At 61.6% G+C, this 55,981-nt stretch carries 57 protein-coding genes, 1 tRNA gene and 1 riboswitch (2 of these 59 only partly in view); of the genes, 35 read left to right on the top strand and 23 right to left on the bottom strand.

Going from position 1 to position 55,981, the window contains the following annotated elements:
* From ACTNBZ_RS02415 to purE, 12 genes are all read right to left on the bottom strand, one after another.
* Positions 1–162: the 5' portion of an MFS transporter gene (locus ACTNBZ_RS02415; RefSeq protein ID WP_002584949.1), read on the bottom strand. Its footprint begins 1,059 nt before the window's first position; only the first 162 of its 1,221 coding nucleotides appear in the window; its start codon is at positions 160–162; the stop codon falls past the left edge of the window.
* Positions 163–1,231: 1,069 nt separating this feature from the next.
* Positions 1,232–1,357: a helix-turn-helix transcriptional regulator gene (locus tag ACTNBZ_RS02410; RefSeq protein WP_441208051.1), complete on the bottom strand. Its 126-nt coding sequence runs from the start codon at positions 1,355–1,357 to the stop codon at positions 1,232–1,234.
* Between the two features lie 182 nt (positions 1,358–1,539).
* Positions 1,540–1,806 (bottom strand): GNAT family N-acetyltransferase, encoded by a 267-nt coding sequence (locus tag ACTNBZ_RS02405; protein ID WP_441208050.1) that lies wholly within the window; start codon positions 1,804–1,806, stop codon positions 1,540–1,542.
* Positions 1,807–1,829: 23 nt separating this feature from the next.
* On the bottom strand, positions 1,830–3,089 hold the full coding sequence (gene purD / locus ACTNBZ_RS02400; protein WP_441208049.1) for a phosphoribosylamine--glycine ligase: 1,260 nt from the start codon (positions 3,087–3,089) through the stop codon (positions 1,830–1,832).
* Between the two features lie 26 nt (positions 3,090–3,115).
* Positions 3,116–3,937 (bottom strand): TraX family protein, encoded by an 822-nt coding sequence (locus tag ACTNBZ_RS02395; RefSeq protein WP_441208048.1) that lies wholly within the window; start codon positions 3,935–3,937, stop codon positions 3,116–3,118.
* A gap of 3 nt (positions 3,938–3,940) precedes the next feature.
* Positions 3,941–5,113, bottom strand: coding sequence for a phosphoribosylaminoimidazolecarboxamide formyltransferase (locus tag ACTNBZ_RS02390; protein ID WP_441208047.1), 1,173 nt, complete (start codon positions 5,111–5,113; stop codon positions 3,941–3,943).
* Positions 5,114–5,116: 3 nt separating this feature from the next.
* Positions 5,117–5,830 carry an IMP cyclohydrolase gene (locus ACTNBZ_RS02385; protein WP_441208046.1) on the bottom strand — a complete coding sequence of 238 codons (714 nt, stop codon included), beginning with the start codon at positions 5,828–5,830 and terminating at the stop codon, positions 5,117–5,119.
* 61 nt (positions 5,831–5,891) lie between these two features.
* A riboswitch (ZMP/ZTP riboswitch) is annotated at positions 5,892–5,970 on the bottom strand.
* 53 nt (positions 5,971–6,023) lie between these two features.
* A complete protein-coding gene (purN, locus tag ACTNBZ_RS02380; RefSeq protein ID WP_441208056.1) occupies positions 6,024–6,650 on the bottom strand; it encodes a phosphoribosylglycinamide formyltransferase in 627 nt (208 codons plus the stop codon).
* Between the two features lie 5 nt (positions 6,651–6,655).
* Positions 6,656–7,699: a phosphoribosylformylglycinamidine cyclo-ligase gene (gene purM / locus ACTNBZ_RS02375; RefSeq protein WP_441208045.1), complete on the bottom strand. Its 1,044-nt coding sequence runs from the start codon at positions 7,697–7,699 to the stop codon at positions 6,656–6,658.
* 50 nt (positions 7,700–7,749) lie between these two features.
* The gene (locus ACTNBZ_RS02370) at positions 7,750–9,177 is read right to left on the bottom strand and encodes an amidophosphoribosyltransferase (RefSeq protein ID WP_441208044.1); all 1,428 of its coding nucleotides are present in this window, start codon (positions 9,175–9,177) and stop codon (positions 7,750–7,752) included.
* 86 nt (positions 9,178–9,263) lie between these two features.
* On the bottom strand, positions 9,264–9,974 hold the full coding sequence (gene purC / locus ACTNBZ_RS02365; protein WP_441208043.1) for a phosphoribosylaminoimidazolesuccinocarboxamide synthase: 711 nt from the start codon (positions 9,972–9,974) through the stop codon (positions 9,264–9,266).
* A gap of 61 nt (positions 9,975–10,035) precedes the next feature.
* A complete protein-coding gene (gene purE / locus ACTNBZ_RS02360; RefSeq protein WP_441208042.1) occupies positions 10,036–10,527 on the bottom strand; it encodes a 5-(carboxyamino)imidazole ribonucleotide mutase in 492 nt (163 codons plus the stop codon).
* 498 nt (positions 10,528–11,025) lie between these two features.
* On the opposite strand from purE, the gene ACTNBZ_RS02355 reads away from it, so the two are divergent.
* Positions 11,026–11,445 (top strand): hypothetical protein, encoded by a 420-nt coding sequence (locus ACTNBZ_RS02355; protein ID WP_441208041.1) that lies wholly within the window; start codon positions 11,026–11,028, stop codon positions 11,443–11,445.
* Positions 11,446–11,513: 68 nt separating this feature from the next.
* Here the strand turns inward: ACTNBZ_RS02355 and ACTNBZ_RS02350 are convergent, their stop codons facing one another.
* Positions 11,514–12,089 (bottom strand): hypothetical protein, encoded by a 576-nt coding sequence (locus tag ACTNBZ_RS02350; protein WP_441208040.1) that lies wholly within the window; start codon positions 12,087–12,089, stop codon positions 11,514–11,516.
* Between the two features lie 62 nt (positions 12,090–12,151).
* Positions 12,152–13,714: an NAD(P)H-hydrate dehydratase gene (locus ACTNBZ_RS02345; protein ID WP_441208039.1), complete on the bottom strand. Its 1,563-nt coding sequence runs from the start codon at positions 13,712–13,714 to the stop codon at positions 12,152–12,154.
* A 219-nt stretch (positions 13,715–13,933) separates the two neighbouring features.
* Between ACTNBZ_RS02345 and alr the strand changes: the two genes are divergently transcribed.
* The 3 genes from alr to ACTNBZ_RS02330 all read left to right on the top strand — a co-directional run bounded on the left by alr (position 13,934) and on the right by ACTNBZ_RS02330 (position 16,309).
* A complete protein-coding gene (alr, locus tag ACTNBZ_RS02340) occupies positions 13,934–15,058 on the top strand; it encodes an alanine racemase (RefSeq protein WP_441208038.1) in 1,125 nt (374 codons plus the stop codon).
* 194 nt (positions 15,059–15,252) lie between these two features.
* Complete coding sequence (locus ACTNBZ_RS02335) at positions 15,253–15,618, top strand: type II toxin-antitoxin system PemK/MazF family toxin (RefSeq protein WP_441208037.1); 366 nt, start codon at positions 15,253–15,255, stop codon at positions 15,616–15,618.
* Between the two features lie 160 nt (positions 15,619–15,778).
* Positions 15,779–16,309, top strand: a complete 531-nt coding sequence (locus tag ACTNBZ_RS02330; RefSeq protein WP_441208036.1) for a hypothetical protein — start codon at positions 15,779–15,781, stop codon at positions 16,307–16,309.
* Between the two features lie 38 nt (positions 16,310–16,347).
* Here ACTNBZ_RS02330 and abc-f read toward each other — a convergent pair whose 3' ends face one another.
* The 4 genes from abc-f to ACTNBZ_RS02310 all read right to left on the bottom strand — a co-directional run bounded on the left by abc-f (position 16,348) and on the right by ACTNBZ_RS02310 (position 20,848).
* A complete protein-coding gene (gene abc-f, locus ACTNBZ_RS02325; RefSeq protein ID WP_441208035.1) occupies positions 16,348–17,829 on the bottom strand; it encodes a ribosomal protection-like ABC-F family protein in 1,482 nt (493 codons plus the stop codon).
* A gap of 264 nt (positions 17,830–18,093) precedes the next feature.
* Positions 18,094–18,654, bottom strand: coding sequence for a DUF5317 family protein (locus ACTNBZ_RS02320; RefSeq protein WP_441208034.1), 561 nt, complete (start codon positions 18,652–18,654; stop codon positions 18,094–18,096).
* The gene (locus ACTNBZ_RS02315; protein ID WP_441208033.1) at positions 18,648–19,964 is read right to left on the bottom strand and encodes an HD-GYP domain-containing protein; all 1,317 of its coding nucleotides are present in this window, start codon (positions 19,962–19,964) and stop codon (positions 18,648–18,650) included. Before ACTNBZ_RS02315 ends, ACTNBZ_RS02320 begins: the two co-directional genes overlap by 7 nt.
* A gap of 254 nt (positions 19,965–20,218) precedes the next feature.
* Entirely contained in the window at positions 20,219–20,848 is a 630-nt protein-coding gene (locus ACTNBZ_RS02310; protein WP_441208032.1) for a hypothetical protein, read from the bottom strand.
* Positions 20,849–21,020: 172 nt separating this feature from the next.
* Between ACTNBZ_RS02310 and ACTNBZ_RS02305 the strand changes: the two genes are divergently transcribed.
* The 3 genes from ACTNBZ_RS02305 to ACTNBZ_RS02295 are packed head-to-tail and all read left to right on the top strand — an operon-like array spanning position 21,021 to position 22,110.
* Positions 21,021–21,611, top strand: a complete 591-nt coding sequence (locus tag ACTNBZ_RS02305) for a hypothetical protein (RefSeq protein WP_441208031.1) — start codon at positions 21,021–21,023, stop codon at positions 21,609–21,611.
* A 45-nt stretch (positions 21,612–21,656) separates the two neighbouring features.
* Entirely contained in the window at positions 21,657–21,842 is a 186-nt protein-coding gene (locus ACTNBZ_RS02300) for a hypothetical protein (RefSeq protein WP_441208030.1), read from the top strand.
* Positions 21,843–21,855: 13 nt separating this feature from the next.
* Complete coding sequence (locus ACTNBZ_RS02295; RefSeq protein WP_441208029.1) at positions 21,856–22,110, top strand: spore coat protein; 255 nt, start codon at positions 21,856–21,858, stop codon at positions 22,108–22,110.
* Between the two features lie 58 nt (positions 22,111–22,168).
* On the opposite strand, the gene ACTNBZ_RS02290 is transcribed toward ACTNBZ_RS02295, so the two are convergent.
* On the bottom strand, positions 22,169–23,086 hold the full coding sequence (locus tag ACTNBZ_RS02290; RefSeq protein WP_441208028.1) for a hypothetical protein: 918 nt from the start codon (positions 23,084–23,086) through the stop codon (positions 22,169–22,171).
* 278 nt (positions 23,087–23,364) lie between these two features.
* Between ACTNBZ_RS02290 and rpsB the strand changes: the two genes are divergently transcribed.
* Positions 23,365–24,087, top strand: a complete 723-nt coding sequence (gene rpsB, locus ACTNBZ_RS02285; protein ID WP_441208027.1) for a 30S ribosomal protein S2 — start codon at positions 23,365–23,367, stop codon at positions 24,085–24,087.
* Positions 24,088–24,164: 77 nt separating this feature from the next.
* Positions 24,165–25,082, top strand: a complete 918-nt coding sequence (tsf, locus tag ACTNBZ_RS02280; RefSeq protein ID WP_441208026.1) for a translation elongation factor Ts — start codon at positions 24,165–24,167, stop codon at positions 25,080–25,082.
* A 133-nt stretch (positions 25,083–25,215) separates the two neighbouring features.
* Here tsf and ACTNBZ_RS02275 read toward each other — a convergent pair whose 3' ends face one another.
* Positions 25,216–26,553, bottom strand: coding sequence for a uracil-xanthine permease family protein (locus tag ACTNBZ_RS02275; protein WP_441208025.1), 1,338 nt, complete (start codon positions 26,551–26,553; stop codon positions 25,216–25,218).
* A 411-nt stretch (positions 26,554–26,964) separates the two neighbouring features.
* On the opposite strand from ACTNBZ_RS02275, the gene pyrH reads away from it, so the two are divergent.
* The 19 genes from pyrH to hisE all read left to right on the top strand — a co-directional run bounded on the left by pyrH (position 26,965) and on the right by hisE (position 45,479).
* A complete protein-coding gene (pyrH, locus tag ACTNBZ_RS02270; protein ID WP_441208024.1) occupies positions 26,965–27,687 on the top strand; it encodes a UMP kinase in 723 nt (240 codons plus the stop codon).
* 1 nt (position 27,688) lies between these two features.
* On the top strand, positions 27,689–28,243 hold the full coding sequence (frr, locus tag ACTNBZ_RS02265) for a ribosome recycling factor (RefSeq protein WP_441208023.1): 555 nt from the start codon (positions 27,689–27,691) through the stop codon (positions 28,241–28,243).
* Positions 28,244–28,319: 76 nt separating this feature from the next.
* Complete coding sequence (locus ACTNBZ_RS02260; RefSeq protein ID WP_441208022.1) at positions 28,320–29,066, top strand: isoprenyl transferase; 747 nt, start codon at positions 28,320–28,322, stop codon at positions 29,064–29,066.
* Positions 29,066–29,890 carry a phosphatidate cytidylyltransferase gene (locus ACTNBZ_RS02255; protein ID WP_441208021.1) on the top strand — a complete coding sequence of 275 codons (825 nt, stop codon included), beginning with the start codon at positions 29,066–29,068 and terminating at the stop codon, positions 29,888–29,890. The genes ACTNBZ_RS02260 and ACTNBZ_RS02255 overlap by 1 nt, the downstream gene beginning before the upstream one ends.
* Positions 29,891–29,914: 24 nt before the next feature.
* Positions 29,915–31,054: a 1-deoxy-D-xylulose-5-phosphate reductoisomerase gene (locus ACTNBZ_RS02250; RefSeq protein WP_441208020.1), complete on the top strand. Its 1,140-nt coding sequence runs from the start codon at positions 29,915–29,917 to the stop codon at positions 31,052–31,054.
* Positions 31,055–31,121: 67 nt separating this feature from the next.
* Positions 31,122–32,192 (top strand): M50 family metallopeptidase, encoded by a 1,071-nt coding sequence (locus tag ACTNBZ_RS02245; protein WP_441208019.1) that lies wholly within the window; start codon positions 31,122–31,124, stop codon positions 32,190–32,192.
* 12 nt (positions 32,193–32,204) lie between these two features.
* Complete coding sequence (gene ispG, locus ACTNBZ_RS02240) at positions 32,205–33,242, top strand: flavodoxin-dependent (E)-4-hydroxy-3-methylbut-2-enyl-diphosphate synthase (RefSeq protein WP_441208018.1); 1,038 nt, start codon at positions 32,205–32,207, stop codon at positions 33,240–33,242.
* Between the two features lie 106 nt (positions 33,243–33,348).
* On the top strand, positions 33,349–33,768 hold the full coding sequence (locus ACTNBZ_RS02235) for a hypothetical protein (RefSeq protein WP_441208017.1): 420 nt from the start codon (positions 33,349–33,351) through the stop codon (positions 33,766–33,768).
* Between the two features lie 11 nt (positions 33,769–33,779).
* Complete coding sequence (locus ACTNBZ_RS02230) at positions 33,780–37,967, top strand: PolC-type DNA polymerase III (protein ID WP_441208016.1); 4,188 nt, start codon at positions 33,780–33,782, stop codon at positions 37,965–37,967.
* A gap of 390 nt (positions 37,968–38,357) precedes the next feature.
* Positions 38,358–38,870 carry a ferritin gene (locus ACTNBZ_RS02225; protein WP_441208015.1) on the top strand — a complete coding sequence of 171 codons (513 nt, stop codon included), beginning with the start codon at positions 38,358–38,360 and terminating at the stop codon, positions 38,868–38,870.
* Positions 38,871–39,046: 176 nt separating this feature from the next.
* Positions 39,047–40,216 (top strand): ATP phosphoribosyltransferase regulatory subunit, encoded by a 1,170-nt coding sequence (hisZ, locus tag ACTNBZ_RS02220; RefSeq protein ID WP_441208014.1) that lies wholly within the window; start codon positions 39,047–39,049, stop codon positions 40,214–40,216.
* Positions 40,213–40,863 carry an ATP phosphoribosyltransferase gene (gene hisG / locus ACTNBZ_RS02215; protein WP_441208013.1) on the top strand — a complete coding sequence of 217 codons (651 nt, stop codon included), beginning with the start codon at positions 40,213–40,215 and terminating at the stop codon, positions 40,861–40,863. The genes hisZ and hisG overlap by 4 nt, the downstream gene beginning before the upstream one ends.
* A complete protein-coding gene (gene hisD / locus ACTNBZ_RS02210) occupies positions 40,860–42,134 on the top strand; it encodes a histidinol dehydrogenase (protein ID WP_441208012.1) in 1,275 nt (424 codons plus the stop codon). Before hisG ends, hisD begins: the two co-directional genes overlap by 4 nt.
* A 15-nt stretch (positions 42,135–42,149) precedes the next feature.
* Positions 42,150–42,731, top strand: a complete 582-nt coding sequence (gene hisB, locus ACTNBZ_RS02205) for an imidazoleglycerol-phosphate dehydratase HisB (RefSeq protein WP_441208011.1) — start codon at positions 42,150–42,152, stop codon at positions 42,729–42,731.
* Entirely contained in the window at positions 42,728–43,336 is a 609-nt protein-coding gene (gene hisH / locus ACTNBZ_RS02200; RefSeq protein ID WP_441208010.1) for an imidazole glycerol phosphate synthase subunit HisH, read from the top strand. Before hisB ends, hisH begins: the two co-directional genes overlap by 4 nt.
* Complete coding sequence (hisA, locus tag ACTNBZ_RS02195) at positions 43,333–44,055, top strand: 1-(5-phosphoribosyl)-5-[(5-phosphoribosylamino)methylideneamino]imidazole-4-carboxamide isomerase (RefSeq protein WP_441208009.1); 723 nt, start codon at positions 43,333–43,335, stop codon at positions 44,053–44,055. The genes hisH and hisA overlap by 4 nt, the downstream gene beginning before the upstream one ends.
* Complete coding sequence (gene hisF / locus ACTNBZ_RS02190; RefSeq protein WP_441208008.1) at positions 44,049–44,804, top strand: imidazole glycerol phosphate synthase subunit HisF; 756 nt, start codon at positions 44,049–44,051, stop codon at positions 44,802–44,804. Before hisA ends, hisF begins: the two co-directional genes overlap by 7 nt.
* Positions 44,805–44,808: 4 nt before the next feature.
* The gene (gene hisI / locus ACTNBZ_RS02185) at positions 44,809–45,147 is read left to right on the top strand and encodes a phosphoribosyl-AMP cyclohydrolase (protein WP_441208007.1); all 339 of its coding nucleotides are present in this window, start codon (positions 44,809–44,811) and stop codon (positions 45,145–45,147) included.
* Entirely contained in the window at positions 45,144–45,479 is a 336-nt protein-coding gene (gene hisE, locus ACTNBZ_RS02180) for a phosphoribosyl-ATP diphosphatase (protein WP_441208006.1), read from the top strand. The genes hisI and hisE overlap by 4 nt, the downstream gene beginning before the upstream one ends.
* A gap of 83 nt (positions 45,480–45,562) precedes the next feature.
* On the opposite strand, the gene ACTNBZ_RS02175 is transcribed toward hisE, so the two are convergent.
* The 3 genes from ACTNBZ_RS02175 to ACTNBZ_RS02165 are packed head-to-tail and all read right to left on the bottom strand — an operon-like array spanning position 45,563 to position 47,365.
* Positions 45,563–45,814 (bottom strand): hypothetical protein, encoded by a 252-nt coding sequence (locus ACTNBZ_RS02175; RefSeq protein ID WP_441208005.1) that lies wholly within the window; start codon positions 45,812–45,814, stop codon positions 45,563–45,565.
* Between the two features lie 17 nt (positions 45,815–45,831).
* On the bottom strand, positions 45,832–46,962 hold the full coding sequence (locus ACTNBZ_RS02170) for a peptidoglycan-binding protein (RefSeq protein WP_441208004.1): 1,131 nt from the start codon (positions 46,960–46,962) through the stop codon (positions 45,832–45,834).
* Positions 46,963–46,975: 13 nt separating this feature from the next.
* Complete coding sequence (locus ACTNBZ_RS02165; RefSeq protein WP_441208003.1) at positions 46,976–47,365, bottom strand: spore cortex-lytic protein; 390 nt, start codon at positions 47,363–47,365, stop codon at positions 46,976–46,978.
* Positions 47,366–47,508: 143 nt separating this feature from the next.
* Between ACTNBZ_RS02165 and ACTNBZ_RS02160 the strand changes: the two genes are divergently transcribed.
* The 7 genes from ACTNBZ_RS02160 to ACTNBZ_RS02130 form a co-directional block, all read left to right on the top strand.
* Positions 47,509–47,585, top strand: a tRNA-Pro gene (locus ACTNBZ_RS02160).
* Positions 47,586–47,818: 233 nt separating this feature from the next.
* Positions 47,819–48,391, top strand: a complete 573-nt coding sequence (locus ACTNBZ_RS02155) for a hypothetical protein (protein ID WP_441208002.1) — start codon at positions 47,819–47,821, stop codon at positions 48,389–48,391.
* Positions 48,392–48,583: 192 nt separating this feature from the next.
* Positions 48,584–49,018, top strand: a complete 435-nt coding sequence (locus ACTNBZ_RS02150) for a hypothetical protein (RefSeq protein ID WP_441208001.1) — start codon at positions 48,584–48,586, stop codon at positions 49,016–49,018.
* 218 nt (positions 49,019–49,236) lie between these two features.
* On the top strand, positions 49,237–49,824 hold the full coding sequence (locus ACTNBZ_RS02145; protein ID WP_441208000.1) for a hypothetical protein: 588 nt from the start codon (positions 49,237–49,239) through the stop codon (positions 49,822–49,824).
* 203 nt (positions 49,825–50,027) lie between these two features.
* A complete protein-coding gene (locus ACTNBZ_RS02140; RefSeq protein WP_441207999.1) occupies positions 50,028–50,741 on the top strand; it encodes a DUF421 domain-containing protein in 714 nt (237 codons plus the stop codon).
* 214 nt (positions 50,742–50,955) lie between these two features.
* On the top strand, positions 50,956–54,636 hold the full coding sequence (locus ACTNBZ_RS02135) for a multicopper oxidase domain-containing protein (RefSeq protein WP_441207998.1): 3,681 nt from the start codon (positions 50,956–50,958) through the stop codon (positions 54,634–54,636).
* A gap of 206 nt (positions 54,637–54,842) precedes the next feature.
* On the top strand, positions 54,843–55,981 hold the 5' portion of the coding sequence (locus tag ACTNBZ_RS02130) for an FAD-dependent oxidoreductase (RefSeq protein WP_441207997.1). Its footprint extends 166 nt past the window's final position; only the first 1,139 of its 1,305 coding nucleotides appear in the window; its start codon is at positions 54,843–54,845; its stop codon lies beyond the right edge, outside the window.

The following is a 55,981-nucleotide window of genomic DNA, read 5'->3' as shown; positions in this document are numbered from 1 at the left end:
TCCAATCAGTGTTGCCGCCGTCAATATGATTGCAGAATTAGTTTTCGCAACCAAATAAAAGATAATGGCCATTTGCAAAATACCGCTGCTAATAAAGGATATTGCTTGTCCGGCAAGAAGTGTAAAATAAGTTTTTCTCCATGAATTGTTGTTTTGGGTCATAATGCGAACCTCCTTTTTTATTGCATTGTTCCTTTGTTTCTGCAATAAAAAGCAGGCGTTGTCCCACAGAGAGGGCAGACGCCTGCATAACAACAAAGCACGAAAAAACACCACGATACAGTTCAAAGACTGCTCGTGTCAAACCTACGTGTTCCTTTGCATACGCACGCAAAAAAAGCCCACCATCATGTGGAAAGGTACTTCTACTTTTTATTGCTTATTAGCGTACACAAATTAACACACGTAAGCCTCCTTCCAATCTCAAACTGTCGCACAGTATAACACACATCCGATAGACTTGTCAACCATTTTTAACCTTGTTTTCCATCTTGTTTTTCCATCTCTTACGGGCAGTAGCAAAGCCAGGCGAGCCAGTCAACGGTCAAGATGAACGGCGCTTTCAGCGCCGCCGTTGACAGTCTCGCCCGTCTTTGCTAATGGGTAATCAAGGCGGGAAAGCCATTTTAGGGCTTTCCCGCCCATTTCAATTTTGGGAGAAGAAAGGCCCCAAAATGAACGAGTGCGGCCAAACACTTTTAGGGATTGGCCACCTTGTCCACCCATCCAGCGGGGCGGCGGGGAACGGTCAAGGCCGGGCGTCAGCCCATTCATTTCAGCCTTGACGGTTTCCTGCCGTCCTGCTACTTTTCCCGGAGTGTGGCCACACATCTGGTCACGGTGTCCAGAGCTTTGGGACTTTTTGTCCCATAGGCCGGGGGCGGAGGACGAGGGACGGGGGCTTTCATAATACGCCCTGTCTGCTGCTGAAATCAGCCCTTTGTTTCCGGCTTACCAGCCCCAAACAAAGCCCTGCTTTCCTGCCGCGTCAAATGCCCTTGCCCTCCCCGGCGGCAACGGTATTTTCAGGGCAACGCCGGCAGAGCGTATAACACACTACACTTTGCTTCGCAAAGTCGTGTGCCAAATGGGGGCGTTGCCCCCTTTGGAAACCCCCACAAGAAAAGGCGGTACGCTACCCCTCCACGGGGCGCATACCGCCTTTTCTTGTTATCCAGCCCTCCGGCTGTATCGGTTGAGCAAAAGTCCGCGTGGGATTGATGTGGTATCTTTAACTTTGGGAAACTCCGCTCTCCCATTTTTGAACGGCCTGGCGCGATACGCCGATTACATGGGCAAGCTCTTCCTGGGAGAGCCCTTTGGATCTCCGCAGCTGATAGAGACGGTCCTGAAACATGGATGACGACCTCCGGTCATGAATTTTGAGCGGTTTCAGCATATCAGCTCCGGGCGGTCTGCGCAACCAAAAAGGGTAGAGAAAATGACAACCGGCGGTTGCGTTGGCGCTCAGGAGGGTGTTATGCGGACAGGAGCGCCGAAAAAGGTCCCGCCTCCGGGTGGGAGGCGGGACCGGGAGTTTCAGAGCAGATCGCCCTGCTCGGGATGCTTTTCAAACCACTTGGCGGCGTAGGAACAGATGGGGCGGGCCTTCAGACCCTCGGAGCGGATCTGCTCCACGGCGGCCTCCATCAGCTGTCCGGCTGCCCCCTGGCCCCGGAGGGACTCGTCCACAAAGGTGCGGGTGATGGCCGCCACGCCGTTGAGGGAGGGAAAAAGGATCTCAGCGATCAGCTTTCCCTCCGGATCAAGAGCAAAGATGCGGCCTTTTTCGTGCTGAAGCTTCATACTTGACCTCCTGTCTCAACGCATCAAAATGCGTGTCCGATGTCGGTGCGGAACTGCATGTCTGTAAAGCTAATATGCTTTGCAGACTGGTAGGCCAGGGCGATGGCGCCCTCCAGGTCGGATTCCACAGCGGTGACGCCCAGCACCCGGCCGCCGCTGGTGACGATCTCACCGGCATTGTTCCGGGCGGTACCGGCATGGAAGACCACAGCGGTCTCCCCGGCCTTCTCCAGACCGGTGATGGGGCAGCCCTTCTGATAGGGGCCGGGATAGCCGCCGGAGGCCAGTACCAGACAGCAGGCGGCGCCCGGCTTCCAGCGCACGTCCACCTGGTCCAGCGTACCTTCCCGGCAGGCGGTGAGGATGTCCATCAGGTCGGTGTCCAGCAGGGAGAGGACAGACTGGCACTCGGGGTCGCCAAAGCGGGAGTTGTACTCCACCACCTTGGGGCCGTCAGGGGTGAGCATCAGGCCGAAGTAGAGCACGCCCTGGAAGGGACGGCCCTCGGCGGCCATGGCGTCCACGGTGGGCTGGAAGATGGTCTCCATGCACACTTTGGCCACCTCGGGGGTGTAGCAGGCCACCGGGGCGATGGAGCCCATGCCGCCGGTGTTGGGACCCTTGTTGCCGTCATAGGCCCGCTTGTGGTCCTGGGAGGCGGGCATGGGGGAGAGGTGCTTCCCGTCGCAGAAGGCCAGCACGGTGACCTCGGGGCCGGTCATGCACTCCTCGATGACCACCCGGGCGCCGGCCTCGCCGAACTTTTTGTCGGCCATCATGGCGCGGACAGCCTCCTCGGCTTCGGCCACGGTCTGGGCCACGATGACGCCCTTACCCAGGGCCAGACCGTCGGCCTTGACCACGATGGGCGCGCCCTGGCTGCGGACATAGGCCAGCGCGGCATCCATATCTGTAAAGGCTTGATACTTTGCAGTTGGAATGTGGTATTTGGCCATCAGGTCTTTGGAAAAGACCTTGCTGGCCTCGATGACCGCGGCGTTGGCCCGGGGGCCGAAGGCGGGGATGCCGGCGGCCTCCAGCGCGTCCACCATGCCCATGGCCAGAGGGTCGTCGGGGGCCACCATGACGAAGTCCACGGCGTTGGCCTTGGCCCAGTCCACCATGCCGGCCACGTCGGTGGCCTTCACGGGGACGCACTGGGCCAGTTCCGCGATGCCCGCGTTGCCGGGAGAACAGGAAAGTTTATCCACTTTACAGCTTTTTGAAAGGGCCCAGACGATGGCGTGCTCACGGCCGCCGCCGCCCACCACTAAAACATGCATGGAAATACCTCCTTAAATGAAGTCGATCAAGTCACAAGAAACTGGATCATCCAAAGGACCACCAGGTGGATGGGATAGAACCAGTAAAAGAACCAGCGGCTGCCGCTGCCCCGCTGTCCGTTATACCGGGAGAGGGGGATGAGGGAGCAGCAGGAGAAGCCGCCCATCAGCAGGGAGTAGGGCAGGTAGACCTGCCGGAAGAAGGGGAGCCGCTCACCCATATCCACCAGGAAGCCGGCCCAGCCCTCGGTCTGAAGCAGGGCGATGGCGGGGGCGCCCCAGTAGGCCCACAGTCCGCCCGCCAGATAGTAGAAGAGGAGACAGGCCGCCAGGGTGCAAAGCTGGCGCCTCCGGTCCTCGCCGGCGAAGTAGAGCAGCACCACCGTCAGCGCGCCGATCCAGCCATAGTCCCCGTGGAGGACCTGGGAGAGCAGCACGCAGGTCCCGGCGGCCAGAAAGGCCAGACATTTATGTCTCCTGCCGGCGAGCCGGCGGAAGCACCCGATGGCCAGGGCGGCCAGGAAAAAGGTGGTGATGACACTGCGGCCGTCCTCCGGCATCACCAGGTACAGCGGCACCTGGGTCAGCAGGGCAAAGAGGAACAGACGCTTGAGATAGGCGGCGTAGTGATGGGTCTTCCGGCAGCCCTCGGCCACAAAAAAGGCGAAGATGGGAAAGGCCAGCCGCCCCACATAGCGGAACAGATAAAACCACAGGGAGTCCGGCGGGAAGAAGGGGGACATGGGGGAGAAGAGCATCCCCACATGGTCGATGACCATGAAGACGGCGGCCAGATATTTAAGCTGGGTGCCGCTGAGCCCACCGGCTCTGGTCTCGGTTCCCGCCATGGCTTAGTGGTGGAACAGGCGCACGCCGGTGAAGGCCATGACCATGCCGTACTTGTCGGCGGTGGCGATGACCTGGTCATCCCGGATGGAGCCGCCGGGCTGGGCAATGTACTGCACGCCGGACTTGCGGGCCCGCTCCACGTTGTCGCCGAAGGGGAAGAAGGCATCGGAGCCCACGGTGACGCCGGAGAGCTGTGCGATCCAGTCCTTCTTCTCCTCGGCGGTGAGCACCTCGGGGCGGACCTTGAAGGTGTTCTGCCACACGCCGTCGGAGAGCACGTCGTCGTGCTCGTCGGAGATGTAGATGTCGATGGCATTGTCCCGGTCGGCACGGCGGATGCCGTCCACGAACTGCAGGCCCAGGACCTTGGGATGCTGGCGCAGCCACCAGATGTCGGCCTTGTTGCCGGCCAGACGGGTGCAGTGGATGCGGCTCTGCTGGCCGGCGCCCACGCCGATGGTCTGGCCGTTCTTCACGTAGCACACCGAGTTGGACTGGGTGTACTTCAGGGTGATGAGGGAGAGCAGCATGTCGTTTTTGGCCTGCTGGGAGAGCTCCTTATTGGCGGTGACGATGTTCTCCAGCACGCTCTCGTCGATGGGCAGGCTGTTGTAGCCCTGCTCAAAGGTGATGCCGTAAATGCTGCGGCGCTCGATGGGGGCGGGCTCGTAGCCGGGGTCGATCTCCACCACGTTGTAGGCGCCCTTCTTCTTGCTCTTCAGGATCTCCAGAGCCTCGTCAGTGTAGCCGGGAGCGATGACGCCGTCGGACACCTCACCGGCCAGGCAGCGGGCGGTATCGGCGTCACACACATCGCTCAGGGCGGCCCAGTCGCCGAAGGAGCACAGCCGGTCGGCGCCCCGGGCGCGGACATAGGCGCAGGCGATGGGGGAGAGCTCTCCCTCAGGGGGGAAGTAGATCTTCCGCTCCACATCAGTCAGGGGCTGGCCCAGAGCGGCGCCGGCGGGGGAGACGTGCTTAAAGGAGGCGGCGGCGGACAGGCCGGTGGCCTTCTTCAGGGCCTTGACCAGCTGCCAGGAGTTGAGCGCGTCCATAAAATTGATATAGCCGGGGCGGCCGTTGAGCACCTTCAGGGGCAGCTCGCCGCTCTCCATAAAGATGCGGGCGGGCTTCTGGTTGGGGTTGCAGCCGTATTTCAGTTCCAGTTCGGTCATGGTTCAGCCCTCCTGGTGTTTGTTTTTGATCACGGTGTCGGTCTTGCCGCTCTCCAGGTCGATGTAGCGCACAAAGAGGGAGACTTTGTTGTCCGCGTTCAGGCTCTCCCACAGCTCATCGGCCAGGGTGCAGGCGTCGGGGGCGGTGATGGCCACCTGCCGGGGCTCACCCTCAAAGGAGGGCAGAGGATCCCGGTTCTCCTGATAGGTGTGAATGAAGTGCCCCTGGCCGGCCAGGGGATTCTCGTAGCCGAAGAAATAGCGGCGGCAGGAAGCGGGGTCACCGTCGGCGCTCTTCAGGATGGACAGGGCGTAGCTGCCGTCGGCGTGCATCAGGCCGGAGATGCGGGGGGTGTAGTTGGGGCAGTCGGGCTCGAACTCCCGGGTCTTGAGGGACTGGGCAAAGACCTTGCCGGCGAGCAGGCCGTCCCGGACGGTGTCGGTCTGGTCGCCGTTGGTGACCACTGTGTCGCTGCCCACTACCCGGACGGGGTGGTAGATGATGAGGGAGGGATCGGTCATCTTGCTCTCGTCGAAGGCTTTGGTGCGGATACCGTCGTCGGTGGTCTCAAAGACCCGGTTGCGGCTGTTCTCGCTGCGGCCCATGATGAAGTAGGCGATGACGGCCTTTTTGCCGTCGGCGGACTTGCCCAGCACGATGCCCCGGCCGGGATAGGGATGACTGCGCAGGATCTCGTTGAGATCGAGGGTGTTCATGGGATATCCTCCTTTTTCAAAATCGGGTGCGGGATGAAAAAAGGGCGCACCTGTACTCAGACAAGTGCGCCCAGACGGTCGGCAGTTCAGAGGCGGTACTCCCCGTGGTCCATCCACTTCCGTCAGTTGTACCGCATGATTAAATTACCACATCCGGCGCGCCATTGTCAAGCTGGTGTTCCGGAAACGGGGCTCAGAGGATGCGGACGTGGCGGCCCTCCACCGCCAGCCTGTCCTGACAGAACAGGGAGACGGCCCGGGGCAGCAGCTTCCACTCGGCCTCCTCCATGACCCGGCGCTGCAGGGTCTCGGGGGTGTCATCCTCCCGGATGGCCACCGCCTGCTGCAGGACGATGGGGCCGCCGTCGGCCTCCTCGTTGACGAAGTGGACGGTGGCGCCGGTGACCTTCACGCCGTAGGCCAGGGCCTGTTCATGGACGTGGAGGCCGTAGGCCCCCTTGCCGCAGAAAGAGGGGATGAGGGCGGGATGGATGTTGAGGATGGCGTTGGGGTAGGCATCCACCATCTCGCCGGTAAGGATGTGCATATAGCCCGCCAGCACTACCAGGTCGATGGAGAGGGACCGGAGCAGCTTCACCAGGGCGGCGGTCATGGCGCGGCTGTCGGGGTACTCCTTCCGGGCCACCACATAGCCGGGGATCCCGGCGGCACGGGCCCGCTCCAGGGCGTAGGCGTCGGGCCGGGAGGAGATGACGGCGGTGATCTGTCCGTTTACGATCTCACCCCTGGCCTGGGCGTCGATGAGGGCCTGCAGGTTGGTGCCGCCGCCGGAGACAAGAACGGCGATGTTCTTTCCCATGGCGGTCATACCAGCTCCACGCCGGCGTCGCCGCTGACCACAGAGCCCACCTGATAGGCGGTCTCACCGGCGGCCTTCAGCGCGTCGATGGCCCGGGCGGCCTCGCTGGCGGGGACGGCGAAGATCATGCCCAGACCCATATTGAAGGTATTGTACATGTCCCGCTCAGGGATGCCGCCCTGCTTCTGGATCAGGTCGAAGATGGGCAGGCGGGGGAAGGAACCCAGCTCGATGCGGGCGGTGAGGCCCTCGGTCATCATGCGGGGCACGTTCTCATAGAAGCCGCCGCCGGTGATGTGGCTGACCGCTTTGATATCCACACCGGCCTTCAGCACGGCCTGGATGGCCTTGACGTAGATGCGGGTGGGGGTGAGCAGGGTGTCGCCCAGGCTCTTGCCGCCCAGCTCGTCCAGGGGGGACTTCAGATCGCAGTGCTCCACGTCGAACACCTTGCGCACCAGGGAGAAGCCGTTGGAGTGGACGCCGGTGGAGGGCAGGCCGATGAGCACGTCGCCCTGGCTGAGACGCTTGCCGTCGATGATCTTCTCCTCGTCCACCATACCCACCGAGAAGCCGGCCAGGTCATATTCGTCTACGGGGTAGAAACCGGGCATTTCGGCGGTCTCGCCGCCCACCAGGGCGCAACCGGCCTGACGGCAGCCCTCGGTGATGCCGGAGACGATGTCGGCGATGCGGCCGGGGTCGTTCTTGCCGCAGGCGATGTAGTCCAGGAAGAAGAGGGGAGCGGCGCCGCCGCACACGATATCGTTCACGCACATGGCCACGCAGTCGATGCCCACGGTGTCGTGCCTGTCCATGAGGAAAGCCAGCTTCAGCTTGGTGCCTACGCCGTCGGTGCCGGAGACCAGCACGGGTTTCTTCATGCCGGCCATGTCGGGGGCGAACATGCCGCCGAAACCGCCCAGCGTGCCCATAACGCCGGGGATGTAGGTGGACTCCACCATGGGCTTGATGCGCTTGACCGCCTCGTAACCGGCGGTGACGTCCACGCCGGCGGCGGCATAGGACTCAGAGTGGGAGTTCTTCATCTCAAAACCTCCAAAACATTGTAGGGCGGGGAACTGCCCCGCCGGGCAGATCATTCCTTGCCGGTCCAGCAGTAGGTGCAGATCTTGCAGGGCTCCAGTCCGATGGCCTCCATCAGGCCCTCCAGGGACTGGTAACCCAGGGTGGTGAAGTGCAGCTTTTTACAGATGGCCTCCAGCATGCACTGGCCCCGCTGGGTTGCGGGGTCGGCATACTCGTCCAGATGCTTCTGGCCCTCGTCGCCCTCCAGCTCCTGGACGGTGCGGCGGGTGATGAGCTCCAGCTCGGATTTACTGGAGGAAAAGTTGAGGTACTTGCAGCCGTACATGATGGGGGGGCAGGCGGAGCGGATATGGACCTCTTTGGCCCCGGACTCATAGAGGAAATCCACGGTCTCCCGCATCTGGGTGCCGCGGACGATGGAGTCGTCCACCAGCAGCAGCTTCTTGTCCTCAATGAGCTCGGGCACGGGAATCTGCTTCATCTTGGCCACCTGGTTGCGGACCTTCTGGTTGTCGGGCATGAAGGACCGGGGCCAGGTGGGGGTGTACTTGACGAAGGGGCGGGCGAAGGGCTTGCCGCTTGCGTTGGAGTAGCCGATGGCGTGGGGCAGGCCGGAGTCGGGCACGCCGGCCACGTAGTCCACGTCCTGAGCGATGCCCTTCTCTTTATCGGCCCGGGCCATGATCTCGCCGTTGTGGTAGCGCATGACCTCCACGTTGACCCCCTCGTAGTTGGAGTTGGGGTAGCCATAGTAGGTCCACAGGAAGGCGCAGATCTTCATCTCTTTGCCGGGCTCGGAGAGGCGCTCCACGCCGCCGCAGGTGACCTTTACGATCTCCCGGGGGCCCAGCTCGTAGTGGTCCTGATAGCCCAGCTTGTGGTAGGCGAAGGACTCAAAGGAGACGCAGCAGCCGTCCTCGTCCCGGCCCACCAGAACGGGCAGGCGGCCCAGCTTGTCCCGGGCGGCGATGATGCTGTTGTCCGGGGTGAGGATGAGGATGGTGGCCGAGCCGTCGATCACGTCCTGGGCGTGGCGGATGCCGTCCACAAAGTTGTCCTTCTGGTTGATGAGGGCGGCCACCAGCTCGGTGGAGTTGACCTTGCCCGAGCTCATGGCCATGAACTGGGTGCCCACGCCGGCGTCGAAGTACTGCCCCACCAGCTCCTCGGCGTTGTTGATGATGCCCACGGTGGTGATGGCGAACATGCCCAGATGGGAGCGCACCAGCAGGGGCTGGGGATCGGTGTCGCTGATGCAGCCGATGCCGCTGCGGCCGGAAAAGTCGGCCAGGTCCTTCTCGAACTTGGTCCGGAAGGGGGTGTTCTCAATGTTGTGGATCTGGCGCTGGAAGCCCTTGTCCTGATCGTAGATGATCATGCCGCCCCGGCGGGTGCCCAGGTGGGAGTGGTAGTCCACGCCAAAGAAGATATCAAGCACGCAGTCCCGCTTGGAGACCGCACCAAAAAAGCCGCCCAAACAGATTTCCTCCAGTCATATCACGAAAGAGTGGGGGCGGACCGGTCATAGTGACCGGCCCGCCGCAGAAAACGACAGAGTGGGAGTTATTCTCCCATGAGGCGGCGCATGACCTCGATATAGGCCTCTTCGGCGCCGCCCAGGTCCCGGCGGAAGCGGTCCTTGTCCAGCTTCTCATGGGTCTTTTCGTCCCACAGGCGGCAGGTATCGGGGCTGATCTCGTCGGCCAGGACGATCTGGCCCTCGGCGGTCTTGCCGAACTCCAGCTTGAAGTCCACCAGGTCGATACCGATCTCCTTCATGAAGCCCTTGAGCAGGTCATTGACGGCAAAGGCGTACTTTTTGATCAGGTCGATCTCCTCGCGGGTGGCCAGCTTCAGGGCCAGGGCGTGATACTCGTTGAGCAGGGGATCACCCAGATCGTCATTCTTATAGGAGAACTCGATGGTGGGGGACTCGAAGGGGATGCCCTCCTCCACGCCGTAGCGCTTGGCAAAGGAGCCGGCGGAGATGTTGCGGATGATGACCTCCAGGGGGACGATGGAGACCTTCTTCACCACGGTCTCCCGGTCGCTCAGCTCCTCCACGAAGTGGGTGGGCACGCCCCTGGCCTCCAGGCGGCGCATCAGGTTGTTGGTCATGCGGTTATTGATGGCGCCCTTGCCGGCGATGGTGCCCTTCTTCAGGCCGTTGAAGGCGGTGGCGTCGTCCTTGTAGGAGACGATAACCAGGTTGGGATCGTCGGTGGCAAAGACCTTCTTGGCTTTTCCCTCATACAGCTGCTCACGCTTTTCCATTTCAAACCTCTCCTTTATCTTGTTTGATCGTTTTATGTAATGGGGCTGCGGGGCCGGACGGTCAGTCCAGCCCGGCCTGGAGCCTGGCCTCTTTTTCGGCGATCTGGGCGGCCATTCTGACCCGGGCCTCGTCCAGTTTGGCGGCCAGTTCATCATCGGACACGGCCAGGATCTGGGCGGCCAGCACGGCGGCGTTCTTGGCGCCGTTGAGGGCCACAGTGGCCACAGGGATGCCGCTGGGCATCTGAACGGTGGCCAGCAGGGCGTCCAGTCCGTCCATGGCGCCGCCCTTCATGGGGATGCCGATGACGGGCAGGGTGGAGTTGCCGGCAAAGGCCCCGGCCAGATGGGCGGCCATACCGGCGGCGCAGATCAGGACGCCGAAGCCATTGGCCCGGGCGTTTTTGGCAAACTCGGCGGCGGCGGCGGGCGTGCGGTGGGCGCTGAGAATGTGGGCCTCGTAGGGAATACCAAACTCCTTGAGTTGGGCGCAGGCGGCCTTGACCACCGGCCAGTCGCTGTCGGAACCCATGATAACGGCTACTTTCTTCACAGGAATACCTCCTTTGGATGGTGTGGGAAGAGAAGCGGAGATCCGGATAAAAATATTTTCTGCAAGGCAAAAAATAAATCAGGGCACCCGCGATACGGATACCCTGTCGGTTTCATCGGCCCGCTTTGGACGCATTGGGGCCCGGGACCATTCGATATCGTGCGTTGTGGCTGCGGACCAGCGACGGCGACATGCCCGTTCCCCCTTGTCGAAGAAAGAATGATTATACTATATCGGCTTTGAAAGTGTATTTCAAGTGCGGATATTGATTTTTGTATGCTTACACAAGGACACGGGAAAAATGAGCGGGCCGCCTTGTCATTCTGAGAAAGGAGGGACAGAAAGCGCCGCTTTCATCCGTTTTTAATCTTTCATTCACAGAAAATCAAAGACATATCCCGCCGGAGGGGGTATACTAAAGCCAAGCTGAAAGGGGGGACGGCCCCCGGACACAAGTCAGCATCCAGACCGGAACAAAACGATAAGGAGGTATCTTATATGTGGGATAAACTGAGCGATGCGCTGATGAACGTGGCTTTCGCGGGCGTGGGCGCCGCCGCCATCGTGGTGGAGAAGGCCGGCGAGGTTGGTAAGGTCCTGGTGGAAAAGGGCGAGGTGGCCGTGGAGCAGGGCCGGCAGCTCAATGATGAACTGCAGGAGAAGGCCAAGGCTGCCGCCAAGGAGCGCCAGGAGCAGCGGATCAACGACGCCGTCGCCGCCCTCACCGCCCAGGAGCGGCAGGAGCTGCGCGCCAAGCTGGACGCCCTGGACCAGGCCGAGCGTGAGGCGGAGGAAGCCGCCCGGGCCGCCGGGGAGGCGGCCGAGAAGGCCGCGGAGGAGAGCATCTCCCAGGCGGGCAACATCACCCAGATCCACTGCGACAGCTGCGGCTGCGGCCAGGACCATACTGAGGAATAAGCCGCCGTCAGGTCAAAAAACAGCAGGGGGGACGCTCCAAAGCGCGGAGCGTCCCCCTTTTTATGTCTCTATTCCATGGAAAAATCGCGGAACACACACTGGATGACGGTGAAGCCGTCCTGACTGATCTCCCCCCGCAGAAGGGCGTGGGTGTCGGCCTGAAACCAGAGCTGGAGCTCGGTCCCGCTGCCCGGCTCGGCCTCCGGGTCACGGCTGACGGTGTGGAGGACCGCCGTACCGTCCTCTGCCGTCTCCATCACGCACTGGGCCAGAAAGCCCTCCCGCGCGGCGGTGAGCAGGGCGGGGAGCACGTCCATGGGGCTGAGCCCCTCGGGATTGAGAGGGCCGGTCTCCACCCGGATGCCGTCGTACTCCAGAGCGGTCTGCCCGTCCCGAAGGCGGGCGGTGATCCCGGCGATGTTCTCCGGAGAGGTCACGGTGAGCACAGCGTCCCCTTGCTTTTCCCAGGAAAAGTCCAGGCCGTACTGGTACACCCGCTGGCCGTAATCGGCGGTCATCTCCACCGAGGAGGAGCACCGCTCCATGGCCAGGTATTCGGTCCGGATCTGCAGGGCCAGAGTTTCGGCCTCATTTCCCGTGTTCCCGCCGCCGCAGGCGGACAGAAGCAGACACAGGGCTATCATTGGTGCACACATCCGATGATGGCGCACGTGCTTCCCTCCTGTTCTTCGTATTGGCGGCGGATCTACAGAGTCCGCTCCCGGCCCTCGCACTCCCGCAGGACCCGGGGCAGCCGGGCGATGAGGTCGGAGGGGGTCATGCCGTACTCTCCGATCTCCTCCGCGCACAGGTCGCCCGCCCGGCCGTGAAGCCACACGGCCAGGGGCACCGCCTCTTGGGGGGGAAGCCCCTGGCCCAGCAGGGAGAGGATGACCCCGCCCAGCACATCGCCGCTGCCGCCCTTGGCCATGCCCGGGTTGCCGGTGGTGTTCACAAAGGCGGCGCCGTCAGGGAAGGCGGTGATGGTCCGGTGACCCTTGAGCACCAGACAGCAGCCGTGCTCCGAGGCAAAAGCCCGGGCCGCCGCCAGCCGGTCCCCGGAGGACAGGTCGCCGCCCACCCGGGCGAACTCTCCGTCGTGGGGAGTGAGGACGGTGAGCCGGTCCCGCCGCCCGTCCAGTACATCTATATGACCCTCCAGCGCGTTTATGCCGTCGGCGTCCAGCACCACCGGGCCGGGCAGGTCCCGCAGAAGGGTGCGGACCACTTCGGCGGTCTCCGGGCCCCGGCCCAGGCCGGGACCCATGAGGCAGGCGCCGCTGGCCTTCATCCGGGCCAGGGCGGGGCCGGCCGCGGCGAGAGAGAGCATTCCGTCCATACCCGCGGGCAGGGGGTGGGGCATGGCCTCCTCCAGCTTGGCCGCCGCCACGGGCCACACCGGTTCGGGCACTCCCACGCTCACCAGTCCCGCGCCGGAGCGCACCGCCGCCCGGGCTGCCAGTACCGGCGCACCGGAATAGCCCACGCAGCCGCCCAGGATGTACACCCGGCCGAAGTCGCCTTTGTGGGCGTCCCGTCTCCGCCGGGGCAGAAAGACGTCGGCGGCGCTGACCGAGGAAAAGCTGCTCTCGGCCCACAGCATCAGGTCCAGGGGGATGCCGATGCCGGCCACGATGAGCCGTCCGGTGCGCAGGCCGCCCTCCCCCAGGAAGTGCCCCGCCTTGGGCAGGGAGAAGGTCACCGTCACGTCGGCGCGGACCGCGTCCCCCAGGATGCGTCCGGTGTCGGCCTCCACGCCGCTGGCGATGTCGGCGGAGACTACCGGAATATCACAGGTGTTCATCATCTGCACTGCCGTCAGGGCGGGGCCCCGCAGGTCACTGTTGAGGCCGATGCCGAAGAGGGCGTCCACCATCACGTCCGCCTCCAGACACCAGCGGGCGAACTCGGGATCCTCGGCGGAAAAGGGCTCCAGCCGCCCGCCGGCCTTTTCCAGCCGCCGCTCCATCTCCCGGCAGTCGTCGGTCATCTTCTCCCGGTTGCCCACCAGGACGGCCCGCACCTGGAAGCCGGCCTCCAGCAGCAGGCGGGCGGCGGCCACACCGTCGCCGCCGTTGTTGCCGGCGCCGCAGAAGCACACGGCCCGGCGTGTGCCATCTGAACGGCTCCCGCCAGACGCCGCCAGCTCCATGGCAGCGTCGGCCACCGCCCGGGCGGCGTGCTCCATCAAACGGGTGGACGGGATCCCCCGGTCCTGGATGGCGGCCCGGTCCAACTCCCGCATCTGCTGCGCTGTCGCGATCTTCATGCTGCTCCCCCATTCCGCCGCCCGCGGCGGCATCACTTGAATATTTTTATTGTAATGCGTACAGGGCAAAGCTGCAAGCCTTGAACGGACGGAACAATGAAGAAACGCGGCACTTGTGGGCAAAACCGGTTTGTGCTATGATAAAAAAGACCTGCCCCGGCCTCGGGCCGCGGCGCCGGTCCCGAAACGGATTTTGACTGCAAAGAGGGCAATCGATATATGGAACGGACAGAGAAGCGGACCTGGGCGGAGATCGACCTTGGGGCGTTGGAGCATAATTATCGCACGCTGCGGGCCATGCTGCCCGCCGGGTGCCGTTTTTTGGGCGTGGTCAAGGCCAACGCCTACGGCCACGGCGCCATCCCGGTAGCCCGCCGGCTGGAAAAGCTGGGCGCGGACTATCTGGCGGTGGCCAGCCTGGACGAGGGCGCCGAGCTGCGGGTGGCGGGCATCACGGCCCCCATCCTGGTGCTGGGCCACACGCCGGTGGAATTTGCCGCCGACCTGGTGCGTCTGCGCCTGACCCAGACGGTGTTCGACCTGGAGACGGCAAGGGCCCTGTCGGCGGCGGCGGCGGCCGAGGGGCGGGACCTGAAGATCCACCTGAAGGCGGACACCGGCATGTCCCGCCTGGGCCTGCTCTGCGACGAGGCCCACATGGAGGAGAGCGCCGACACCATGGCGGCCATCTGCGCCCTGCCCCGGCTGGACCATGAGGGCATCTTTACCCATTTTTCCGACGCCGACGGCAGCGAGGAGTTCACCATGCTCCAGTTCACCCGCTTCCTGGACGTGATCGCGGCCATGGAAAAGCGGGGCGTGACCTTCGCCATCCGTCACTGCGCGGCCAGCGCCGCCACGCTGAAGTACCCCTGCACCCATATGGACATGGTGCGCCCCGGCATCGCCCTGTACGGACACTATCCCTCGCCGGACTGCCAGGGGCTGGACGGCCCCGGTCTGGCGCCTGTGATGACGCTGAAGACCCGTGTGGCCGCGGTGCGGGAGCTGCCCGCCGGCTCTTTTGTGAGCTATGGGCGCACCGCCCGGCTGGAGGAGGATACCCGTGTGGCGGTGCTGCCGGTGGGCTACGGCGACGGATTCTTCCGCCTGCTGTCCAACCGGGGTGCCGTACTGCTGGGGGGGAAGGAGTGCCCCATCCTGGGCCGGGTATGCATGGACCTGTGCATGGTCCGGGCGGACGATGCCGTCCGTCCCGGCGATGAGGCGGTGCTCTTTGGGCCGGACTATCCCATCGAGACCATGGCCGACCAGGTGGGCACCATCCAGTATGAGCTGCTGTGCGACGTGAACCGCCGGGTGCCCCGGATCTACCGGGAGTGACATTCCGCTCCGGTATCGCATAGACTGGCCCGGGGAGAGCTTTGCCGGGCCGGCGCCGGGAGAGACGGACCCTGTGTTTTTTCGGGGCCCGGCGTATAAATCCCGCCGTCCCGTGGGAGAATCATAGTAGCCTGGCGGAAGGGCGCGAGCGCCTGTGACGCCGGTCACTATCTGACCGCGGAGTGTGAGCTTTTGTGGACAACAGCGTAAAACGTGGAGACATTTTCTATGCCGACCTGAGCCCTGTGGTGGGCAGTGAACAGGGGGGCGTGCGGCCGGTGCTCATCGTGCAGAACGACACGGGCAACCGGCACAGTCCCACTGTGATCGCGGCGGCCATCACCTCCCAGACCGGGAAGGCGCGTCTGCCCACCCACATCGAGTTCGCGGCCGGGAGCTATGGGCTCCCCAAGGATTCGGTGGTCCTGCTGGAGCAGATCCGGACCCTGGACAAAAAGCGGCTGCGGGAGCATATGGGCAGGCTGGACAGCACACTGATGAAAAAAGTGGATTCGGCCATCGCGGTGAGCTTTGGCCTCCATCCCCAGCAGATGGTCTGAGCCGGGCGGGCTGAGACCGGAGAACAGGCGCGTGGGCCGGCGGGAGGCTACATAGGGATATGCAGTCTCTGCCGGTCCGCGGCAAAGCAAGCGTACATAATGCGTACTGAATAAAGCCGTAATACGGTTTATCCGGCAGACATTACATAGGAGGAAACGTATGAAGCAGCACAAGTGGTTCCCGCGGCTGGCGGCTGGCAGCCTGGTCACCCTCTCCCTCATGGCGGCAGCCCTAGCTGCCGGGCAGGGGACCCAGAGCGATCCCCTGGTGACTTTGAGCTATCTCACCGACAAGGCCACGCCCTCCATCCTGGCCCAGGTGGATACCAGGCTCTCCCAGCGGGAGGCTGCGCTCAAGGCCCAGCTGGACCAGGTGGCCGACGAGTACGTCAAAGAGGTGGAGGGCAAGGGGGGCGGCAGCGGGACCTCCCAGAGCTATCAGGTGGTGACGCTGAGCGCGGGCCAGAAGCTGGTTGCGGGGGATTCCTGCGAGATACTGCTTCGCAGTGGTACGGCCGTCTGCGTGTCCGACTCGGCTCCCGGCCTGGTGGACATGACCTCCGGCGCTACCCTGGCCTCCGGCGGGACGCTGGCGGCCAACCACCTGTACCTGGCTACCATCGCGGGCCGGGGGGTCAAGGCGTCCGGCAGCGTGACCCTGATGGTACGGGGCAATTACAGCATCCAGTGATAGGAAACGGGACAGGCGGCCGCCTGTCCCGTTTTTTTCTACAACGAAATGGTTTGGGCGCCGATGGCGTCCAGAAAGGCCCGGTCATGCTCCACCAGCAGGAGGGAAGCCCCGGTGGCCCGGAGCATCTCCTCGATCTGTATCCGGGAGAATACATCCACATAATTGAGGGGCTCGTCCCAGAGATAGAGGTGGGCGCCCTGGCAGATGCTGCGGGCCAGAAGGGCCTTCTTTTTCTGACCCTGGCTGAGAGCGGAGAGGTCGGTCTCAAACTGGGCCCGCTCAAATCCCAGCTTGCGAAGCAGAGTCAAAAAGGCGGTCAGTTCCACGCCGCCGGCCTGGGCAAAGTCGGCCAGGGAGCCGGAGAGGCCGCCGGTATCCTGCGGCACATAGGAGAGGACCAGGCCGGAGGCCAGGGTCACGGCGCCGGTATGGGGGACATTCTCCCCGGCCAGAGCCCTGAGCAGGCTGGATTTTCCCGCACCGTTGGGCCCGGTCAGGGCCATCCGTTCCCCCTGACGGAGGGAAAAGGAGACCGGGGCGCACACCGGCCCAGAGCCGTAATCGGGGGCGAAGTCCCGGAATTCCAGCAGCCGCCCTGACGGATGGACCAGCGGGCGGAGAAAGAGAACGTCGGTCTCTTCCACATTCCGCAGGAGGGCGGACTTGGCCTCCACCGCCTGCTGCCGCCGGTCCTCCGCCGCCTTGGAGCGCTTCATCAGCTTGGCGGCCTTGTGGCCCACGAAGCCCCGGTCGGGCCGCAGGCCGGAGTTCCGCACGGCGTATTTGCCCGACTCGGTCCGGTCGGACCAGACAGCGGTGCGGCGGGCGGCCTCCTCCAGGCGCTTGATGTCCTTTTTCAGCTTGTCATTTTCCGCCTGTTCCCAGGCGTTTCGGCGCTGCGTTTCCTGCTGCCAGGTACTGAAATTTCCCCGGATGAGCCGCACGCCCTCCCGGTCCAGAGACAGAATGTGGTCGGCACAGCCGTCCAGAAAGGCCCGGTCGTGGGAGACCAGCAGGAAGCCGTCCTTGCCGCTGAGATAGCGGCTCACCGCCTCACGGCCGGTCTGGTCCAGATGGTCGGTAGGCTCGTCGATGAGCAGGTAGGAATCGGGCTGCTGGAAGAGGGCGGCCAGCTGTACCTTTACCCGCTCGCCGCCGGACAGAGTGGAGAGAGGGCGGTAAAGGATCTCCGGGTCCGTGTCCAGCAGATTCAGCTCCCGCAGCAGCCGCCACTCCTCCAGTCCGGGAAGGAGGTCCTCCAGAGCTTCCAGGGTCATTGCGCCCTCACGGGGCATGGAAAAGGGAAAGCAGGACGCCGGGACCGGCAGCGATACGGAGCCGGCCGCCGGGGAGAGCGCCCCGGAGAGCAGGCGGAGGAGAGTGGTCTTGCCCCGGCCGTTGCGGCCCACCAGCCCCAGCCGCCACCGGGTATCCAGCTGGAGGGTTAGGTGGGAAAAGACCGGCTGGCAGGCGCCGTCATATTGAAAGGTCAGATCGTGCATTTGGATCAGAGACATGGTATCCACCTCAAAAACAAAAATGGACGCAGGAAGGGATCCTTCCGCGTCCAGACGACAGGGGATGCTCCCGCGGACAGGCGCGGAAGGTCCGAGCTGTTTTTGAGGGCCGGAAAGAGGCGCGGCTTCCTGCAAAGGGCACAGCAAACAGGGCGGCAGGGCCGCCCGGCAGTCGTGTGCGGTTTACAAGAAGTTATTTGCGCATCTTCCCAGCTCCGATCTGATAAAATCTAAGAGGCAGTATAGCGGAAAAGCGGGGCTCTGTCAACCGGTGCAGAGCCAGCGGGGCAGCCGGGGCGGGGCCATGGCTGCCATCAGGGCGAAAAAAACGCCCAGGGCCAGCAGAAGATCACCGATACTGGCAAAGCCTGAGAGAAAGGGAATGGGGCAGTAGAAAATATCACCCAGAAAAAGCAGCCGGGTGTCCCCGGAGGCCAGGGCGTACATGGGGATACGGAGGGCCTGAAGGTCGGCCAGCCCGGCAGGGGAGAGAAGGGCGGCAGCCTGTTGAGAGACCGGCATGCGGAAGCCGTTGGCGGCAATGACCGCCAGATTGCACAGGGAACCGAGCCCGGTCAGAAGGGCGGTCTTGGGCATACGGCGGTTGCCCAAGCAGAAGGCCAGCAGCGACCCGTAGGAGAGCAGCAGAATGACGGGCGCCCAGGCGTCATACGCACCGGAGGGGAGCAACCCCAGTCCCCGCTGGAGCAGCAGTGCCAGCACGGGAAGAGGGAGCAGGCGCAGCCCCGCGCCCTCCCACCGGGAGAGCCGTCCGCCTCCCGCCCATCCGATCAGCAGGGCCAGCAGTACGGAGCAGATCAGCACGGCAGCTCCTCCTGTTTCGTCCCGGCGGAGGGAGGCGCGAGCCGTCCGTCCTCGATCATGGCGGCGGCCACCATAGCCACCTGGGGATGAAACTGCTTTCCGGCCTCCTCCCGCAGGATGCGGGCGGCCACCTCGGGCGAGCGGCCCTTGCAGTAAGGACGGTCGCTGGTGATGGCGTCATAGGCGTCGGCCGCCCCCAGGATATAGACCTCCAGAGAGATCTGTTCTCCCACAGTGCCGTCGGGATAGCCGCCGCCATCGTAACGCTCATGATGGTGACGGACCAGGTCCAGAATATCGCGGTAGGCGTCGATGTTCTTCAGGATATCCACGCCGATGATGGGGTGCTGCTGGATCTCCAGCCGCTCCGCATCCGTGAGGCGGCCGGGCTTTTGAAGGATGGCGTCGGGAATACCGATCTTGCCGATGTCGTGGAACACAGCGCCGTTCTGGAGGCGGTTCACCCGCTTCTGGGAAAGACCCATTTCCTGGGCGATCAGGGTAGCGTACTGGGCCACGCGGGCACTGTGGCCCTCGGTGTAGGTGTCCTTGGCGTCCAGCGCAGCGGTGAGGGCTTTCAGGATACTGAACTGCTGGCGGGTGCCAGTGAGGTAGAGCTGGAGGGAATAGCGGGCCAGCAGCAGGGGCAGCATGAAGAGGAGTGCCAGCCATGTGCCAGAAGGCAGCCGCATCAGGATGGCCAGAAAATAGGCCATGGGAGTGCAGCAGAAAATACTGGGCAGCAGCCCGACGAACATCTGCAGAATGGTGGGGTAGAAAGTGACCTTCCGCTCCAGCAGGAACATGAAGAGAAGAATGAAGCTGTTGAGCAGGATGGAGCAGAAAATGAAGCACAGCCCGGGCAGCAGCACGCCGGGAAGGTCGATATTCCCCGGGATACCGCCGGCGGCACGGTAGGCCAGGCCGGCAAGGGTAAAGGAGAGGTTGCGGTTCCCGGCATTGAAGAAGGTCTTGACGGGGTCTGTGTTGAAGATATGGTAATGGCCTTCCCCTTCCTCCCGGGGGATGATCTCCAGGGGGGTGGTGAGAAACACAATGGCGGTGGCGGTCTCCGGTCCAAAGAGGAGCACAGTGGTCAGGATGCTGATGAAAGAGATGTCGATGGTACAGTCAGGGCGGATGTAGAGCGGCAGGCAGCGGCAGAGGATACACAGGATAATCAGGCTGATGAGGACGCCCGGGCGGCTCCAGGGGCGGGAGAGGGCGCTGGCGGCGATGGAATAGCCGCCGGCGGCCATGCCCAGCAGGATGACCAGCCAGATATACCAGGTTGTGAGCTTGCGCATCATAGCATTGACCTCCGCACCGCAGACATGGGATGGGTGGAATGGGACGGCACGGAACGCCTGACGGCGTCCCGTGCCGTTCCGGGTTCACTTAGCGCCAGCTAAAGTAGGCGCCGCCAGCGACCAGAAGGGAAACCAGGGAAGTAAGAGCAGCCATGAGTTTCGCCTTATTCATCGAATACAGCCTCCTTAAATAATAGGAGCTCTGCCGTTCGCTATGGGCAGGCTGTATTCGCTTCGCTCAAGTTCAGGTGGGATCAGGCTTGGACGGCGGGCAGAGTGGGCAGCCGCCGGTTCACCGCGTCCAGTGTAGCCAGGATGACTGCTGCGTTGGCGTCCTCACCGGCGTAGCAGGCGCCCAGCAGGGGTTCGGTCTTACCGTCCGCCTTCAGGAGCAGCCCCACCAGAACGGCGGGACGCTCACCAAGGGAGGTGGAGCGCACATTCTCCACCGAGAAACGGCAGCTGGCGGACAGCGGGCTGTTGATGGCCTCCACTGTGGCGCGGGCGATGGCCCGCACACGGGCGGGAGAGGAGAGGTCGCACTGGGCATGTCCCTCATACACATCGTCCCCCTGCCGGAGGGTGACTGTAACAGAGGCCCCGTCCCGGCTGCTGACGAGATCCAGCCGTTCGAAGATCAGGCGCCTGGACCGCTCGTGAAAAGGGGCCGGGATCTGGGCAACGCTGATGATGCGGTGGTCCAGCTCCAACTGAAATTTGGCCAGGAGGGCGGACTGGATATCACGGACGATCTGTTTGGGGCTGCGGGACTGGTCGGAGAGTACATGGACCTCCCGGACGGCGCCATTTTCCAGATGAAACTCCACGCCCAATACGCCGGGCAGGCGATTGATAAGCGCTTTCCAGCTGTCGGTATCCACCATCATAGGGTCCTCCTTAGGGAAATCAACAATTGGCCCGGATGAAGAATCACCAAGCATCACCATTATACAAAATTCGGCACCCCGGCGCAAGACACTATAGCACTTTTTCCATGAATTATGTAACGCGGCGTTTCATATATCAATCTAAGAGTATACGGCGGGAGGGATAGCGATGGAATGGCGGTTTGCGCTGGCGGGCGGCGCGGGGACGCTGCTGGTGCGGGAGGACGGGGGAACGGCACTTTTGACAGGCGAACTGCCGGATGATCGCCGCGGGCTGTATAAGGGCTGGCTGACCGGAGAGGGAGGGGGCAGAGTGCTGCTGGGCACCTTTCTGCCCGAACAGGGGATGCTGCGCCTGCATCGCCGCGCGCCGGTCAGCGAGCTGCGGAAAAAAGGAGCATGGCCTCCGGCCGGCGCCCGGGCGGAATTGGTGTATCCCTCCCAAAACGGGCGTCATAGGGAGAACACGCCTCTGCCGCCGGGATGGGAACGGGCCGGAGAGCCGGGGCGCTTTCTGGGCGACCCGCTGCTCAAGCGCTCGGCCCAGGGACTGAAAGGCATACTGGTCCGCCGGAGGGCGGAAGGGGTGGAATTGGCCATCCCGTTTTCCGCCGGGGGAGCACTGGCGTTGACGCCGCTGGTGTGCCTGATGGCGCCGCGGCAGCTGGGCGGACAGAGCTACCTGTGCGTGCAGTTGGACAAAAAGGGATGGCCCATCCGGCCGGGGGCGGATAATCCGAACGCGAAGCGGGCAGACTGAGACCGGAGCAAGCCCCAACCTGAATTCCAAAAGGAGGAGATCGCCATGGCCAATCTGACCGCCAAGGAGCTGGACGCCCTGTCCGACCAGCTGGATTTTGAAAAGGTGCTCTACTGCAAGTACCAGTCCGCCATCCAGAACTGCCAGGAGAACGAGCTGCGGCAGGCCTACCAGCAGTGCGCGCAGCGCCATAAGCAGAACTACGACTGCCTGCTGGGCCATTTGAACTGAGGAGGAACGGGACATGAAAGACCAGGAACAGATCACGGATTTTATGCTGGCGGAGAAGAAGATGACCGCCAACTATGACGCCTTTGCGTCCGAGTGTGTCAACACCGCCCTGCGGGACGATTTTCTGAAGATCTTCAACCAGGGCCATAAGACGCAGGCAGAGCTGTTCCAGCTGGCCCAGTCCAAGGGCTGGTACCAGGTGGAGCAGGCGCCGGCCAGTAAGGTGAGCACCGCCTACCAGAAGTTCAGCAACCAGCGGCCCCAGTGACCGCGGAGGACCGCCGTCCGGGGAAAGATCGGCCCGGGACGGCGGTCCTCTCGGTTATTCATGGCAGCTGCCGGTCCAGCTCCAGGAGCCGGTGAAGATTTGCGCTCAGATCTCCGACCACCTCCACCGACCGGTCGAGTATTTTATCAGGTACCAGAGGGTGGTCACGGTTCATCCGGACGAGGGAGGCGCCGGGCCAGAGGAAGGTCATCCGCTGGAAGGGATGGCGGATGAGACCGGGGGAGTTGAAACCGATGCCCAGTTCCAGGAACACGGTGGTGCCATGGGCGGCTTCGGCCCAGAACTGCTCAAAGGCGGAACGGGTGGACATCACCTTCCAGGGAACGAAGGAGGCCCGCCCCCGCATGTTGCGCACCGCCGGTGCGCCGCAGCGGGGACAGCGGGGAAGATCCTCCTCCCGGCAGGCATAGGTCTCCGGGTCCATGTTGGCCGTGATGCGGCGGTAGATCTCCTCGCCGTCCCACAGCTCGTCACAGCAGGGGACGGAGCACTGGAAATCGGCAATGCTGTTCTGGGGGCAGAACACCCGGCCGGGATCAAAGCCGGCGCGGTAGAACTGGTCGTCGATATTGCTGCTGAGCACGAAGTAATTCCGCCCCCGTACCAGCTCCAGCAGGTCCCGGTAGGCCTGGATGACCGGAAAATCATACCGGGCCCACAGAGCTTCGGCGGCGATCATCCCCTGCTTCTGCAGTCCGGAGCGGTCGGGGTCCCACAGAGCCTGCCACAGGGACCGGTAGCCCAGCCGGACCAGAGCGGGGAAGTCCCGCCGCAACACATCATAGGAATTGTAATCCATCCCACCGGAGGCCGACAGACCGGCTCCGGCGCCTATGATGATGTGATCCGCCTCCCGCAGAAGGCGGAGGGTGCGGATGAGCTTGGGGGTGTTGTCCCGGGCAGACAGCTCGGCGGCCCGGGCGGCCTGGGCCGCGATACGCTCTGCATAAGTCATGGAAGCGCTCCTTTCCGACGGAGAAAATAAGGAAGGGCGGCCGTGGATTGGCCGCTTTATCATTATAATATTATACAATATGGCCCGCCGGAATCCAAATAAAAAGCATGAGGAATAAATTTGAGACGCAAGGAAAATAATACTTGCATCCTGACAAACATTGTTGTATAATATCACAGCATGATTACACACACTCAGCGGATCTGCCGGTCGGGTGCCCTTTGGGGTGGCCGGAGGAGATGACGCGGGTGGAGGTAAAACAAAAGGAGGAAATAATCATGGCAGTCGTTTCTATGAAGCAGCTTCTGGAGGCCGGCGTTCACTTCGGCCACCAGACCCGCCGGTGGAACCCCAAGATGGCCACCTACATCTACACCGAGCGCAACGGTATCTACATCATCGACCTGCAGAAGACCGTGAAGAAGCTGGAGGAGGCCTATAACTTTGTCCGCGAGCTGGGCGAGAACGGCGAGACTCTGCTCTTTGTCGGCACCAAGAAGCAGGCCCAGGAGGCTATCAAGGAAGAGGCCACCCGCTGCGGCATGTACTATGTGAACGCCCGCTGGCTGGGCGGCATGCTCACCAACTTCAAGACCATGCGCGGTCGCGTGGACCGTCTCAACCAGCTCAAGAAGATGCAGGAGGACGGCACCTTCGACATGCTGCCCAAGAAGGAAGTCATGAAGCACCTGGGCGAGATCGCCAAGCTGGAGAAGTATCTGGGCGGCGTGGTCGAGATGAAGAAGCTGCCCGGCGCTCTGTTCGTCGTTGATCCCCGCAAGGAGCGCAACGCCATCAACGAGGCCCGCAAGCTGCACATCCCCATCGTGGCCATCGTGGATACCAACTGCGACCCCGATGAGATCGACTATGTGATCCCCGGCAACGATGACGCCATCCGCGCCATCAAGCTGATCTCCGGTGTGATGGCCAACGCCATCCAGGAGGGCAAGCAGGGCCAGGACGCTCCCGCCGAGGAGACCGAGCAGGCCGCTGAGTAATCAGGACGAATTGGGAAGCGCCCGCCCGCGCGGGCGGGCGCTCCTTTTATACGAATCATAATGGAGGTTAAGTGATTATGGCAATCAGCGCGAATGATGTAAAGAAGCTGCGCGAGATGACCGGCGTCGGCATGATGGACTGCAAGAAGGCCCTCACCGAGGCCGAGGGCAATATGGATAAGGCTGTGGAGATCCTCCGCGAGAAGGGCCTGGCCGCTTCTCAGAAGAAGGCCGGCCGCATCGCCGCCGAGGGTATGGCCTATGCCGGCGTGATCGACGGCGTGGGCGTGGTGGTCGAGGTCAACGCCGAGACCGATTTCGTGGCCAAGAATGAGAAGTTCACCGACTTCGTCAAGGGCGTGGCCGCCACTGTGGCCGCCAACAAGCCCGCTGATCTGGATGCTCTGATGGAGTGCAAGTACCTGGGCACCGACCTGACCGTCACCCAGCAGCAGCAGGAGATGGTCCTGGTCATCGGCGAGAACATCAAGGTCCGCCGCTTTGCTTTCTACACCGAGGGCGTGTGCGTGCCCTACATCCACGCCGGCGGCAAGATCGGCGTGCTGGTGAACCTGGAGACCAGCCTGACTGCCGAGCAGGTCAACGAGTGCGGCAAGGACGTGGCCATGCAGATCGCCGCTCTGAATCCCCGTTTCTGGGACAAGTCTCAGGTCACCCAGGACGTGCTGGATGAGGAGAAGAAGATCATGATGGCCCAGATGGCCAACGATCCCAAGATGGCTTCCAAGCCCGAGCAGGTCCGCGAGAAGATTGTCATGGGCAAGCTGAACAAGTTCTATTCCGAGAACTGCCTGCTGCAGCAGGAGTTCGTGAAGGACAGCAGCCTGACCGTGGAGAAGTATATCGCCAGCGCCGCCAAGGCTCTGGGCGGCACCATCACCTTCAAGGACGCTGTTCGCTTCGAGAAGGGCGAGGGCATCGAGAAGCGTCAGGAGAACTTCGCCGAGGAGATCGCCAAGCAGCTGGCGAAGTAAAGTATAAGGCCAGCGAGCCCCGGGTGCAAAAGCGCGCCCGGGGCTCTTTTGATCTTCCTGTTCTCCTGTACCCGCGCAAAAGTCAAAACCTCCGGCTAAGCCGGAGGTTTTGACTTTTATTTATGAGCGCCTTTTAGCCCTGAGAAGTGAGGGTCTTGGAGAATTCCTCGATGTACTTCCGGTCCTCCTCGGTCTTGGGCAGGATGATGTTGAGCAGAAGAGCGGAGAGGGCGGTGCCCGAGATGCCGGTGAAAAGGGTGAGCACGGTGGTGGGGAGGAAGGAGAGGTAGTCGCCGGCATACCCGCCGCCGATGCCGATGACCAGGGACACAGCCAGAATGGTGATGTTGCGCTTGCTCAGATTGCCCATGCTGATGACCCGGATGCCGGTGGAGGCGATGCTGCCGAAGGTGACCAGCAGGATGCCGCCCAGAACGGGGTTGGGGATGAGGGCCAGAAGCTGCGAGAACTTGGGGAAGAAGGAGAGCAGGCCCAGGATCAGAGCGCCAAGAGCGGTCACATAGCGGCTGGCCACGCCGGTCATGGCGATGACGCCGGCATTTGGGCTGGCGGAGACCACGGGAAGGCCGTTGAAGAGGGCGGCGATCATACTGCCCAGGCCGTCGCCCCGCAGGGTACGGACCAGTTCCTCCTTGGTGGGCAGACGGCCCTCTGCGTTGGTGACGATGCCGGTGGTGTCACCCACATTTTCCATGACGGTGGCAATATGCACGGCGCAGATGGTAAGGATGGGGCCCACCTGGAACTTCATACCGAACTTGACCGGGGTGGGGAAGGAGAGGGCCTGGGCCTCCAGCACGCTGGTGAAGTCCACCATGCCCAGGGCAATGCACAGGACAAAGCCCACGATGATGGAGATCAGGATGGACAGGGACTGGAGAAAGCCCTTGGCGAAGTTGTCCAGCACCATGGCCAGCACAAAGGTAAAGGCGGCGATGGCAAAGTACTTCATGACCTCGGGGCTGGAGGGATTATAGTTGACCGCGTTGCCGAAGCCGCTGCCCATCAGGCACATGCCCACCGCCAGCACCACGCTGCCAGTGACCACAGGGGTGAAGTACTTGTGCAGGTAAGTGATGGCCAGCGGCCCGAAGATGAAGAGCACCACGCTGCCCGCAAAGGCGGCGCCGAACGCGCCGGAAAGACCGATATCAGGGTTACAGGCCATGGCCACCATGGGAGAAATAAGAGTATAGCTGCCGGAAGTGACAATGGGCAGCTTGGAGCCGATGGGGAGCTTCCACAGACCGAGGGACTGGATCAGACTGGCAATGCAGCTGATGAACATGCTGCACTGGATGAGCAGCGCGGTATCGTTTACATCCAGTCCGGCGCCGCTGGCCAGCAGAAGGCTGCCTGCCAAAGTACCGGTAAAGGCCACGAGAACATGCTGCAGCGCTAAAGGAATCGCTTTTTGAACGGGGGGCTTGTCGTTAATGCGGTAAACCATGAAAAAAGATTCTCCTTTACATCCGCCTGGGCGGAGACTTTTCGATGCAGGGGGCAAACACGTGTTTCAACACATCACAAATACATCATATGACTTTGAGTATTATACTGATTAGTCAGACAAAATGCAAGAAATATCTGTGAATCTTGCTGAAAATGGTCTAGTTATACAAAAAAATGGGTGTACTCCTGTGCAGATAAACAATAAGAGAACTGCTGAACACCTTTTTTTGGATAGTGTTAATTTTGCCGGAGGCCGCGGCCAGGGCAATAAGTTGTAAAAATTTTGTCTGAGGGCCTATGCAAACCGGGGAAAATAAGTTAAAATAACAAAAGACTATACATGGCCCGGAGTGGGAGATGAGAGAGTTCCGTTCCGGTGCGATACAAATACCATAAAGGGGTTGACTGTATGGGTGAACCACAGTATAAACGCATACTTCTGAAGATCAGCGGCGAAGCTCTGGCCGGTGAGGCCAGCCGGGGCCTGGACTTCGGCGTCATCGGCCAGGTCTGCGACGTGATCAAGCAGTGTAATGAGATGGGCGTCCAGGTCGGCATCGTCGTGGGCGGCGGCAACTTCTGGCGGGGCGTGAAGGACGGCGGCGGCCGGATGGAGCGCACCCGTGCCGATCACATGGGCATGCTGGCCACCACCCTCAATTGTCTGGCGCTGGCCGACATGCTGGAGCAGCGGGGGGTGGAGGTCCGGGTGCAGACCGCCATCGAGATGCGTGCCATCGCCGAGCCCTACATCCGCTCCAAGGCCATCCGCCATCTGGAAAAGGGGAGAGTGGTCATCTTTGGCTGCGGCACCGGCAATCCGTTCTTCTCCACCGATACCGCTGCCGTGCTCCGCGCTGCCGAGATCGACGCGGACGTGATCCTTCTGGCCAAGAATATCGACGGCGTGTACAGCGCCGACCCCAATAAGGACCCCACCGCAGTAAAGTATGATTCCATTTCCTATGACGACGTGCTGGCCCAGCACCTGCAGGTGATGGACTCCACCGCCACCAGCCTGTCCATGGACAACAAGATCCCGGTGATCCTTTTTGCACTCAAGGACCCCCAGAATATCGTGCGGGTGCTCCGGGGCGAGAAGATCGGTACCATTGTGAAGGAGGAAAAGTGAGATGAAGGCGATCCATAAACCTTATGATGAGAAGATGCAGAAGACTGTGGACGTGGTGGTCAGCGATTTTGCCAGCGTCCGGGCCGGCCGGGCCAACGCCGCCGTGCTGGATAAGATCACCGTGGACTATTATGGCAGCCCCACTCCCATCAACCAGGTGGCCGCCATCTCTTCTCCTGACCCCCGCACCCTGACCATCCAGCCCTGGGACAGCAGCCTGCTCAAGGCCATTGAAAAGGCCATCCAGACTTCCGACCTGGGCATCAATCCCCAGAACGACGGCCGGCTGATCCGCCTGGCCTTCCCCCAGCTCACCGAGGAGCGCCGCAAGGAGCTGTCCAGGCAGGTGAAGAAATATGCCGAGGCCGGCAAGGTGGCCATCCGCAACATCCGCCGGGACGCGGTGGATACCTACAAGGCCATGAAGAAGAAGTCCGAGATCACCGAGGACGATCTGAAGGAATACGAGAAGGAAATGCAGGACATGACCGAAAAGCGCTGCAAGCAGATCGATGAGCTCAGTGCCAAGAAGGAAGCCGAACTCATGGCTGTGTAAGGCCATACGCCTTTCCATATGAGTGCGGGGGGGGCTGCGCCCCGCCCTCGAATTCTGGTTTGTTAGGGTGTCAGCTATGCCGATCTTCAAATCGAAGGAGAAGGACGCCCCACAGGTGGACTTCACGAATCTGCCCAGGCACGTGGCCATCATTATGGACGGCAACGGCCGGTGGGCGCGACGCCGCGGCCTGCCCCGTACCGCGGGACACGCGGCGGGAGCGGAGACCTTCCGCACCATCGCCACCTACTGCAAGGACATCGGACTGGAGTATCTGACGGTCTACGCCTTCTCCACGGAGAACTGGAAGCGGCCCGCGGAGGAGGTCTCCGCCATCATGGGCCTGCTGAAAAAGTACCTGCTGGAGGCCATCGGGAAGATGGAGCGGGACCGGGTGAAGATGAAGTTTTTCGGCGATCTCACGCCTCTGACGCCGGAGCTGCGGGAGCTGTGCCGGCGGACGGAGGAGATCTCCACCCATTATGAGGGCTGCCAGGTCAATATCTGCCTGAACTACGGCGGGCGGGACGAGATTGTCCGGGCGGCCCGGGCCCTGGCCGCCGAGTGCGCGGCGGGGGAGCGGCAGCCGGAGTCCATTACGGAGGAGCTCTTTTCCCGGCGGCTCTTTTCCGCCGGGATCCCGGACCCGGATCTGGTGATCCGGCCCAGCGGAGAGCTGCGGCTCTCAAACTTCCTGCCCTGGCAGTCGGCCTATGCCGAGTTCTATTTTACCGATGTGCTCTGGCCAGACTTTTCGAAGGAAGAACTCAACAAAGCCCTGGCGGATTATCAGTCCCGGTCCCGCCGGTTCGGAGGTGTCTGATGGGAAAGCGTATCCTGGTGGCGGTGATCTTTATCCCCGTGATCTTTCTGGTACTCTACGGAGTATCGCCGGTCTATCCCGTGGTGCTGCCGGTGGCTGTGGCTGTGCTGTCCATGATCGGCGTCCACGAGGCCATGTGGTCCACGGGCTTTGTCAAAAATATCCGTATTTCGGGCTGTTCCATCGTCCTGGCCGGACTGATCCCGTTCTGGGTCTACTACAGCGGGGACGAGGTGCTGGCCCTGGCGGGCCTGTTTCTCTATGTGGTCCTGCTCTTCTGCGAGGCTATCAGCAGCCACAAGACGGTGACCATGGAGAAGATGGGCGGAGCCTTCTTCCTCTCCGTGATGATCCCATTTTTCCTTTCCTCCCTCCTGCGCCTGCGGCTGCTGGAGGGATGGCGCTATCTCATCATCCTGCCCTTCCTGGCCGCTTTTATCAGCGACGCCTTCGCCCTGTTCGCGGGCATGCTGTTCGGAAAGCACAAGCTGGCCCCGGAGCTCTCCCCCAAAAAAACGGTGGAGGGCGCGGTGGGCGGCTTCCTGGGCGCGGTGATTGCCCTGCTGCTTTACGGCCTCCTGCTGGCGAAGGTGTGGGGGCTGCAGGTCAGCTATCCGCTGCTGGCCCTGTACGGGGCATTGGGCAGCCTGGTCTCTCAGCTGGGCGACCTCTCCTTTTCGTATATCAAGCGGGAGTACGGCATCAAGGATTACGGCAACATCCTGCCCGGCCACGGCGGCGTGCTGGACCGCTTTGACAGCGTGATCTTCTGCGCGCCTCTCATCGAGCTGCTGGTACGGCTGCTGCCGGCCATCAGCCGGTAGGGATACAAAGAAAGAAGTGGGCATATGCAGAAGAATATCGTCATACTGGGGTCCACCGGCTCCATCGGACGGCAGTCGCTGGACGTGATCGAGGCCTGCGGAGCGCACGCCATGGCCCTCACCGCCAACCGGGACACAGAGCGGATGGAGGCGCAGTGCCGCCGGTTCCGGCCGGAGCTGGCCGTGATGATGGATCCCGCCGCGGCGGAGGAGCTGCGGGTGCGTCTGTCCGACACCAATGTGCGGGTGGCCGCGGGCATGGAGGGCCTCATTGAGGCCGCGTCCCTGCCCCGGGCCGACACGGTCATCACCGCCGTGGTGGGCATCGTAGGTCTGCGGCCCACCATCGCCGCCATCCGGGCGGGCAAGCGCATCGGCCTGGCCAACAAGGAGACTCTGGTCTGTGCCGGTGAGCTGGTGATGGACGAGGCTGACGCCTGGCACAGCCAGATCGTCCCCGTGGACTCGGAGCACTCTGCCATCTTCCAGTGCCTTCAGGGCTGCCGGGACCGGGAGGAGGTCAAGCGCCTGATCCTCACCGCCTCGGGCGGTCCCTTCTGGGGCAAGAAGCGGGAGGAGCTGGAGAAGGTGACTCTGGCCGACGCCCTCAAGCACCCCAACTGGTCCATGGGGGCCAAGATCACGGTGGATTCCGCCTCTCTCATGAACAAGGGACTGGAGTTCATTGAGGCCATGCGGCTCTACCGCCTGCCGCCGGAAAAGATCGCGGTGGTGGTCCACCGGGAGAGCATAGTTCACTCCATGGTCGAATACTGTGATAATGCCGTCATCGCGCAGCTGGGCGTGCCCGACATGCGCGTGCCCATCGAATACGCCCTCACCTGGCCGGAGCGGGGCCCCGCCGTAGCCCAGCCGCTGGACCTGGTGAAGTGCGGCAAGCTGACCTTTGCCCAGCCGGATATGGAGGCCTTCCCATGTCTGGGGCTGGCCATGGGAGCGGCCCGCACCGGCGGCACCGCCACCGCCATCCTCAACGGCGCCAATGAGGCCGCCGTGGCCCGGTTCCTGGCGGGGGAGATCGGCTTCCTGGACATCCCGCGCCTGGTGGAGCGGGCGCTGGAGCGGGTGCCGGTGACCCCAAATCCCACACTGGACGATATCTTTGCCGCGGACCAGGCTGCCCGGATCTGCGCCAACGAATAACACCCAAACGGCTGGGGCGGCGTGATGAAACGCCGCCCCACAGCTGCTTTTATCCACAGGAGGTCTTATGCTCTATATTCTCTTTGCTATTCTGATGTTTGGCATCCTGATCGCGGTCCACGAGCTGGGCCATTTTGTCACGGCCAAGCTGCTGGGCGTCAAAGTCAACGAGTTTTCCATCGGTATGGGGCCCCAGCTCCTCTCCCGAGTGCGGGGAGAGACCCAATACTCTCTGCGGCTGCTGCCCATCGGCGGCTACTGCGCCATGGAGGGGGAGGAGGGGGGCTCAAACGATCCCCGGTCCTTTGAGAACAAGCCGGCCTGGCGGAAGGTCATCATACTGGTGGCCGGCTCTTTTATGAACTTTCTGGCCGGTTTTCTGATCCTGGTAGGGCTTTACGCCGCCAGTTCGGTGATCGCGCCGGTGGTCACCGGATTTTTGGACGGTGTGCCCGCCCAGGAGCTGGGCCTGCAGGCGGGGGACCGTATCGTGGAGATCGAGGGTACGGCGGTGCGCTACCGCAGCCAGATCGACGCGCTGCTGGATCAGGCCTCGGCCGACGGCTCGGTGGACCTGACTGTGGAGCGCAGCGGGGAGCGGGTGACGCTGGAGAGCGTTCCTCTGGTGCGCCGTACCATCCAATATAAGGGAGAGGAGCGGCAGATGTACGGCCTCTCCTTCGGCCAGACCGAGCGGCTGGGCCCGATGGATTGCCTGGCCCTGTCCTGGCGGCAGTCGCTGGAGTTCGTCAAAATGGTCTGGAGCAGCCTGGGCCAGCTCATCCGGGGCGCCGTGGGGCTCAAGGACCTGTCCGGACCCATCGGCATCGTCAACGCGGTGGGGGAGCTGGGCACCTCCGCCGCCCAGGAGGGAGGAGCGGCGGCCGCCGTCCGCAGCATTCTCTATTTTGTCTCCTTTATCGCCATCAATCTGGCGGTGATGAATCTCCTGCCCATCCCGGCGCTGGACGGCGGACGCATCTTCTTCCTGTGCGTGAATCTGATCTATACCGTGCTGACCCGCAAAAAGCTGGACCCCAAATATGAGAACGCGGTGAATATGGCGGGCTTCTTCTGCCTGCTGGCACTCATGGCGGTGGTGGCGGTCAGCGATATCTCCAAGCTCTTTCACAGTTGAGGTGACAGGACCATGACAAAACAGATATTTGTAGGCGGCGTTCCGGTGGGCGGCGGCGCCCCTGTGACCATCCAGTCCATGACCAATACCCGCACCGACGATGTGGCCGCCACCGTGGAGCAGATCCGGAAGCTGGAGGCCGCCGGATGCGAGATCATCCGCTGCGCGGTGCCCGACATGGAGGCGGCCCGGGCGGTGGGCGCCATCCGGGAGCAGATCCATATCCCGCTGGTGGTGGATATCCATTTTGACTACAAGCTGGCGCTGGAGGCGGCGGCCGCCGGCGCCGACGCGGTGCGCATCAATCCGGGCAATATCGGCGGGGCCGACCGGGTGAAGGCGGTGGCCGACGCCTGCCGGAAGCGGAACATCCCCATCCGCATCGGCGTCAACGGCGGCTCACTGGAGCGGGAGCTGCTGGCCAAATACGGCGGCGTCACGCCCGAGGCCCTGGTGGAGTCGGCCTTCGGCCACATCGCCCTGCTCAACCGCTTTGATTTCGACGATATCTGCGTCTCTCTCAAATGCTCCAGCGTGCCCATGACCATCGCGGCCTACCGGCTGATGGCCCAGCGGAGCGACTATCCCCTCCACGTGGGCCTTACCGAGGCGGGCACGCCCCGGATGGGCGTGCTCAAGTCGGCGGTAGGCATCGGCGGCCTGCTGGCTCTGGGCATCGGAGACACCATCCGGGTGTCCCTCTCCGCCGACCCGGTGGAGGAGGTATACGCCGCCCGGGACATCCTGAAGGTGGTGGGCCTGCGGCAGGAGGGAGCCCAGCTCATCTCCTGCCCCACCTGCGGACGGACGAAAATCGACCTGATCGGCCTGGCCGGCCAGGTGGAGGAGCGGCTCAAAGAGGTGAAAAAGCCCATCACCGTGGCGGTCATGGGCTGCGTGGTCAACGGCCCCGGAGAGGCCCGGGCCGCTGATGTGGGCATCGCCGGCGGCGACGGGGTGGGACTCCTGTTCCGCCACGGTGAGATCGTCAAGAAGGTACCTCAGGAAGCGCTGGTGGACGAGCTCTTCCGGCTGATCGAGACGATCTAAGAGCGGAATTCAGACATTTGAGTATTGACATATCCTCAAAACTGTGGTATTCTGCAATCAAACCCAAAGAACGGAATACAGTGGTTTGGAACAGGAGATCAAGGACATGACGTTTGAGGAGTTTATCAAAACATCCAACACCCTGGCACCCATGGCCAATCTGCCGGCGGCCCGGCATATTTATGAGAACATCATCTGCCGGCCCGACGTGGTGGGTTGGATGGCCATCGCCTCGGAGCTGAAAATGCCCGCCCTGGCGGTGTGCGCCGGGGAGATCGAGCAGTACTGTGACAGCCATCCCGGCTGCGGGGTGGACCTGCGCAGCGACCTGACCCGGAAGTCCATCGGCCGCATGGTCCGGGCCGCGCTGGAGCCTGTGGGCTATCTGCCCGCGGGCAAGAAGAATATGCCCAAGGAGCTGGGCTTCCGGTACTTTTGCGGTGTGGCCAAGCGCTATGAGAAGCAGGCCTCCGCTCAATTCACGGTGAAGGTGAGCCTGGAGCCTGCCCAGAACCAAGTCAGATAGGAGCCCTGTCTATGGCAGAGGAAAAAAAGATCCCATTTATGGAGCTGTTCTCCGCCTGGCGGCCGGAGCCCGCGCTCCTGCCTGCGCTGCGGGCGTGCATGGTGACTGGCGCGGTCATCGACCGGGGGGCGCGCACCCTGCAGGCCGAGCTGGAGTGCCCCCTGCCGCTGGGCGAGGGCGTGCGGACCACGCTGGAGGGAGCTCTGGCAGCTTTCTACCGCCTGACCCGGGTGGAATTGCTGGCCAATAGCCCGGTTTCGGTGGAGCCTGCCGTCATTTCTCCGCCGGAGAGCGCCGCACCGCCCGCGGCGGAGTGCATCCCCGCCGCGGCCGAGTCTCCGGCGGCCTCCACCGAGGGGGAGCACCCCACCGTGGACACCGGCGCGGCCGAGGCCTTTGCCCGCACCGAGGCCATCCGGCAGGAGGCGCTGAAAAAGCTGCGTACCGCCAAGCCCTCCGGCGGGGAGAAAAAGGCCCAGCCCAAGAGCAAGCTCCTCTTCGGCAAGCGGGAGGTGAAGGGAATCGCCGTCCCCATGCATACTCTGGAGCTGGACATGGGCACCGTCATCGTGGAGGGCGACGTATTCGCCGTGGATCACAAGGAACTGAAGAAGCGGGGGGCCTGGGTGGTTTCCTTCGACATGACCGACTACACCGGCTCAGTGCGCATTAACAAGTTCTTCCCCGGCGAAGAGGGCAAGCCCATTGTGGACGGGGTGAAAAAGGGGATGCACCTGCTGGTCCAGGGCCGGCTGAACATCGACCGCTTCACCAACGACATGGTGCTGGAGCCCTACGCCATCATGGAGAGCGCCAAGCCGGTCAAGACCGACGACGCGCCGGAAAAGCGGGTGGAGCTCCATCTGCACACCACCATGTCCACCATGGACGCCCTGACCCAGGTGGGCCCCAAGCTGGGTCAGGATAAAAACGTGGTCAAGCGGGCCGAGTCCTGGGGCCACCGGGCCATCGCCATCACCGACCACGGCGTGGCCCAGTCCTTCCCGGACGCCTGGCACTCGGCCAAGAAGATCAAGGTCCTCTACGGCGTGGAGGCCTATTACATCAACGACGTGGACGACCGGGTGGTGGTCCATGGGGACGCGGAGCAGGACTTTCACGGCGAGATTGTCTGCTTTGACATCGAGACCACCGGGCTGGACCGGCAGAAGGACGTGATCACCGAGATCGGCGCCGTGGTGCTGCGCGATGGAGAGGTGGCCGAGACCTTCAATACCTTCGCCAACCCCGGCCGGCCCATGGACCGGAACATCATCTCCCTCACCGGCATCACCGACGAGATGGTGGCCGACGCCCCCTCTCAGGAGGAGGCCATCAACGCCTTTCTGGACTTTGCTGCCGGCCGGCCTCTGGCCGCCCACAACGCAGAGTTCGACATGGGCTTTATCGCCGCCGGCTGCCGGAAAATGGGCCGCCCCTTTGATAACACTTCTCTGGACAGCCTGATCCTGGCCCAGAATCTGCTGCCCCAGCTCTCCAAGCACAAGCTGGACGTGGTTGCCGGGCACCTGAACCTGCCCGCCTTCAACCACCACCGTGCCAGCGACGACGCGGCCACCGTGGCCTATATGCTGGTGCCCTTCTTCAAAATGCTGGAGGACCGGGGCGTCCATACCCTCCAGGCCATCAACCCGGCCATGACCAAGCTGCGGGGCGCGGGCAAGGCAAAGCGCCAGCCCAAGCACCTGATTGTGCTGGCCAAAAATCAGCTGGGCCTGCGCAATCTGTACCAGCTGGTGTCCAAGTCCCATCTGGAACACTTCAAGCGCTTCCCCATCATGCCCAAGAGCCTGATCAACCAGCACCGGGAGGGCCTCATTTTGGGCTCGGCCTGCGAGGCGGGCGAGCTCTATGAGGCTGTGACCAGACACAAGGAGTTCAGCGAGCTCAAGCGCATTGCCTCCTGGTATGATTTTCTGGAGATCCAGCCGGTGTGCAACAACGCTTTCATGCTCCGCAAGGGCATGGTCCAGAGCGAGGAGGATATCCGGAACTTCAACCGTACCATCGTGGAGCTGGGCAAGGCCCTGGACAAGCCGGTGTGCGCCACCGGAGACGTCCACTTCCTGGACCCGGAGGACGAGATCTACCGGCACATCCTGCTGGCGACCAAGGGCTTTGAGGACGCGGATTCCCCGCTGCCCATCTACTTCAAGACCACCACCGAAATGCTGGAGGAGTTCTCCTACCTGGGGAAGGATGAGGCCTACAACGTGGTGGTGCGCAACACCAATCTGGTGGCCGACTGGTGTGAGGACGTGGTGCCCCTGCCCAACGGGCTCTTCCCGCCCGCCCTGGAGGACTCGGAAGGAGAACTGAAGCGGCTGGTATGGGGAAAAGCAAAGGAGCTTTACGGTGAGGAGCCGCCCCAGATCGTGGTGGACCGCATCAATATTGAGCTGGACGCCATCCTGGGCCGGCACTACGACGTGATCTACATGTCGGCCCAGAAGCTGGTGCAGGACTCCTTGGAGCACGGCTATCTGGTGGGCTCCCGGGGCAGCGTGGGCTCCTCGCTGGTGGCCTTCATGTCGGGCATTACCGAGGTCAACTCCCTGGCGCCCCACTACCGCTGTCCCAAGTGCAAGCATTCGGACTTTGAGACCGGCCCACGGGAGGGATATGGCTGCGGCGCCGACATGCCCGACGCGGTGTGTCCCGTGTGCGGCACGCCCTATGTGAAGGACGGCTTCAACATCCCCTTCGAGACCTTCCTGGGCTTCGGCGGCGACAAGGTGCCCGATATCGACCTGAATTTCTCGGGCGAATACCAGGCCAAGGCCCACCGGCACACCTTTGAGCTCTTCGGCGAGAGCCACGTGTTCCGGGCGGGCACCATCGGCACGGTGGCCGAAAAGACCGCCTTCGGCTATGTAAAAAAATACCTGGACGAGCGGAGTATCCACGTCACCCGGGCGGAGGAGAACCGGCTGGCTCTGGGCTGTACCGGCGTCAAGCGCACCACCGGCCAGCACCCCGGCGGCATGGTGGTCATCCCCCAGAACCGGGAGATTTACGACTTCTGCCCGGTACAGCACCCGGCGGATGACACCGATACCGATATCGTTACCACTCATTTTGAATATCACTCCATGGAGTCCAACATCCTGAAGCTGGACATGCTGGGGCACGATGACCCCTCTATGATCCGCATGCTGGAGGACCTGACCGGTGTCAACGCCCAGCAGATCCCCCTGGACGACCCGGACACCATGTCCATCTTCACCTCCTCGGAGGTGCTGGGGTTTGAGGATGACAAAATCCTGGGTCCCACCGGCGCGGTGGCCATCCCGGAATTTGGCACATCGTTTGTTCGGGGGATGCTGGTGGACACCCAGCCCACCCAGTTCGACGTGCTGGTCCGGCTGTCCGGCTTCTCTCACGGTACCGACGTGTGGCTGGGCAACGCCAAGGACCTGATCGTGCAGCAGGGTATCCCGGTCAACCAGGCCATCGGCTGCCGCGACGATATCATGCTCTTCCTCATCTCCTGCGGCATGCCGGAAAAGCGGTCCTTCAAGATCATGGAGGCGGTGCGAAAGGGCAGGGGACTGCCCGAGGGCGCCGAAGAAGAGATGGTGGCCGCCGGTGTGCCCGACTGGTACATCGGCTCCTGCAAGAAGATCAAGTACCTCTTCCCCAAGGCCCACGCCGTGGCCTATGTGATGATGGCCTTCCGCATCGCCTGGTTCAAGGTCCACGAGCCCCTGGCCTTTTACGCGGCCTATTTTTCCATCCGTGCCAAGGCATTTGACGCCACCTGCATGTGCTGGGGCATGGATGTGGCTCTGGCAAAAATGAAGGAGATCATCGCCAAGGACAAGGCGGCCACCGCCGTGGAGCAGGACATGCTCACCACGCTGGAGGTGGTCTACGAGTTCTACCTCCGCGGCTTCACCTTTGAGCATGTGGACCTGTACCGTTCCCACGCCACGCTGTTCCGCATCGACAAGGAGAAGAATACCCTCATCCCGCCCTTTACCTCCATCCCGGGCCTGGGCGAGACGGCGGCCTGGTCCATCCTGGAGCAGCGGGAGGGCAAGCACTTTATCTCTGTGGAGGAGTTCTCCGCCGCCTGTCCCAAGGTGTCCAAGACCCACATCGAGCAGCTCAAGGCCGCCGGCGCCATGGACGGCATGCCGGATACCAGCCAGATCACATTGTTCGACGGGTTCTAAGAGGCATGCCGTCCCCGCCGCGGAAGCGGCGTCCAAGTGTTTTGCGGAGCAAAACCTTGATGCCCGGCGGATTCATTCCGCCGGAGCAGATCAAAGAAAAAGGGGTCCCCGCAGGGCCTGCCCTGTGGGGCGGCATGCCGGATACCAGCCAGATCACATTGTTCGACGGGTTCTAAGAGGCATGCCGTCCCCGCAAGGGAAAATGTGTAGGGCGGGGCGCCCTCGTCCCGCCGTAACGTATAGTTCTTTTTGAATGGCGGAACGATACATGGTCCAACACAAGCTGCGCCCGCCGGGATAAAAAATCAGAGGTTAGCCCTTGTATCGGCAGGGAAAAAGTGATACGATAGGCATGCTCCAAGCTTTATAAATAAAGAAGAGGTGTTTTTTATGCTGGACAAGAAGGTAGCCGAGCTGCTGAATACCCAGATCAACAAGGAGTTCTACTCTGCTTATCTGTACCTGGATTTCTCGGTCTATTATGAAGAGATTGGCCTGGACGGCTTTGCCAACTGGTACAAGATCCAGGCTCAGGAGGAGCGGGATCACGCCATGCTGTTCCTGCAGTACCTGCAGAACAACGGCGAGAAGGTGACGCTGGACGCCATTGCCAAGCCCGACAAGGACCTGAACGACAAGCTGCAGGTCCTCAAGTATGGTCTGGAGCATGAGCAGTATGTGACCAGCCTGATCCACACCATCTATGAGGCGGCCTACGGCGTGAAGGACTTCCGCACCATGCAGTTCCTGGACTGGTTCGTCAAGGAGCAGGGCGAGGAGGAGAAGAACGCCGAGGACATGATCAAGAAGATGGAGCTCTTCGGCGACGACGCCAAGGGCCTGTACATGCTCAACAGCGAGATGGCGGCCCGGGTGTACTCCGCCCCCTCTCTGGTCCTGTAAGGCTTTTTCAGTCAAGCGTGGGATGGGCGCGGGCCGTGACGGCCCGCGCCCATTTGACTGTACCGCATGTTCGAAGGGAAACCATTCCATCGAAATGGGAGGCGCCTATTGACAAGTGTCCCGGCTTGTAGTATATTAGCGTGGTAAAGCGATAAAGCGACAGGAGGATTTCTCCCATGAAGTACAGCATCAATACACCGGAGGGGACCCGTGACCGGCTCTTTGCCGAGTGCCGTGACCGCCGCAGTGCCCAGGATGCCCTGACCGGGCTCTTCCGCCGCCGGGGCTACGCGGAGGTCAGCACCCCCGAGGTGGAATTTTACGACCTCTTCCTCCAGTCGGGCAACCCCATGCCCCAGGAGGCCATGCTCAAGATCATCGACCGCAGCGGCAAGATCATGGTCATGCGGCCCGACTGCACCGCGCCCATCGCCCGTGTGGCGGCCACCAAGCTCAAGGCCATGCCCCTGCCCCAGCGGCTTTTTTACGCCGAGACCGTCTTCCGCTCCGGCGACCAGCACCGGGGCGGCAGCAGCGAGATTGCCCAGTGCGGCGTGGAGCTCATCGGCGCGGCGGGGAAAAAGGCCGACCTGGAGATCATCGCCATGGCGGTGGATTCCCTGCGCGCCTGCGGCCTGGCACGATTCCACATCGAACTGGGCCACGCCGGGTTCTTCCGCTCCCTGGCCGGGCGGATGGACATGGACCAGGAGCAGGTGGAGGAGATGCGCGCTCTCATCGAGGGTAAGAACTTCGCCGCGCTCAACGATTTCCTGGCGCCTTACGCCGACCAACCTGCCTCCAAAGCCCTCAGCCGTCTCAGCCGTCTGTTCGGCGGAGTGGAGGTGCTGGGCGAGGCCGAGGCCCTGGCCGGGGAGAATGAGGCGGTGACCTACCTGCTGGAACTCAGCGAGACGCTGAGCAACGCGGGCTACGGCAAGTATATCCGCTTTGACCTTGGTCTGGTGCATCAGATCGACTATTACACCGGCGTGGTATTCCGGGGCTATGTGGAGGGAGCAGGGGATGCCGTTCTCTCCGGCGGCCGGTATGACAGCCTGGTGGCCTCCTTCGGCCGCCCGGCCCCCGCTACTGGCTTTGCGGTGGACGTGGATGCGGTGGCTATGTGCCGCCCCAGCGTGGAGGCCCCTCCGGTAGGTGTACTGGTCCACTTTGAGGACAGCGAGCTGGACCGTGCCCTGGCGGCGGTGGACAGCCGCGCCGCGGGCACCTGTGAGCTCTCGCCCTGCGATTCCCTGGAGGGCTCGGTGGCCCTGGCCCGGGAAAAGGGCGCGGCCCGGGTGCTGGTGCTGGAAGCGGGCGGCGAAAGGATGGTGGAGGTATGAGTCAGAAGCTGCGTATCGCCCTGACCAAGGGACGGCTACAGGACAAGAGCGTGGAGCTCTTTGAGGCAATGGGGCTGGACTGCACTCCCATCAAGGAACCGGGCCGCCGCCTGCTGCTGACAGTACCCAATTATCCGCTGGAGGCGGTGCTGGCCAAGGCCCCCGACGTCATCACTTATGTGGAGCACGGTGTGTGCGACCTGGGCATTGTGGGCAAGGATACCATTCTGGAGAAGGGCAAGTCCTTCTACGAGGTGCTGGACCTGGGCTTTGGCAAATGCCGCTTCGCCCTGGCGGTAAAGCAGGGCAGCGATTTTTACGGCACCTACAAGACCCGGCGCATCGCCTCCAAATACCCCAATGTGACCCGCGCCTTCTTTGAGAAAAAGGGTATGGACGTGGACATCATCAAGATCGAGGGCTCGGTGGAACTGGCGCCGCTGCTGGAGCTGGCCGACGGCATCGTGGACATCGTGGAGACGGGGGCCACCCTGCGGGAGAATGGGCTGGTGCCCATCGAGGATGTGGCCCAGGTCAGCGCCCGGCTCATCGTCAACACCGCCAGTATGAAGCTGCACAAGTCTCAGATCGAGGATTTCATCGGCCGCTGCGAGGCCGAGCTGGAGAAGCGGAGGGAACAGGCATGATACAGATCATCCGGGCGGACGGCTCCGCGGAGCAGGAGTGCATCCGGGCCATGCGGGCCCGGGCGGCCAGCGCCAACGAGGCGATAGACCGCGCTGTGGCTGAAATACTAAAGAATGTAAAGGAAAACGGCTTTGCGGCTGTCCGGGACTATTCCCTGAGGTTTGACAAGGCTGCGCCCCGGGAGATCAGTCCTGCTGAGCTGGATGTGGCCTACGCGGCCTGTCCGGCGGAGCTGATCCGGGCCATGGAGCACGCCGCGGCCAACATTCGGGATTACAACGAGAAGCTGCTGGCCAGGACCATGGAATGGACTTCCCCCGACGGCGGCACTGTGGGCCGGGTGGTCCGGGGCCTGAGCCGGGTGGGCGTGTATGTGCCCGGCGGTACGGCGGCCTATCCCAGCAGCGTACTGATGAACGTGGTGCCTGCCAGGGTGGCCGGGGTGGAGGAGATCGTCATGGTCACGCCCCCCACCGAGAACCTGAACAGCGCCGTACTGGCGGCGGCTAAAATCGCCGGGGTGGACCGGGTCATCGCCGTGGGCGGCGCCCAGGCCGTGGCCGCCCTGACCTACGGCGCGGGGTTTATCCCCCGGGTGGATAAGCTGGTAGGGCCCGGCAACGCCTATGTGGCCGCCGCCAAGCGGATGGCCTACGGCAAACTGGATATCGACATGGTGGCCGGTCCCTCCGAGGTGTTGGTCATCGCCGACGGCAGCGCCGACCCCAAATATGTGGCCGCCGATCTGCTCAGCCAGGCCGAGCACGACAAGCTGGCCTCCGCCGTGCTGCTCACCACCAGCGATGAGTTGGCCCGGGCGGTGGACGCCGAGATCGTCCGCCAGACCGGCTATCTCAGCCGCTCGGAGATCATGGAGTGCTCCCTGCGGGACTTCAGCTGCGCCATCGTGTGCCGGGACCTGGACGAGGCCGCCGCGCTGGCCAACGAGATCGCCCCTGAGCACCTGGAAGTGGTCACGGAGAAGCCCCGGGCCCTGCTGCCCAAGCTGAAGAACGCGGGCGCGGTCTTTCTGGGCGCCTGGTCGCCCGAGCCCCTGGGAGACTACCTGGCCGGCCCCGACCATGTGCTGCCCACCAGCGGCACGGCCCGGTTCTTCTCGCCCCTCAGCGTGGACAGCTTCCTCAAGACCATGAGCGTCATTGAATACAGCCGGGAGACCCTGGAGCCCATCAAGGACCAGATCATCGCCCTTGCCGAGACTGAAAAGCTCACCGCCCACGCCAATTCCATCCGGGTCCGGTTCGAATAAGTAAGGAGGAATACTATGGCGCGCACCGCAGCCATCACCCGCACTACCAAGGAGACCGACATCCGCCTGTCCCTGTGTCTGGACGGGGGAGAGGTCCATATCTCCACGGGGATCGGGTTCTTCGACCATATGCTCACCGCATTTGCCTTTTATGCCGGCTTTGGCCTGGACCTGATCGTGAAGGGCGACCTGGAGGTGGACGGCCACCACACGGTGGAGGATACCGGCATCGTCCTGGGGCAGGCCCTCCGGCAGGCGCTGGGGGACAAACGGGGCATCCGGCGTTACGGCTCCTGCTATGTGCCCATGGACGAGGCCCTGTGCCTTACTGCCCTGGATTTCTCGGGCCGCTCCTTCCTGGTCTTTGACGCGGAGATGCCCCAGCCCATGATCGGTTCCTACGATTCCTGCCTCACGGAGGAATTCATGCGGGCGGTGGCCATGAATGCCGGTCTGACCCTGCATATGAAGGCGCTCTACGGCAAAAATGCCCACCACATCACCGAGGCCCTCTTCAAGTCCCTGGGTATGGCCATGAAGGACGCCGTAAAGGTGGAGGGCGGCGCTGTCACCTCCACCAAGGGGGTGCTGGGATGAGCTACACTGCCATCGTGGACTACGGCGTGGGCAACCTGAAAAGCGTCACCAACGCCATGAAATATCTGGGACTGGAGACCCGCATCACCAGCGACGCCGCCGAGTTGGAGCGGGCCGACGCCATCATCCTGCCCGGCGTGGGAGCCTTTCCCGATGCGGCGGAGCGCCTGCGGGGCCCCGGCCTGGACAAACTGGTCATCGGGCAGGCCGCGCGCAAGCCCATTCTGGGCATCTGCCTGGGGATGCAGCTGCTTTTCGACCGTGGCGAGGAAGTCCGGGACTGTAAAGGGCTTGGACTTGTCCATGGTTCTGTGGAGCGGATCCGGACCGATCTGAAGCTGCCTCACATCGGCTGGAACAGTCTGCGCTTTCCCAACGTGTCGCCCCTCTTTTCCGGTTTGGACGAGGGGTGCTTCGTCTACTTTGTCCATACCTTCTGCGGCAGGGCTGCCGATCCCGGTCAGGTCATTGCCGCCACCGACTACGGCACCGAGGTGGTGGCTGCCGTGCAGAGCGGGAACGTCTACGGCTGCCAGTTCCACCCGGAGAAGAGCGGCGAGGTGGGCCTGCATATCCTGAAGAATTTCGGAGGGCTGAACCGATGATCATTTTACCCGCCATTGACCTGAAAGACTGCAAAGTAGTTCGACTTTACAAAGGAGATTTTGCAACGGTCCATCAGGTGGCTGAGGACCCCATTGCCACGGCCGGGGCCTTCTATGACGCCGGGGCCCGCTATATCCATATGGTGGACTTGGACGGCGCGAAAGACGGGGTGCGCAGGAACGGCGCCATCGTGAAGACGGTGGCGGAGCAGTCCGGCCTGCGGGTGGAACTGGGGGGCGGCATCCGCTCCATGGCTGACCTGGAGGAGGTGTTCCGCCTTGGCGTTTACCGGGCCGTTATCGGCTCGGCCGCCGTCAGTGACCCGGATTTCGTCCGTGCCGCCGTGGAGCGCTACGGTGAGCGCATTGCCGTGGGCGTGGATACGCTGAACGGAAAGGTCAAGACCGCCGGCTGGGTGGAGGACTCCGGGCTGGATTATCTGGAGTTTGCAAAGTCTATGGAGTCAATGGGTGTAAGGACAATCATCTTTACAGATATTGATACTGACGGAGCCCTGTCGGGGCCTTCCTTTGCCCGGCTGGCCGAGCTGCAAAAGGTATATTCGGGGCAAATCGTGGCCTCAGGTGGCGTGTCGGTGCTGGAGGATATCGAGAAGCTCCATGCCATGGGGCTGTACGGCGCCATCATCGGCAAAGCCTACTATGCCGGGACCATCGATCTGGCCGCGGCAGTCAGGGAGGGGGGAACCCAGTGTTAGCCAAACGCATCATTCCTTGTCTGGACGTCCGGGACGGCCGGGTGGTCAAGGGGGTCAACTTCGTCAACATCCGGGACGCCGGCGACCCGGTGGAGCTGGCCAGATATTACTCCGACCAGGGGGCCGACGAGATCGTCTTTCTGGACATTACGGCCACGGTGGAGGCCCGCAAGACAGTGGCCGATATCGTGGAGCGCACCGCCAGCCAGGTTTTCGTGCCTCTGACGGTGGGCGGCGGCATCCGGACCGTGGAGGACTTTCAGCAGCTGCTGCGGGCGGGGGCCGACAAGATCTCGGTGAACTCGGCGGCGGTAGCCAATCCCCAGCTCATTGCTCAGGCGGCGGAGCGCTTCGGTTCCCAGTGCGTCGTGCTGGCGGTGGACGCCCGGGCCCGTGGGGACGGTACCTGGGAGGTGGTGGTGGCCGGAGGCCGCAAGCCAACGGGTATTGATCTCATCGACTGGGTGAAGCAGGGCGAGGCCCTGGGGGCAGGTGAGATCCTGCTCACCTCCATGAACACCGACGGCACCAAGGCGGGCTTCGACCTGGCCATGACCCGGGCCGTGGCCCAGGCGGTGGGCATCCCGGTGATCGCCTCCGGCGGCTGCGGCAGTCTGGAGCACTTCGCGGAGGTCTTTGAGGAGACCGGGTGCGATGCGGCGCTGGCCGCTTCGCTCTTCCATTTCGGGGAGCTGACCGTACCCCAGGTCAAGGACTATCTGCGCGGGCAGAATATCCCGGTGAGGTGATGAGATGAGCTTCGATTTAGACCAGCTTTTTCAAAAATCCGACTTAATTCCGGTGATCATCCAGGATGTTGACACGCTGGAGGTCCTGATGCTGGGCTTTACCAACCGTGAGGCGGTGGAGCTGACCTTGAAAACCGGGACCGCGTGGTTCTGGAGCCGAAGCCGGCAGAAGCTCTGGAACAAGGGGGAGAGCTCCGGCCATTTCCTGCATGTCAAGCGGGTGATGACCGACTGTGATACCGATACTCTGCTCTATTTCTGCAAGCCCGTGGGGCCTACCTGCCACACCGGCGCCCGGAGCTGCTTTTTCAACGAGATCGAACTGGAGGGAGACCAACTATGAACATGAGCAACGACACGCTGCGCAGCCTCTACCAGGTGGTGCTGGACCGGAAGAGCCATCCTCAGGAGGGCTCCTACACCTGCTACCTCTTTGAGCGGGGGCTGGACAAGATCCTGAAAAAGGTGGGGGAGGAGTCCGCCGAGACCATCATCGCCGCCAAGAACGGCAAGGAGAAGGAGACGGTGGGGGAAATCTCCGACCTCATTTATCACCTGATGGTGCTGATGGTGGCCCAGGATATCCCGCTGACCGCGGTCATGGACGAGCTGGACCGGCGGAGCCAGAAGATCGGAAACCTGAAGCAGTTCCACACCGTGGACCGTGAGAGCTGAGACAAAAAGCGGCGGCGCATGACTGCGCCGCCGCTCTGTTTTGCTGTAAGCGCATGGGCGCGTGAAGTGTTGTGTCCGCCGGGTCAGCCGTTGCCCCGGACCAGCCGCTGCAGCGCGGAGAGCCGCTGCATCAGCGCCTCGTCCAGAACGCCGTTCTGCGCCTGCCCCAGCATCCGCTGGAACCACTGGACGTTGCGCACCGACGGCCCCAGGTGCAGGCCGTTGACCGGGCCGGGCTCGATCCCGTCCAGATAGGGGCTCAGATCCAGAAAGGTGCGCTGAGCGTGGCTGCACACGTGACTGCGCATGCCGGGCTCAATGGGAGAAAAGATCATGGATTCACCTCCTTGTGTCAATACCGGCCTCCGGTAATGGTGGAGAGGGGGATCAGCCGGCTGTCCGAGACCAGAGTGGTGCGGATGCCCTCATAGGCCCGGGAGAGGGCGTCCCAGGTGGCGGCGTCCACAGCGCCGGTTTGGGGCAGACCTTCGCGCCGCTGGAAGGCCAATACCGCGTTTTGCGTTCCGGTCCCATATATACCGTCGATAGCCACGACGGGGACCTCGTCGTAAAACTCTGCAATGACCCGAAGCATGTACTGGATGACCTTTACACTGTCGCCCTGACTTCCAATGGCAAGCTGCCCTTCCGTGGGGACCTGGATCCGATAGAAGGTCTGCCCCTCACTGATGAGCTCCGCCAGATCGCGGATACCCACATAGAGGTAGACCAGCTTATACCAGGTCCCATTGCCCACCACGCCGTCCGGCGCCAGATTGAAGATCTGCTGAAATTTGCGGACGGACTGCTCGGTGGCCGAGCCAAAGACTCCGTCCACGGGCTGGATACGGGGGATGGCGGGGTAATCCCTGGCCACCTGATTGAGCATGACCTGGAGCTGGACCACCTTTTCACCGGAGCTGCCCCGGCGGAGGGGATAGCCGGGATAGGAATACTGGATGCCCATAACGGGGGTGTTGGGAACCAGCTCAATATCGTCGCCGTAGTAGCGGCGCAGGATATCCATGGAATTATAGCCCTGCTGGGCCAGCTCCTGGCTGCCCCATTGGGAGAGTCCGTCGCAGGTAACGGTGGTGCCATTGCAGAATTTGGCGGCCAGCGGCTCCACAAATCCTTTCCGCCGGATATAGGTGGTGAAGATCTCATCCACGATTTGTTCCACATTCTCGAAGAAGTTCCGCCCATTGATAAACTTCTGGTCGTAGGCGGTGCTGGAGGTAATGTTAAAGGGATACCCCCGGCTGGGATAATACTCGGTATAGACCCGGTTCAGGGCGAACGAGATGATAGCCAGGATGTTGGCCCGGAGGGCCGCAGGTTCCCAGGTGGGATAGATCTCGCTGGAGGCCACGTTTTTTACATAGTCGGGGAAAGAAACGGTGACGTTTTCCGCGTTGGACTGGGGCGGTCCCAGATGTACGGTGATATACTGTGGAATATAGGGCGTTACAACAGTCGGCATACGGACCTCCTTTCTACAGGTCCTGAGGTGTGACGAAGGAGACATCGGTGTCTTGAAGCTGGGCCCGGGTCTGGGGGAGGGGAATGAGTTCGATATCCTGAACGGTCTCCACACCCGGAAAGATCTGGACATCCCGGATGCTGCTGAGCTCGTAGCCAGGCGCCTCGGCCCAGATATCACAGACCGCGAAGGGCGTCGGGCCGCCGGGGCTGGTGCCGTCGATAACCGGCGGAGTGGAAATGCGCACAGGGGCCGTCATCCCGCTGGTGTCCGTCATGCGGAGGGCCAATAGGGTCCGTTTGCCGTCGGGGGCGTCCTGAGTGAATGCGACCATCGCACCCGCCAGAGGCAGACGGGCTTGTGAGGTGAATACGCGGGTGATGATAGTGCCATTTGCAGTCAAGGGGCATTCCTCCTTTTGTGCCAGCCTATGCCGCAGAATAAAAATGTGTGTGCGGCAAAAAAAGAGGAAAAAGCACTTGCAAAGGAAGATGGGATGTGTTATATTATATAAGCTGTCTGGGACAGAGAGACAAAATTGAATATCCGGGTGTGGCGAAGTTTGGTATCGCGCTTGAATGGGGTTCAAGAGGCCGCTGGTTCGAATCCAGTCACTCGGACCACGCCGCCGCAAGCTTTATATCGCTTGCGGCGACTTTTTTATGCGTTGCATCAAAAAGTCATCTCGCGCTCACGCCGTTGCTCCTCCTTTCCAAATCGAACCCATTTCGTTGGGCTTCGATTTGGTGAGCTGTGACCGGAAAGCTCAGATCCTATAATTACACTCCGACCAAGGGTAAATCCTTATAGGATTTACCTTTTTTCTTACCTTAAAGAAACACACGGAGGAGTTTGCATGCACCTTCATAACGAAAAATATGCAGTGCTCACTAGTGTTGAGGAGCAGCCGTTTCTTGACCAATATGATATCGTGCATAATACAGAGAAAATAGATACCAATGGCTATTTTATGACACGCACATTTCGTATTACCCGTTTGGATGGGCATTCGTTAAAGATAGCGCTCCTCGACTTAATATGTTCAAATTATGAGCCTTATGCTGCCTTGGAGGGAAATATTCTAACAACGATCCTATTTGATTCTATTGTCAGAATTGATATGGATACCGGCCTTATCATCCAATACGAAAAATGCGATAACATAGGAGGCTTATTCGAAATACATCCTATTGATGGTGGATATTTAATTTGGGGCGAAGGAGAAATTTTTCGTTACGACTCACATCTTAAACAGATTTGGAGTTTCTCTGGACGGGATATTCTTGTTTCCCTTCATTCGAAACAACACTTCTGGATAGATGATAACCAGATCCACTGTCGGGACTTCTTGGGTTGGCATTACATCCTGGATTTGGATGGAAACCTGATCGCAGATTTCCGCGAATTTGGAGATTCTGAAACCCTATAATTACACTCCAATCCAAAATCGACAGGTTTCGATGAGAAGCCTGTCGATTTGTTTTTATATACCCAATGCTCTATGCAGCGCCTTACCCGGAAATTGGTGTCAATACTGTCCAAGCTTCGCTGTTGGGCCAGAGAATAAAGAATGCAAAACTGTACAGACTAACTTCATCTTACTAAAGGGGCTCAATTTTCTATGATTGAACAGGACACGATAAAACTGCTTCGGGAATGTGACGCAGGCGTTAAAATGGGGGTCGCATCCATTGATGATGTTCTTGATCAAGTGCACAGTGGTGCACTTAAGCAATATCTGACGGAGTGCAAAAAGAAACACGAAAAGCTAAAGGATGAGATTCAGGCCCTCCTGGAAAAATACCATGATGATGGAAAAGAGCCACCCCCCATTGCCAAGGGGATGTCTTGGATTAAAACCAGCATGAAAATGGGGATGAATAACTCCGATCAGACGATTGCAGACCTGATGACAGATGGCTGTAATATGGGTGTCAAATCGCTGAACAAGTATCTAAACCAATATGAGGCAGCAGATGAAGTTTCCAAGGATATTGCGAAACGGCTGATCAATTTGGAAGAACAGCTTGCCGTGGACATTCGCAAATTTTTATAAGCGGTAATTCTCTTGTTTTTTCATTTTCAGGATAAAAATCTCTTGCCTGCTGCCTGCAAACCATTGATATGACTGATTTTTTCCAGATCCTATAATTACACTCCGACCAAACAATGATAATCCGAACTACATTATCCAAGTGGGTAGTGTGTTCGGATTTATCATTTCTATTGAGAATATATTTTAGCGCTAAAGGGCAGGAAGAAAAATTCCTGCCCTTGCTTTATTCTAAATTCTTAAATATAATAAATACATCCTATCTGATTATTGTGGGGGAAATGATGATTATTCCGGGTCTTATAGCCGTACTATCCATTCTATTCCTTTGGTTGCTGTTTTTAGTGGTTCCCATTTGGCTTTTGGGAATTATGTTATGCAGAGAAAACGCATGGTGGAATGAAAAAGATAAAATTCAAAAGTATATTGAAATAAACTCTCCCAGGGCTTCAAAATATTTAATTGGACAGCACAGCGGATACAGTACTCGCATCCGAACAAATATTCCGTTGTGCTATAATCAGTATCTCATCAATAAGTATCCCTCCCGCTTATCAGCACTTGGCATTGCCGATTATGCGGTCACGACTGTTATTGCAGCATGGTATGCTGTAGGAATTACTGCATACTTTTTCTTGGGATGGTTTAATAATCCCATGTTGCCGTCTGGTATCATCTTGCTGATGATTCATGCTGTTTTCTTTGTAATATTGCATGGATGGAACAAATCCCGTGTTAAGTGGGATGAATATGAAGTCATTTCCAGGAAAGACCTAAAAGCCAGAAAACGAACGGACAAATTTAGATAAGGCGGGGACATCGTTTGAGATGTTCCCGCCTTTGTTATGCCTGTTTCTGTTGCTCGGTTTCCCGCTGTTTCTTCCACTCTGCAAACTCCCGCTGTCCTTCCTCACTCCCGAAAAAACGCCTGTATCTCCGGGAGCAGGACACGGAGACTCAGCGTATGTTTTGACGGAGGCCGGGCCAGAATAGAGGAAAAGGGGGCTGACGCATGAGTTTTCTGATCCTTTGCCTGACGGCGCTGGGCTCTTTCGGCGCGCTGTTTCTGGTGGCCAAATTCATCGGGCACAAACAGATCGCCCAGCTGGATTTTTTCGACTATATCACGGGGATCACCATCGGCTCCATCGCGGCGGAGATGGCCACGGAGCTGGAGGAACCCTGGAAGCCGCTGACCGCCATGGCGATATACGGCGGCGTCACCCTGCTGCTGAGCATCATGGCCAACAAATTTCCGCGGGCGCGCAAGTATCTCAACGGCACGCCCACCATCCTCATGGACCACGGAAAGCTGTACCGGGAAAACCTGAAAAAGGCCAAGCTGGACCTGAGCGAGTTCATGGTCATGTGCAGGCAGCAGGGATACTTTGACCTGACGGGGATCCAGACCGCGGTTTACGAGTATAACGGAAAACTCACCATCCTTCCGGTGAGCAGTCAGCGTCCCGCCACGCCCAACGACATGGGCCTGGCGCCGGAGCAGGAGCTGCTTTTTACCGAGTTGATCATGGATGGCCGCATCCTAGAGGACAATTTGAAGCGCATGGGACTGGACAGGACCTGGCTGGACAAACAGCTCAACCAGCGCCATATCCACTCGGCGCGGGATGTTTTCCTGGCGGTCTGTGACCGGAACCAGAACTTCGTTCTCTACGGGATGGACCACGGCGAGCCGGGCGGAAAGAAGCCGCGCCGCGGGAAATAGGGGGACGATACCGTCTGCCCCATCGGCAATACCAGATATTTTGGCAAAAACCTGTACTCTGCGGAGCGTACAGGTTTTTCTTTTTGCACCGGCAGGACGGCGGCCGCCGGGGCGGGAAGGGAACACCCTTCCGTAACCAAGCGGCATAGAATAGGGTACACGGCGGTCGGATGTCATCGAATGCCGTGCAGTAACACGCAAGGAGAGCAGTTCTATGCTGGAATTATCCAATTATCCGAATACCGGACAAACCCGGGTCTATGATATAGAGGCCATCTCTCTTCCCATTGTCTACAACAAGTTCGGCGACCACGATCCCAACGGGATGATGTATGTGCTCAAGCAGGACTCTGAGCGGATCCGGCGGGAGGCACGCAGGCGCTTCGAGCTGCCCGTGCCCCAGCCCTATGAGGAGGTACGCCCGCTGGTCATCCGGGCCAATGTGGGCGACACGGTCCAGATCAACTTTGAGAACAGGCTGGGCCGCCGGGCCTCCATCCACGTGCAGGGCCTGCCTTATAATATCCTGACCTCCGACGGCGCCAACGTGGGGGAGAACCCGGACTCCACCACCGGCGGCCGCATCCGCTACACCTGGCAGGCCGACCGGGAGGGGGTCTATCTCTTTTCCGACATGGCAGACACCCGCAGCGGCGAGGACGGCACCAATGTCCACGGCCTGTTCGGGGCCATCATCGTGGAGTCGGCCGGGTCCTCCTGGTACGATCCGGTGACAGGTGAATCCATCGACAGCGGTCTGTTCGCCGACATTTACCACCCCGCGAAACCGGCCTTCCGGGAATACGCTGTGTTCTTCCACGACGAGCTGGAGATCCTGAACAAAGACAACCAGCCGCCCACGGATCCCCACACGGGCCTTCCCAACGGCACCACGGCCATCAGCTACCGCTCCGAGCCCATGCGCAACCGCCTGCCCCTGGACCACCACTACGCCGACCCCGCCGATACGGCGGAGGACATCTCCATGAGCTCCTGGGCCTATGGGGACCCTGCGCCTCCCATCCTCCGGGCCTACGTGGGGGACCCGTCCAAGATCCGGCTCATCCACGGCGGCGTGAAAGAGACCCATGTGTTCCACCTCCACAACCACCAGTGGCGGCTGGAGCCGGAGGACCCCAAGTCCACCATCATCGACTCCATCTCCATCAGCCCCCAGGAGTGCTACACGCTGGATATCCTCTACGGCGCGGGCAGTCTCAACGGGATGATCGGGGACGCCATCTTCCACTGCCACCTCTACCCCCACTTTCATGAGGGGATGTGGACCCTGTGGCGGGTGTTCGACCGCCTGCAGGACGGCAGCGGGACCTACCCGGACGGTACGCCCATCGAAAACCTGACACCTCTGGGAGACCGTCCCCTCCCGCCGCCAAGGGACGAACTGCACCCCGGATATCCCAACTTTGTGGCGGGGACCTTCGGAGAGGAGCCCCTTCAGCCGCCTCTGGGTGTCCTGACACCGGAAGGGGAGCCCACACGAGAGCCAACCCCTCTGGAAGAGGCCAACTTCGTGGAGAATTTCGCGCCCGGGGCCCTGTATACCGAGACCTGTCCCTGCGATACACCGGAAGATATCAAGATCTTTGATATCGCGGCGGTACAGGCGAAAGTGGTCTACAACAAATATGGCTGGCACGATCCCCAGGGCCGCTTCTTTGTCCTCAAGGAGGACATTGAAAAGGAGGGGAATCTGGACGGCTATCTGGCCAAGGTGGAGCGGGGAGAGATCCGTCCGGAGCCGCTGGTCCTCCGGGCCAACGCCGGGGACTGCATTGAGGTGCGGCTTACCAACTTCCTTCCCGAGCGCATTGAGGCCAGCGCCTTTCAGTTGGAGACCATCACCGATATCGTGGGCTTCCACATCCATCTGGTGAAGTTCGACACCATCGTCTCTGACGGTGCGGCCAACGGCTGGAACAATATCGCCGGGGCCCGGCAGTACGAGACCCTCATCGAGCGGTTCTTCGCCAACGAGGAGCTCAACGCCGTCTTTTTCCATGACCATCTGTTTGCCAACGTTCACCAGCAGCACGGATTGTTCGGCGCCCTCCTGGTGGAGCCCGCCGGGGCGGAGTTCCTGGACCCCGAGACGTGGGAGCCGCTGAAAAGGGGCACAAAAGCCGTTATCCGCACCGCCGACGGCAAAATGCACCGGGAATTCGTCCTGGCCCTCCACGACTTTGCCCTGCTCTTTGACGGGGAGGGGAGACCCCTCAATCCACCGGAGCACCCCGGCTCCGACGATGACCCCGGGGTCATGGGCATCAACTACCGCTGCGAGCCCATGCCAGAGCGGCTGAAGATCAAAAACGACCCCGCCCACATCTTCAGCTCCTTCTGCTACGGCGACCCGGCTACCCCCGTCCTGGAGACCTACCCAGGCGAGCCCATGGTCATCCGCCTGCTGGACGGCGCCCACGAGGAGCAGCACATTCTGAATATCACAGGCCTCCCCTGGCGCAAGGAGATCACCGACCCGGTGTCTCCTCTGGTCCAGTCCCAGACCATCGGTATCTCCGAGGCCTTCAACCTCCGCATCGACGAGCCCTACGGCGCCGGGGACTATCTCTATTATTCCGGCGGCATCGACGACCTGTGGCTGGGCCTGTGGGGTATCCTCCGGGTCCATGCCGCCCCACGGAAGGACCTGCCGCCCCTGTGCGGTATCCGGCCGGTCGCCGCCCCACGGACGCCGCCGCCCGGCGCGGTGGTGCGGAAATTTGAGGTGGCCGCCATCCAGAAGAACCTCTGCTACAACCGTTTCGGCGACCACGACCCGGAGGGGCTGCTGTTCGTTCCTCTGGATCAGGCCAAAGATATCATGTGCGGCCGCAAAAGGCCTGTTCCGCTCATCCTCCGGGTCAACGCGGGAGACTGGGTGGAGGTCACCCTCCATAATCTCTTCGACCCGGATGTGCCCATCCGCTGGAACAGCTACCCCTCCGTGCCGGTGGACCTTCCCCACAGACCCGGGGACCGGGTATCCCTCAATCCCCAGTTTTTGAAGTACGATCCGGTGGCGTCCTCCGGCGTCAATGTGGGCTATAACCCGGCGGAGCAGACCGCCGGGCCCGGGGAGTGTGTCCGCTACCTGTGGCACGCCGACCGGGAGTACGGCGCCTGTCTGCTCACCTCCTTCGGCGACCTGCGCAACCACCGGCACCACGGGCTTTTCGGCGCCGTCATCGTGGAGCCGGCAGGGGCAAGGCATTACAGCGGCGTCTGCCCGGCGGAGGAAAACCACGGGGAGACGGCGGTCATCACCGCGCCGGGTACGGAGACTTTCCGGGAATTCGTCCTCTTCGCCCACAACGGTATCCGCATGCTGGACCGGGAGGGAGATCTCATCAAGACCACGGAGCAGGGGCCGGAAGGCGCCCACGGCGCCCCCGACCACGAGGACACGGGAGAGAAGGGGTACAACTACCGCTCGGAGCGGTTTTTCAACCGTCTCCAGCGCGTCCCCCTCATCTACAAGGTCTTCGACTCCAAGGTCCACGGCGACCCGGCCACGCCGGTGTTCCGGGCCTATGCCGGCGAGCGGGTGATCTTCCGTCTGCTGATGCCGGCGGATAAGCCCCGGAACATCAGCTTTGTCCTCCACGGCCACCGCTGGCGGGCCCAGCCGGAAGACCCGTTTACCCGGGTCATTCCCATCCAGGGGGCGGTCAGCGTGGGCAGCGTGTTCAACATCGAGCCGGAGCGGACCCAATGCCCCGGCGACTATCTCTACCGCTCCGGTTCCCTGCGGTGGGACGTGGAGTCCGGCATGTGGGGGATCTTCCGCGTCATGAGTCATAATATCCGCTATCACTGCGAAAACGCCTGCCGGAGCATGCGGCAGTGGTGGGAAAAGCGGTGGCAGAAAGAGTGAGCCGCCCGGCGGAACAGGACGTGGAACGCGTGCGCGGCGTTTGAGCCGGTCAGAGTACGAAACGTCCAGTGCCCTTTTGGAGAATACGCGGCGACAGCGTGGATCTGCCATGCCTTTTGTGACGACCGGCCGGGCATCGCCGGAAAATGCCTCATGCGTGTGCGATAATCAGTCCATGTCTGCGCATACTAAAAGTGGTGATAGACATGATTGATTCTGTATGGGCGGATGCGGCGGCGCTGCCGGCCTTTCCGCACCTGGAGCATGACACAACGACCGATGTGCTGATCATAGGCGGGGGAATGGCGGGGCTTCTGTGCGCGTATGCCATGGCGCAGGCCAACATTGACTGCCTTCTCATCGAGGCAGATACCATATGTTCCGGAATCTCCCGGAATACCACGGCAAAGCTCACGTCCCAGCACGGCCTGATCTACGATAAGCTCATCCGGGAATTCGACGTGGAAGCGGCCGGCATGTACTGGCGGGCCAATGAGGCGGCGCTGGAGCGGTACCGGCAGCTGGCCGGGACCATCCCCTGCGATTTTGAGACAAAGGACGCCTTTGTATACTCCACCGATCAGGCCGGCAAGCTGGAGCGTGAGATGCGCGCGCTGGAGCGCATCGGCGCCCGCGCTCAATACAGGGACAGGCTGCCGCTGCCCATTCCCACAGCCGGGGGTATCCGGTTTGAGGATCAGGCCCAGTTCCATCCCCTGAAATTTGCCGCCGGTCTGGCCCGGGGACTCAACATCCGGGAGCACACGGCGGCCCGCTCCTTTGCGGGGAACACCGTGCGCACCGACTATGGCAGGATCAGGGCTCAGGCTATCGTGATCGCCACGCATTTTCCCATCATCAACAAGCACGGCGGCTATTTTTTGAAGCTCTATCAGCACCGCTCCTATGTGCTCGCCCTGGAGGGCGCGCAGGAGCTGGACGGGATGTATGTGGACGAGGCAGACGACGGCCTTTCCTTTCGGAACTATGGCCCTCTTCTGCTCCTGGGCGGCGGGGCCCACCGCACCGGAAAGCGGGGAAGAGGCTGGGGGGCGCCGGAGGATTTTGCCCGGGAGCATTACCCAGATGCCCGGGAGGTCTGCCGCTGGGCCACCCAGGACTGCATGACTCTGGACGGTGTTCCTTATATCGGACGCTATGGTAAGCATACGCCCGGCCTCTATGTGGCCACAGGCTTCAATAAATGGGGGATGACATCCTCCATGGCGGCGGCCATGCTCCTGAGCGATCTTATCCAGGGAAAAGAGAATCCCTGGGCCGCTGTATTCTCTCCGTCCCGGACAATGCTGCGGCCTCAGCTGGCAGTCAACGCGGCGGAAGCTGC

The organism is Pseudoflavonifractor sp. HCP28S3_F10 (genome assembly GCF_052065415.1).
Classification (GTDB): domain Bacteria; phylum Bacillota; class Clostridia; order Oscillospirales; family Oscillospiraceae; genus Pseudoflavonifractor_A.
The sequence above is the reverse complement of the archived record's forward strand: the minus strand, read 5'-3'. Positions and strand labels throughout refer to the sequence as shown.

Excerpts from the sequence above, each read along its gene's own strand:
- ACTNBZ_RS02235 (WP_441208017.1), top strand. The coding sequence starts at position 33,349 with ATGACGTTTGAGGAGTTTATCAAAACATCCAACACCCTGGCACCCATG.
- ACTNBZ_RS02135 (WP_441207998.1), top strand. The coding sequence starts at position 50,956 with ATGCTGGAATTATCCAATTATCCGAATACCGGACAAACCCGGGTCTAT.
- hisA (WP_441208009.1), top strand. The coding sequence starts at position 43,333 with ATGATCATTTTACCCGCCATTGACCTGAAAGACTGCAAAGTAGTTCGA.
- ACTNBZ_RS02275 (WP_441208025.1), bottom strand. The coding sequence starts at position 26,553 with ATGGTTTACCGCATTAACGACAAGCCCCCCGTTCAAAAAGCGATTCCT.
- ACTNBZ_RS02175 (WP_441208005.1), bottom strand. The coding sequence starts at position 45,814 with ATGATCTTTTCTCCCATTGAGCCCGGCATGCGCAGTCACGTGTGCAGC.
- ACTNBZ_RS02355 (WP_441208041.1), top strand. The coding sequence starts at position 11,026 with ATGTGGGATAAACTGAGCGATGCGCTGATGAACGTGGCTTTCGCGGGC.
- ACTNBZ_RS02170 (WP_441208004.1), bottom strand. The coding sequence starts at position 46,962 with ATGCCGACTGTTGTAACGCCCTATATTCCACAGTATATCACCGTACAT.
- ACTNBZ_RS02225 (WP_441208015.1), top strand. The coding sequence starts at position 38,358 with ATGCTGGACAAGAAGGTAGCCGAGCTGCTGAATACCCAGATCAACAAG.
- pyrH (WP_441208024.1), top strand. The coding sequence starts at position 26,965 with ATGGGTGAACCACAGTATAAACGCATACTTCTGAAGATCAGCGGCGAA.
- tsf (WP_441208026.1), top strand. The coding sequence starts at position 24,165 with ATGGCAATCAGCGCGAATGATGTAAAGAAGCTGCGCGAGATGACCGGC.
- ACTNBZ_RS02305 (WP_441208031.1), top strand. The coding sequence starts at position 21,021 with ATGGAATGGCGGTTTGCGCTGGCGGGCGGCGCGGGGACGCTGCTGGTG.
- ACTNBZ_RS02330 (WP_441208036.1), top strand. The coding sequence starts at position 15,779 with ATGAAGCAGCACAAGTGGTTCCCGCGGCTGGCGGCTGGCAGCCTGGTC.
- ACTNBZ_RS02395 (WP_441208048.1), bottom strand. The coding sequence starts at position 3,937 with ATGGCGGGAACCGAGACCAGAGCCGGTGGGCTCAGCGGCACCCAGCTT.
- frr (WP_441208023.1), top strand. The coding sequence starts at position 27,689 with ATGAAGGCGATCCATAAACCTTATGATGAGAAGATGCAGAAGACTGTG.
- ACTNBZ_RS02295 (WP_441208029.1), top strand. The coding sequence starts at position 21,856 with ATGAAAGACCAGGAACAGATCACGGATTTTATGCTGGCGGAGAAGAAG.
- rpsB (WP_441208027.1), top strand. The coding sequence starts at position 23,365 with ATGGCAGTCGTTTCTATGAAGCAGCTTCTGGAGGCCGGCGTTCACTTC.
- ACTNBZ_RS02315 (WP_441208033.1), bottom strand. The coding sequence starts at position 19,964 with ATGATGCGCAAGCTCACAACCTGGTATATCTGGCTGGTCATCCTGCTG.
- ACTNBZ_RS02250 (WP_441208020.1), top strand. The coding sequence starts at position 29,915 with ATGCAGAAGAATATCGTCATACTGGGGTCCACCGGCTCCATCGGACGG.
- ACTNBZ_RS02310 (WP_441208032.1), bottom strand. The coding sequence starts at position 20,848 with ATGGTGGATACCGACAGCTGGAAAGCGCTTATCAATCGCCTGCCCGGC.
- hisD (WP_441208012.1), top strand. The coding sequence starts at position 40,860 with ATGATACAGATCATCCGGGCGGACGGCTCCGCGGAGCAGGAGTGCATC.
- ACTNBZ_RS02245 (WP_441208019.1), top strand. The coding sequence starts at position 31,122 with ATGCTCTATATTCTCTTTGCTATTCTGATGTTTGGCATCCTGATCGCG.
- ACTNBZ_RS02255 (WP_441208021.1), top strand. The coding sequence starts at position 29,066 with ATGGGAAAGCGTATCCTGGTGGCGGTGATCTTTATCCCCGTGATCTTT.
- purN (WP_441208056.1), bottom strand. The coding sequence starts at position 6,650 with ATGGGAAAGAACATCGCCGTTCTTGTCTCCGGCGGCGGCACCAACCTG.
- ACTNBZ_RS02260 (WP_441208022.1), top strand. The coding sequence starts at position 28,320 with ATGCCGATCTTCAAATCGAAGGAGAAGGACGCCCCACAGGTGGACTTC.
- hisZ (WP_441208014.1), top strand. The coding sequence starts at position 39,047 with ATGAAGTACAGCATCAATACACCGGAGGGGACCCGTGACCGGCTCTTT.
- ACTNBZ_RS02155 (WP_441208002.1), top strand. The coding sequence starts at position 47,819 with ATGCACCTTCATAACGAAAAATATGCAGTGCTCACTAGTGTTGAGGAG.
- purC (WP_441208043.1), bottom strand. The coding sequence starts at position 9,974 with ATGGAAAAGCGTGAGCAGCTGTATGAGGGAAAAGCCAAGAAGGTCTTT.
- purD (WP_441208049.1), bottom strand. The coding sequence starts at position 3,089 with ATGCATGTTTTAGTGGTGGGCGGCGGCGGCCGTGAGCACGCCATCGTC.
- hisB (WP_441208011.1), top strand. The coding sequence starts at position 42,150 with ATGGCGCGCACCGCAGCCATCACCCGCACTACCAAGGAGACCGACATC.
- hisH (WP_441208010.1), top strand. The coding sequence starts at position 42,728 with ATGAGCTACACTGCCATCGTGGACTACGGCGTGGGCAACCTGAAAAGC.
- ispG (WP_441208018.1), top strand. The coding sequence starts at position 32,205 with ATGACAAAACAGATATTTGTAGGCGGCGTTCCGGTGGGCGGCGGCGCC.
- alr (WP_441208038.1), top strand. The coding sequence starts at position 13,934 with ATGGAACGGACAGAGAAGCGGACCTGGGCGGAGATCGACCTTGGGGCG.
- ACTNBZ_RS02385 (WP_441208046.1), bottom strand. The coding sequence starts at position 5,830 with ATGAACACCCTCGATCTCAACGAGATCCTGCGCAGTCATCCCTATCCC.
- abc-f (WP_441208035.1), bottom strand. The coding sequence starts at position 17,829 with ATGTCTCTGATCCAAATGCACGATCTGACCTTTCAATATGACGGCGCC.
- purM (WP_441208045.1), bottom strand. The coding sequence starts at position 7,699 with ATGAAGAACTCCCACTCTGAGTCCTATGCCGCCGCCGGCGTGGACGTC.
- ACTNBZ_RS02230 (WP_441208016.1), top strand. The coding sequence starts at position 33,780 with ATGGCAGAGGAAAAAAAGATCCCATTTATGGAGCTGTTCTCCGCCTGG.
- ACTNBZ_RS02405 (WP_441208050.1), bottom strand. The coding sequence starts at position 1,806 with ATGAAGCTTCAGCACGAAAAAGGCCGCATCTTTGCTCTTGATCCGGAG.
- hisE (WP_441208006.1), top strand. The coding sequence starts at position 45,144 with ATGAACATGAGCAACGACACGCTGCGCAGCCTCTACCAGGTGGTGCTG.
- ACTNBZ_RS02150 (WP_441208001.1), top strand. The coding sequence starts at position 48,584 with ATGATTGAACAGGACACGATAAAACTGCTTCGGGAATGTGACGCAGGC.
- ACTNBZ_RS02390 (WP_441208047.1), bottom strand. The coding sequence starts at position 5,113 with ATGACCGAACTGGAACTGAAATACGGCTGCAACCCCAACCAGAAGCCC.
- hisG (WP_441208013.1), top strand. The coding sequence starts at position 40,213 with ATGAGTCAGAAGCTGCGTATCGCCCTGACCAAGGGACGGCTACAGGAC.
- ACTNBZ_RS02300 (WP_441208030.1), top strand. The coding sequence starts at position 21,657 with ATGGCCAATCTGACCGCCAAGGAGCTGGACGCCCTGTCCGACCAGCTG.
- ACTNBZ_RS02410 (WP_441208051.1), bottom strand. The coding sequence starts at position 1,357 with ATGTTTCAGGACCGTCTCTATCAGCTGCGGAGATCCAAAGGGCTCTCC.
- hisI (WP_441208007.1), top strand. The coding sequence starts at position 44,809 with ATGAGCTTCGATTTAGACCAGCTTTTTCAAAAATCCGACTTAATTCCG.
- ACTNBZ_RS02350 (WP_441208040.1), bottom strand. The coding sequence starts at position 12,089 with ATGATAGCCCTGTGTCTGCTTCTGTCCGCCTGCGGCGGCGGGAACACG.
- ACTNBZ_RS02290 (WP_441208028.1), bottom strand. The coding sequence starts at position 23,086 with ATGACTTATGCAGAGCGTATCGCGGCCCAGGCCGCCCGGGCCGCCGAG.
- ACTNBZ_RS02140 (WP_441207999.1), top strand. The coding sequence starts at position 50,028 with ATGAGTTTTCTGATCCTTTGCCTGACGGCGCTGGGCTCTTTCGGCGCG.
- ACTNBZ_RS02345 (WP_441208039.1), bottom strand. The coding sequence starts at position 13,714 with ATGAAGATCGCGACAGCGCAGCAGATGCGGGAGTTGGACCGGGCCGCC.